The sequence below is a fragment of the Paenibacillus sp. 2003 genome, assembly GCF_031455635.1.
In the GTDB taxonomy this organism is placed as follows: Bacteria; Bacillota; Bacilli; order Paenibacillales; family Paenibacillaceae; genus Paenibacillus; species Paenibacillus amylolyticus_B.
The window spans coordinates 1-55,778 of sequence record NZ_JAVDTB010000015.1; the positions used below are offsets into that span (position 1 = coordinate 1).

Here is a 55,778-nt window from a genome sequence, read left to right on the forward strand (position 1 = left end):
CACACGTACCCATCCCGAACACGACCGTTAAGCCCTCTAGCGCCGATGGTACTTGGACCGCAGGGTCCTGGGAGAGTAGGACGCCGCCAAGCGAAGAACCACTGCCGATGTTATTCGGTGGTGGTTTTTATTTGTTTATTTAAGGGGATGCGTAAGCATCTCTTATTTGACTTTGTAAGAGTCCTCTGACACACTCTAAGGGGTACATATATCACATATCAGGCCATGATTTGGATTGATATAATAACTCTAGCGAATGGGGTGTAGGACGACATGGAAATTCAGAAATTGACGGTAGATGATTTTGAACCAGCGATGGCACTCTCCGAATATGCTTTTCAGGTGGTAATGAATGATGAACAAAAAGAAAAGCGGCGGAGTCAGTTTTCGTCACAAGATATATGGGGTGTATATGAGAACGGGCAGTTAGGAGCCAAACTTCACATAATCCCTTTTCAAACCTATATTCATGGCAGACCGTTCGAGATGGGCGGTATTGCGGGTGTAGCCACCTGGCCAGAGTATAGACGCAAAGGCTGGGTAGCGGGTCTGCTGAAGCATGCGTTGGAAGAAATGAATCGTAACAAACAAAGTATATCATTCTTGCATCCATTCTCTTTTGGTTTCTATCGGAAGTATGGATGGGAGACGTATGTTGAATTTAAACGTTATAAAGTACCTACAGCTCATTTGCCTCTGAAAAAAGCGACACCTGGAACAATTCGGCGTGGGGATCCGGGCCTCAGCATATTAAAGGAAGTATACAGTGCTTATGCTGAGCGCTATAACGGAACTCTGGTTCGGGATGATGCAAGGTGGGAGAATTCAGTTCTTGTTAATGGAAGCAGCCAGAAGGCTGTATATTACGATGAAGCTGATGCAGCACAAGGTTATCTTTTATATGAGGTTAAGGAAAATAAGTTTACCATTAAAGAGATCATTTATCTGAATGAAGAGGCTAGGCAAGGGCTGTGGACCTTCATTGCTAATCATGATTCCATGATCCAGGAAGTTACGTTGCAGGCGCCTGCCAGTGATACGCTTGCTTTCCAATTGGATAATCCACGAATTCAGCAGGAGATTGTACCTTATTTTATGGCGCGTATCGTTAGTGTGGAGCAGTTTATATCCCAGTATCCCTTTGCAAGCCAGGACTCACCGGTGCAAATTGTTCTTCAGGTAGAAGATGCCCACGCTCCATGGAATGAAGGGGTATGGCAATTAAATGTGGCAATGAACGGAACGGCGTCCATATGGAAAACATCGGAGCCTATTACTGATGATCAGACCATTAAGGTGGATATTCAATCCCTTACCGCAGTGCTGATGGGGTATCGCAGACCAACGGAAATGGCACGGATCGGAAGAATTCACGGACCAGAAGCAGCAATCAAGGCTTTGGAACAAGCGATTCCTGAACGGGAAACCTATTTGCTCGATTTCTTCTGATGACTATTGCCACTGCACCATTTAACTTGATTAGCTTATATAGAAATACGGCGTGATTGAAAGACAAATGGACTTCTCCAGCAATTTTGGGGAGGTTTTTTTGTGTCTGGGGAATATTTCGTGTAAAATCGTAAAAAATGAATAGTGACCCCACTTGGCAAAACCACAAAATATGCTATAATGGTTATAAAGTCAAAGAAAGTCAAAGTCAACTAAAGGTTTAATACTTAAGTAGCTTTCTTTCAACAATCTGATGCATGATCGCCAATATACGGGATTCATTTCATCGGAGGATCAAGGGAATATTAAAGGACCTTCGTGCTTCCTTCGCTCTCCTGTTGATACCTGTGGAAGCAAGATTCGTTGTTTTCCTGATTGGTTAAATGGGTAGAGAAGGTGTACTCTGTGGGGGCGTGTGGGTCCTTATTGACTTAACGTTTCAGACAGTGGAGGATGATTGGATGCGTAATATCTCTGATATTATCGAACGATATCTGAAGAGTATTTTGCATGAAAGTCCCGAAGGAATGGTTGAAATTCAGCGTAATGATCTGGCAGATCAATTCTCATGTGTACCTTCCCAGATCAATTATGTCATCAGCACACGTTTTACACTCGAGAAGGGATACCTGGTAGAGAGTAAACGCGGCGGTGGTGGTTATGTTCGCATACAGCGCATTGAATTACCGGCCCAATCAGCTCTGCATAATCATTTGCACCATAGTATTGGTGAAGAGATCGGGCAGACAGCTGCCGAAGGTCTGATCTATCAATTGGAAGAAGCACGCTTCTTGAGCAAGCGGGAAGCCGGGTTGATGCGAGCTGCTGTATCTAGAGAGGTTATATTAGTCAAACTTCCTTACCGGGATCAAATTCGTGCCAGAATGTTGAAGGCGATGTTAATATCTTTGCTCGGTAAATGAAAACTATCGGGGTCAAAGGAGGTACATCAATATGCTGTGCCAAGAATGCAATAAACGTCCGGCGACACTTCATTTTACGAAGATCGTAAATGGAGAGAAGACGGAATTCCATATTTGTGAATCATGTGCCCGTGAAAAAGGGGAAATGATCCCTGGAACAGCAGGTGGGTTTTCCATTCACAACTTGTTGTCCGGATTGCTTGATTTTGATCCAGCCAGCAAAAGTGGATCAGCAGGAACACCACCTGCAAAAGCACTTCAGTGTGAAGAGTGTGGTATGACGTACGCACAATTTAGTAAGATAGGCCGGTTCGGCTGCAGTTCATGTTATAAATATTTTGACAGCCGTCTGGATCCTTTGTTCAAGCGGGTTCATGGTAATACGTCCCATGTAGGCAAAGTGCCTGCACGAGCTGGTGGTCGCATCAAGGTGAAACGGCAAATCGCTGATCTGAAGCGTGAGCTCCAGGAGAGCATCGCGCAAGAGGAATTTGAAGAGGCGGCTCAGATCCGTGACCAGATCAGAGGACTTGAAAAAGGGATAGCTCAGGAGTAAAGTTTGTCATGAGTAGGAGGGATGCGTAATGCCTAATCTGCGCTTTACAGAGAAGGCGCTCAGCGACTGGATGCGCAGTGATGCGGCTGATTCCGAAATTGTCATTAGTAGCCGTGTCCGGATTGCACGCAACCTTCAGCATGTTCCGTTCCCGATGCTTGCCTCTAATGAGCAATCGGAAGAGGTGCTGAATAAGCTGAGCGAAGTACTTCAATACGATGACGTTCATGCCTTTGGGGATTTTCATACTTTGGATCTGATCGATATTGACGAACTCGACAAACGGGTGCTGGTGGAGAAACATCTCATTAGTCCAAGTCTTGCGAATGAATCCAGGAATGGTGCGGTTATTCTCAGTGAGGATGAGTCGGTCAGTATTATGATTAACGAAGAGGATCATCTTCGTATCCAGTGCCTCTATCCGGGGTTCCAGGTGAAAGAAGCCTGGGAGAAAGCTTCCGCAATAGATGATGCTTTTGAAGCGCATGTGGACTATGCTTTTGATGATCGCAGAGGATACTTAACCAGCTGTCCTACCAATGTAGGTACAGGTGTCAGAGCATCGGTTATGATGCACTTGCCTGCCCTGGTGATGACACAGCAGATAGGCCGTATTCTAACCGCAGTTTCCCAAGTGGGATTGACGGTAAGAGGAATATATGGTGAAGGTAGCGAGGCGATGGGTAACCTGTTCCAGATCTCGAACCAGATTACATTGGGACAGACCGAACAGGAAGTCATCGAGAACTTGCATGGTGTTGTATTACAGATGATAGGTCATGAACGTACTGCCAGAGAACGGCTAATTACCGACTCCAGACTTCGGATTACGGATCGTGTCATGCGTTCTTACGGCATATTGTCTCATGCAGCTATTGTTGATTCCAAGGAAGCTGCACAGCGCTTATCGGATGTACGCCTTGGCGTGGATCTCGGCTTGTTGGATGGACTGTCCATCACGGTAATGAATGAGTTGAATGTGATGACACAGCCGGGATTTTTGCAGAAAACATTCGGGGAAGATATGCGCACAGATGAGCGTGACATATACCGTGCTCAGTTGATTCGTGATACGATCAATGCAGCGAAGCAGCCCTAGTTTAGCCTGATATTGTATTGAATTATGGTTTCATGCCGCATTGCGGCTTTTATATAATAAGGCATGTACAAATGCCGAATGACTTTATTCGCAGCACGGCTGCAAACAAAAATGATATGAAGAATACGAAGGTTATTTCATTAAATGACCCTCGTTTTATCCAAAACCATGGAGGTGCAGGAGATATGATGTTTGGAAGATTTACGGAACGGGCCCAAAAGGTGCTCGCACTCGCGCAGGAAGAAGCTGTCCGTCTCGGTCATAATAACATCGGTACTGAGCATATTTTGCTCGGCCTCATTCGTGAAGGCGAAGGCATCGCAGCCAAAGCACTGATCGGCCTGGGACTCGGATTGGAAAAAATTCAGGATGAAGTAGAAACGCTGATTGGCCGTGGCCAAGAGCAACCTACCAACATTGCATATACGCCACGTGCGAAAAAAGTAATTGAACTGTCTATGGATGAAGCTCGTAAATTGGGCCACACCTATGTAGGCACAGAGCATATCCTGCTCGGATTGATTCGTGAAGGCGAGGGTGTTGCAGCACGTGTGCTCAATAACCTGGGAATTAGCCTGAACAAAGCACGTCAACAAGTGTTGCAATTGCTTGGCAGCAGTGAAGCTGTATCCAGCCATAATGGCACACCTGCCAATGTAAGCACACCAACGCTGGACAGTCTGGCACGTGACCTCACGGCTTATGCGAGAGAGAACAACCTGGACCCAGTCATTGGACGTAGTAAAGAAATTGAACGTGTCATCCAGGTGCTCAGCCGTCGTACCAAGAACAACCCGGTATTGATCGGTGAGCCAGGTGTAGGTAAAACAGCGATTGCTGAAGGCCTTGCACAAAAAATCATTGCAAATGAGATTCCGGAAACATTGCGCGACAAACGTGTAATGACCCTAGATATGGGTTCTGTAGTCGCTGGAACCAAATATCGTGGTGAGTTCGAAGATCGTCTGAAAAAAATCATGGATGAGATTCGCCAAGCAGGTAACATTGTCCTGTTTATCGACGAATTGCATACCTTGATTGGCGCAGGCGGAGCTGAAGGTGCCATCGATGCTTCTAACATTTTGAAACCGGCTCTGGCTCGTGGAGAATTGCAATGTATCGGTGCGACAACACTGGATGAATATCGTAAATACATCGAGAAGGATGCAGCGCTTGAGCGTCGTTTCCAACCGATTACTGTAGATCAGCCTTCTCCGGAAGAAGCGATTCAAATCTTGCATGGCTTGCGTGACCGTTATGAGGCGCATCACCGCGTGAAAATTACGGACGAAGCAATTGTGCAGGCGGTTAAACTGTCTGACCGTTACATTACAGACCGTTTCCTGCCAGATAAAGCGATTGACCTGATTGATGAAGCGGGTTCCAAAGTAAGATTGAACTCTTACACGATCCCACCAAACCTGAAACAACTGGAAAGCCGTCTGGAAGATATCCGTAAGGAAAAAGACGCTGCAGTTCAAAGTCAGGAGTTCGAAAAAGCCGCAGCGCTTCGTGATACGGAACAAAAAATCCGTGAAGAGCTGGATGTAACGAAGAATCAATGGAAAGAAAAACAAGGTCGCACGGATTCTGAAGTAACACCTGAGGATATCGCACAAGTGGTAGCCAACTGGACAGGAATTCCGGTGAACAAGCTGAAAGAAGAAGAGACACAACGTCTGATGAATCTGGAATCGATTTTGCATGAACGTGTCATTGGCCAGGATGAGGCTGTGAAATCGGTCAGCCGTGCGGTTCGTCGTGCTCGTGCTGGATTGAAAGATCCAAAACGTCCGATGGGTTCATTCATCTTCCTCGGTCCTACTGGGGTAGGTAAAACAGAACTTGCTCGTGCTCTGGCTGAAGCAATGTTTGGTGATGAAAATGCAGTAATCCGGATTGATATGTCCGAGTATGGTGAGAAACATTCGACTTCCCGACTCGTCGGAGCGCCTCCAGGATATGTTGGATATGAAGAAGGTGGCCAGCTGACAGAGAAAGTTCGTCGCAAACCATATTCCGTTGTCCTGCTCGATGAAATCGAGAAAGCACATCCGGAAGTATTCAATATCTTGCTGCAAGTGCTTGAAGATGGTCGTCTGACGGATTCCAAAGGTCGCGTTGTTGACTTCCGGAATACGTTGATTATCCTGACATCCAACGTGGGTGCCGAAGCGATCAAACGTAACTCTACACTTGGCTTCACAGCAGTTGTGGATGCAGGTGCGGATTATGATAACATGAAGGGTAAAGTTATGGATGAGCTGAAGAAAAGCTTCCGTCCAGAGTTCCTTAACCGGATTGATGAAATTATCGTATTCCACTCTTTGGAACAGAAACACATTGCAGAGATTGTTACCCTCATGAGCGAGGAACTTCGCAAACGGCTGCGTGAATACGAAGTTGACTTCGAACTCACCGACAATGCCAAGGACTTCCTTGCCAAAGCCGGCTTTGATCCAGCTTACGGTGCGCGTCCGCTTCGTCGGGCGATCCAGAAGCATATCGAGGACAAATTGTCTGAAGAGTTGCTCACAGGTAACGTAACCAAAGGGGATTCATTGCTCATCGACGAAGAGAACGGTGCACTGTCTGTTACGAAAAAAGACGTGGTTGTTCCTTCGAATGAGGAAATCGAAACCAAATAATATACAGCAAGCTTTGGAGTTGAACTTCAGCTTGTATTATTCCTTAATCCTTAATCAAATCCTTCTCGGCTTCGGCCGGGGAGGATTTTTTGCATTTTGGACAGAAGACGGACATGATTATGTCAGGAACATGTGTAAAGTTTGCGATAATCCTTTACGAAAAATCTCAAACAATGGTAAACTTTTAGTAACCCTGCACGTCAGGGAGTTTGGGTGAAATTCGTCGAATAATGCAAAATGCTGTTATAAAACTAAATTATAGGAGTGCTGAAGTGGCCAAAGTTAAAACCAAGTTTCAATGTACGGAATGCGGCTATGAAGCCCCCAAGTGGTACGGTAAGTGTCCGGGTTGTCAGTCATGGAATTCAATGGTGGAAGAAACAGAGACGGTGGTCAAAACACAAGGGAGAAATTCTCCTCTGTTTGACAGTAAAGATAAACCGCTTCCTATCATAGATATAGATAGCGGTCAGGAACCGCGTGTACAGACTGGAATCGGAGAGTTGAACCGGGTATTGGGTGGTGGAATCGTTCCGGGTTCGCTCGTTCTGGTGGGTGGAGATCCGGGTATTGGTAAATCAACGTTGATGTTGCAGACGTCTCATGCTTTAACGCATTCGGGTTTGCGTGTGTTATATGTTTCCGGTGAGGAATCAGTCAAGCAAACCAAATTGCGGGCAGACCGCCTCGGGGCACTCTCTGCCGAGTTGTATGTACTGTGTGAAACCAATATGGAACGTGTAGAGGAAGCGGTGGATCAGATCCAGCCGCATTTTCTTGTCATCGACTCCATTCAGACGGTGTATCTTCCCGAAGTTACCAGTGCGCCGGGTAGTGTAGCACAGGTAAGGGAATGTACGTCAAGGTTCATGCGAATTGCCAAAGGCAGAGGCATTGCAACGGTTCTTGTGGGGCATGTTACCAAAGAAGGTGCCATTGCCGGTCCACGTATGTTAGAACATATGGTGGATTGCGTGCTTTATTTTGAAGGAGAACGGCATCATACGTATCGCCTGCTACGTGCGGTGAAGAACCGTTTTGGTTCCACCAATGAGATTGGCATTTTTGAAATGGGCGAGGATGGACTTCGTGAGGTGGGCAATCCCTCCGAACTCTTTTTGTCAGAACGTCCACTGGGTGTAGCAGGTTCAACAGTAGTTGCCAGTATGGAGGGGACGCGTCCTCTGCTCGTGGAATTACAGGCGTTGATCTCCACTACCCATTTCCCTTCTCCCCGCCGTATGGCAACAGGGGTAGATCTGCATCGATTAAATCTGATCATTGCAGTGCTGGAGAAACGGATGGGCATGTTTTTACAGACCCAGGATGCGTATCTGAACGTGGCTGGTGGAGTACGGTTGGATGAGCCCGCGGTAGATTTGGCGGTAGCGGTCAGCATTGCATCCAGCTTGAGAGATGTACCGACCAAGCCGGATGACGTCATCTTTGGCGAGATCGGTCTTACAGGTGAAGTTCGGGCCGTATCACGAGCCGAACAACGAGTGAAGGAAGCCGCGAAGCTGGGCTTCAAGCGTGTCATTTTACCAGAAAAAAGCTTAAAGGGCTGGAAACATCCTCGCGGGATACAACTGATCGGTGTGAATACCGTGGCAGATGCACTAGCGGTTGCTTTAGATTAGGGGGCATAACAAGATGAAAGATTCGAGCCAACTGGATAATATGAATGAATTATTAAGGCTGATCGCACCAGGTACACCTTTCCGCGAAGGTCTGGAAAATGTGCTGCGCGCCAAGACGGGCGCACTGCTTGTTGTAGGATACAGCCCTGAAGTCATGGAAGTGGTGGATGGGGGATTCTCGATTAACTGTGATTTCTCCCCCAACTATCTGTACGAACTCGCCAAGATGGATGGTGCCATCATTCTTAGCGAAGATCTGAAGCGTATTCTTTACGCCAATACCCAGTTAATTCCCGATTCCTCGATCTCTTCATCAGAGACGGGGATCCGTCACCGGACGGCGGAGCGTGTAGCGAAGCAAACGGGTAAATTGGTCGTATCCATATCACAGCGCCGGAATATCATTACCTTGTATCAGGGAACACTTCGTTATTCCCTCAAGGAAATCGGGGTTATTTTGACCAAAGCAAACCAAGCGATTCAAACCCTGGAGAAATACAAAGCGGTATTAACACAGTCTCTTACGAATCTGAGTGCCTCTGAATTTGAGGAACTGGTGACGATTCCTGAAGTGGTTAATGTGATTCAGCGTACCGAAATGGTGATGCGGATCAAAACGGAAATCAAACGATATATTCATGAACTCGGGAATGAGGGACGACTCATTTCCATGCAAATGGAAGAACTCGTGGGTACAACGGAAGAAGAAGCCTGGTTATTGTATAAGGACTATGCCCGTGACGACAGTGATGACAAAATCCGTGAAATTATCGTGGGACTGAAAAGATTGTCGGACGATGAGTTGCTGGATGCACATCATATTGTCCGTCTTCTCGGCTATCCTTCATCAGCCGCTACTTCTGAGGATTCGGTTGCCCCTCGTGGATTCCGGGTATTAAATAAGATCCCCCGCCTGCCCAATGTTATTATCCATAACCTGGTGGATCAATTCGAACAATTGCCTCATGTTATTATGGCTACAATTGAAGAACTGGACGAAGTGGATGGTATTGGTGAAGTTCGTGCCCGGACCATTAAGGAAGGCCTCAAACGTTTGCAGGAGCAGATGTTTATCGACAGACAGATGTAAGGGTTTGCCTATATAAAGGCTTGAAATGGATGAGGTGAAACAACGATGCTAACCAGATTCATTCCGAATCTCTTTACCCTGGGTAATCTGTTTCTTGGAATGATGGCAATTTTGCTTGCGATTGATGGAAATTACAGCTTGGCTGCCATTATGGTCATTGTAGCGATGCTGCTGGATGGTCTGGATGGCCGAGTGGCACGGGCACTTAATGCCCAAAGTGAATTCGGCAAGGAACTGGATTCCTTGTCTGACATGGTTTCCTTTGGTGCAGCACCAGCCCTGATCATATTTATGGTGTCGTTTCAAGATTCAATGCCGATCCTCGCCTGGATTGCAACATCGGCTTTTCCAATCTGTGGAGCCATTCGTCTTGCACGGTTTAACGTTCGTCCGGGTATTCCCGGATACTTCACAGGTCTGCCGATTCCGGCAGCCGGCGGGGTACTGGCTACACTGTCCTTGTTCAATAAGGATATTGGCCCGGTTAGCATGATGATTGCTACATTGCTGTTATCGTATCTGATGGTGAGTTCGCTTAAATATCCCAATTTCAAAAAGGTCGGTTTGCCACGCAAGGCAATTTGGATTGCACCGTGGGTTGTGTTATTTGCCATAGCTGTAGCCGTTATTTTCCCGGAGCAGTTATCCAAATTGATCTTTATTCCGTTGGTGTTATACGCCTTGTATGGAATGAAGCATAACGTGCGAACAGCGGCCTCGCGTAGTCGGGCGAAAAAGCGCAAGGATGAGAAATCTTCCCGTCCTTCCGATCGTTAAGTAGCCTTGGTGACAGACAATATACAAAGAAAGCACGTACTCTCCTGAACTGGAGAATGCGTGCTTTTTGTTTATTCAGATCTATTTACGGTAAAAGAAACCCTTGCGAACGACATACATATCTTCTTACGACAGATTAAACATCCCTAACGTTGAACACTTCTGTGATTCGTGATTTACGACCTCTTCCATGTTAATGTCCAGCAGATTGCAGAGAGCCGACATGTAGAACAGGTTCCGCCCTAGCTCAGAGCTAATGACCTCTCTGCAGTTCTCACACAACTCACCCTCCACATGCGTTTCCAGCAAACCCTTGGTTTGAGCGATGTCGCTCTCTGGGGCATATTTCTGCTTGGTGGCGTGCAGCTCGATGCAGCCGCATTCGGTAATGGCTTTGGACACGGCACGGTTAACAGACGCTCCGGCTTGTCCCGTTTTGGACAGTACATCAATCAGGCTGCGATGACGCAGCAACAGTTCAGAAACTTGATCCTGGAAAGCCTGTAAACTTAGCGTACTCATTTTGCCACTCACCTCGGGATATGAATTGAATTCATTATATGCCAATAATTTACCTACTTTCAACTGACGATTTCAACATTTCCAAAAAGTTCTTCCGGAAGGGATTAGCAATTCAGGAATTGGATCATACTGGATATAAAGATCAAGATACATTGAAGGAGGTGCAGGGACTAATGTGGAAAAAAGGCATTTTAACTTTTACAGGATTGTGCGGTGCATGGTTCGGCTACACGGCATATCATCTGGCAGGAAAATCGGTCCCATGGATGGCGGAGTGGATTCAGTCCGCAGGATTACTGGGAGCTGGTATATCGACGCTGCTGGGAGCTGTAATGTTTATGGCTGTATGTAATATTGGTGGAACATTGATGGCAGACAGGCTGCATAGTGGGATCAATTCATTGGCAAAAGTACCTATGAACGAATTGGCTGCAGGTGCCGCAGGTACCGTTGCTGGGTTGCTGGTGGCCTTGTTGCTCTACCCTGTTGTGAGATGGATGGGGACGGCAGGAGAAGTGCTGCAAGTGGCGCTGACGGTGATTAGTGCTTATTCCGGTTATGCCCTTGCCATGGCGAAGAAAGACGATCTGGGGGCCTTCTGGATGTCTGGACGATGGGGTCATCCCGAGGTGGACGAGGATAGACGGATGGAAGAACATAAAATTCTGGATACCAGTGTTATTATCGATGGGCGTATTGCTGATATATGCAAAACCGGATTTATTGAAGGCACGATCGTAATTCCGGAATTTGTTCTGGAGGAGTTACAGCATATTGCTGATTCATCGGATCTGCTCAAGCGGAACAGAGGACGGCGTGGACTGGATATTTTGAACAAAATCCAGAAGGAACTTGATGTAAAAGTCCTAATCTACGAGGGGGATTTCGAGGAAATCTCCGAGGTGGACAGCAAACTGGTTAAACTGGCTAAAGTGCTTCAGGGCAAAGTGGTCACCAATGACTTTAACCTGAACAAAGTGTGCGAACTCCAGGGTGTATCTGTGTTGAACATTAATGATCTCGCCAATGCGGTTAAGCCGGTTGTTCTGCCAGGTGAGGAGATCATGGTGCAGATCATCAAAGATGGCAAGGAGCATGGTCAAGGTGTAGCCTATCTGGATGATGGCACAATGATCGTTGTGGAGGGCGGACGCGAGTATATCGGCATGATGATGGAAGTACTGGTGACCAGTGTGTTACAGACTTCAGCGGGACGAATGATTTTTGCCAAGCCGAAACTGTTGGAAAAAGCCCAATAAAGCGGTATGATGGGTAGTGTATCGTTGAATGATATTGTATATCTTTGGACGATAAACTGACAGACAAGGCAGGGATTGCGGCATGGATAAAGGGTGGGGCGTTGTCATTGTGGCAGCAGGTCGCGGAACCCGGATGGGGACGACCGAGAGCAAACAGTTTCTGTTGCTGCAGGACAAGCCCGTTTTCATACATACGCTTGAGGTATTTGCTGCGCTGGACGAGATCCGCGAGATGGTGCTGGTCACAGGAGCCGCAGATGTTGAACGCTGCCAGGATTGGGTAAAAGAATACCAACTGGATTCACGTGTCCGTGTTATCCCCGGAGGGAAAGAGAGACAACATTCTGTCCATAAAGGCCTTGAGGCACTTGGGACGGATTGGGTTCTCGTTCACGACGGGGTACGTCCTTTTGTGAACCATGAGCAGATCAAGGGATGCATGTCGTCCGCCATATCCGGTGGTGGAGCAGCAGTGCTGGCGGTTCCCGTTAAGGATACGATCAAACAAGTGAATGCGGAAGGAGTCGTTACGGCGACGCCAGACCGCAGCAGTCTGTGGAGCATTCAAACCCCGCAGGCTTTTCGTCTTTCTTCCCTGCTCTCCGCCTACGAATCAGCCGAGCAGGACGGATTTCTGGGAACAGATGATGCCATGCTGGCTGAACGTCAGGGAATGTCGGTCAAGGTTGTGGAAGGCAATTATACCAATATCAAATTAACAACGCCGGAAGATTTGCAATATGCTGCGTTTTTGCTGGGGGGAGAGAAGAAGCAATGATACGTGTAGGACAGGGATTTGATGTACATCAGCTGGTAGAGGGACGCCCGTGTATTATTGGCGGAGTAACGATTCCTTATGAAAAAGGACTGCTGGGTCACTCGGACGCAGACGTGCTGTTGCACGCGATTAGTGATGCCATTTTGGGTGCGCTGGCACTTGGGGATATTGGCAAGCACTTCCCGGATACCGATCCGGAATTCAAAGATGCAGACAGCCTGAAATTGCTGGAGCATGTATGGCAGCTTGTGAAGGATCGCGGGTATAAGCTAGGGAATATCGATTCAACGATTATTGCCCAGAAGCCAAAGATGGCTCCTTACATCCCACAGATGGCTGAGGTTATTGCCAAGGCACTGGAAGCGGATGTAACGCAGGTGAACGTGAAAGCAACAACGACAGAGCAACTGGGGTTCCCGGGACGGGGAGAGGGCATTGCCGCTCAATCCGTTGTTTGCCTTGTACGTGTGTGATATCATCAATCAATTAGTGACGGAGGGGATCATATGAGCACGGAAATTCGTGTGCGTTACGCGCCGAGCCCAACGGGACATCTGCATATCGGGAATGCCCGTACGGCGTTGTTTAACTATCTATATGCCAAACATAATAACGGTAAATTCATTATTCGTATTGAAGATACAGACGTAAAACGGAATATTGCCGGTGGTGAAGAAAGCCAACTGAAATACCTGAAATGGCTCGGAATTGAGTGGGACGAAAGTATTGACGTGGGCGGAGAATACGGACCATACCGTCAAACGGAACGTCTGGACCTCTATCGTAAATATACGCAGGAATTGCTGGATAAAGGTCTGGCTTACCGTTGCTTCTGCACGGAAGAAGAATTGGAGCAAGAGCGCGAGGAACAGTCAGCACGTGGAGAAACACCGCGTTATTCTGGCAAACACCGTGACCTGACTCCAGAGCAAATTAGTGCGTTTGAAGCGGAAGGCCGCGTAGCGAGTATTCGTTTCCGTGTGCCGGAAGAGCGCACATATACGTTTGATGATATGGTTAAGGGCACAATCTCGTTCAACAGCAAGGAATCCGGTGACTTCGTCATTGTGAAAAAAGACGGCATTCCCACATACAACTATGCCGTTGCTGTGGATGATCACTTGATGAAGATCTCCCACGTCTTGCGCGGGGAAGATCACATCTCGAACACGCCGCGTCAATTGATGATCTATGAAGCGCTCGGCTGGGAGCCGCCGCAATTCGGCCATATGACGCTGATCGTGAATGAAAATCACAAGAAGCTGAGTAAACGGGATGAATCCGTTATTCAGTTTATTGAGCAGTATGATCAGCTCGGCTATTTGCCTGAAGCGATGTTTAACTTCATTTCCCTGCTTGGCTGGTCGCCGGAAGGGGAAGAAGAGATCTTCTCGCAAGAGCAGCTGATCTCCATTTTTGATACGAAACGTCTGTCCAAGAGCCCGGCGGTATTTGATACCCACAAGCTGGCTCACTTGAACAACCACTATATCAAACATGCTGACCCGGGACGTATTGCCGAAATGGCCATTCCACATCTGCAAAAGGCTGGACGTATTTCTTCCGAGCTGTCTGCTGAACAAAAAGAATGGGCTTATACTCTGGTACACCTGTACCAGGAGCAGATGAATTCTGCCTCCGATATTGTCGAATTGTCGGAAGTATTCTTCCGTTCCAATCTGGAGCTTGAAAGTGAAGGAGAAGCAGTGCTTGCTGAGGAGCAGGTGCCAACCGTACTGAAGGCATTTGCGGATAAAGTACAGGCGAGCGAAGAGTTTACTCCAAGCAAAATGGCTGCATTGATCAAGGAAGTACAGAAAGAAACCGGCTTTAAGGGCAAACAGCTCTTTATGCCAATTCGTGTAGCCTTGACTGGACAGACGCATGGACGGGATCTGAACCAAACGATCGTACTTCTGGGTCGGGATACGGTGATCGAACGTTTGCTTGCACAAGTAAAATAATCTTAGTCGAGGACATTCCGTTTATTTGGAATCTGAACGCAATCCTATGAAGTATGGATTACGTAGGAGGCTGTTGTCAGTCTGAGGCCTTTTCGCTATAATAACAACACAACGAATAATTGATATGATTTATCTAATAGAACAGCAAAGATCGGGAGGAGTAGACTGACCCGGACAGATTCAGAGAGGATGGTCCCGCAGCAAAGAGAGATTTCTTTGGTTGCGGTGGCTGTGAACCATCCACTGTCCATCAGTCGAAATGCGCCCGTGAGCTGCACAGCCGAATCCAGCCCCGCCTTTGTCGATCATGACATGGGAAAACGTTAGGATAGGTTGTGACGATTGGTTTCCGTTACCAAACCGCTTGAGGGCTCATTCTATTTAAGAATGGACCGAGCAGAGTGGGACCGCGATAAACGCCTCTGCAGCTAAATGCTGCAGGGGCGTTTTTTTGTTTAGGCGAGTGTGCAGTACACTACCAAGGAACGCGCCGTCCGGTAAGCCGGAGGACGGGAACCTGAACAAGAGGGGAACGAGCATGTTCAAGAAGATCAGATCAGATATCCAGGCGGTGTTTGAAAACGATCCGGCGGCCCGAGGTTGGTTTGAGGTGGTATTCACCTACTCAGGGCTGCATGCGATATGGGCACACCGGATCGCTCATTTTTTATACAAGCGAAGATGGTTCTCGGTTGCCCGGTTCATTTCGCAGGTTAGCCGTTTTATGACAGGAATCGAGATACATCCTGGAGCTACGATCGGAAATCGGTTGTTTATTGACCACGGAATGGGCGTTGTTATTGGAGAAACATGTGAGATTGGCGATGATGTCGTTATCTATCAGGGGGTTACCCTGGGCGGAACAGGGAAAGAAAAAGGAAAGAGACATCCGACCATTGGTAATAATGTGGTTATCTCATCCGGAGCCAAGGTGCTGGGTTCATTTAGCGTGGGGGATCAATGTAACATTGGTGCGAACTCCGTTGTGCTTAAGGAGGTTCCTTCCAATAGTACCGTGGTAGGTATACCGGGAAGAATTGTTAAACAGGATGGCCGACGGGTAGATCGCCTCAGTCAGCAACTGCCCGATCCGGTCGTCGACTCCTTGCGCAGTATGCAAAAAGAACTCGAACGATTGCAGGAAGAAGTACGTACACTGCAGAATGCCCGTGAAAATGAGACTGTGCGTGATACGTGATACAATAAATAAAGGCAGTATAGGATGAAAGGATAAGTGACCATGACGCTTCAGATTTATAATACGATGAGTCGTACCAAAGAGGAATTTGTTCCCCAAGAGCCAGGGAAAGTAAAAATGTATGTCTGCGGACCAACGGTATATGACTACATTCATATCGGGAATGCACGCCCGGTTATCTTTTTCGACACAGTTCGTGGATACCTGGAACAGACAGGACATGATGTGAACTATGTGGTGAACTTCACGGATGTGGACGATAAGCTGATTCGCAAAGCAGAACAACTTGGAACAGACGTTCCTCACGTGGCTGAGAAATTTATTGCTGCCTATTATGAAGATCTTGAGGGATTAGGTATTCCCAAGGCAAGCAGCAATCCTAGAGTAACGGAAAACATGCCGCTGATCATTGATTTTATCCGTGAGCTCGTTGAAAAAGGATTTGCGTATGAAAATGGCGGTGACGTCTATTATCGTACAGGCAAATTCAGCGAATATGGCAAACTTTCAAAACAAAACTTGCAGGAGTTGCAGTTCGGAATCCGTGTGGGTGTAGACGAGCGCAAAGAGCATCCCGAAGATTTTGTGCTCTGGAAGGCTGCCAAACCAGGTGAGATCTATTGGTCCAGTCCTTGGGGCGATGGTCGACCAGGCTGGCATATTGAATGCTCCGCCATGGCTCGGGAGTACCTTGGGGATACACTGGACATTCACGGGGGTGGACAGGATTTGCAGTTCCCGCACCATGAGTGCGAATGCGCCCAATCCGAGGTATTAACAGGTAAACCACTTGCGAACTACTGGATGCATAATGGATTCATCCGAATTGATAACGAGAAGATGTCAAAATCACTCGGTAATGGTGTTCTTGTTAAAGACTTGCGGAATCAATATAAACGCGAAGCGATTCGTTATTTCATGTTGTCTACCCACTATCGCAACCCATTGAACTTCACGGATGATACGATGGAGCAGGCACAGAACAGTGTGGACCGGATTGCGAATGCGGTAGGTAACCTGAACCATCGTCTAAATGCAGTAACTGTTGATCAGGATATCACAGCAGAGTTTGCGGCAAGACTCGACCAAATTCGTCAGCAGTATCACGAGAAGATGCAGGATGATTTCAATACTCCTGATGCGATTACTGCGATGTTTGAGTGGGCCGGGGAAGCCAACCAACTGTTGCAGCAAGAAGTAGTTAATGCGGCAGACATTCGCGCACTCCTCGAGTTGTTCAGTGAATTGAATGCTGTACTGCGCATTTATACTGACGCAGAGCCAGAACTTCTGGATGAGGAAGTAGAACGTCTGATTGAAGAGCGTGTAGAAGCGCGCAAGTCGAAAAACTGGGCAAGAGCGGATGAAATTCGCGATGAATTGTCTGCACGTGGCATTCTGCTTGAAGATACGGCGCAGGGCATGAGATGGCGGCGCAAATGAGCGAAGGACATCCAAATACACCAAAACAACACGAGCAGGTCACAGAGGGAGGATGGTTCCCGTATCCTCCTTCCAGACCTGCGAGGTTGATTCCACCTATTGCACTGGCCTATATTGGTGATGCGGTATATGAGGTAGCTGTTCGTCAATATCTGTTGTCGAAGGCCAACATGCGTCCCAATCATTTGCACCGTAGTGCAACCGGGTTGGTATCAGCGAAGGCGCAGAGCCGCATACTTACAATGATTGAGGCTGAACTGACAGAGGAAGAACGGGATATCGTCCGGCAAGGGCGGAATGCCAAGTCGGGTAGTGTACCCAAAAATGCAGATGTGTTGGAGTACAGACATGCCACGGCTTTTGAATGTCTCATTGGTTACCTCTATAGCAGTGGTCATCATGATCGCATGATTGAACTGATCGGGCTTGGCATTGAGCACGCGGAACAACAATCGCCATCGCCGACAAAAAAATAGAAATTTCAACAAAACAACGCATTACAGAGAGGATCGAACAACGATGGAAGAAGAATGGATCGCCGGTAAACACTCCGTGACGGAGGCGCTGCGTTCAGGCCGGACCATTAATAAAATATGGATTGCCGATACAGCACAGAAACATCTGACTCAACCTATTATCTCGGAGGCTAAAAAACTAGGTATTGTCATTCAACACGTGGACAAGCGTAAGCTGGATCAAACGGTACCAGGCATTCAGCATCAGGGGGTAGTTGCTCAAGCGGCACCTTACGCTTATGTGGAGGTAGAAGACATTCTTGCCGCAGCAAAAGCGAAGAATGAGCATCCTTTCCTGATTCTGCTGGATGAGATTGAAGATCCTCATAACCTGGGGTCAATTTTGCGGACAGCAGATTGCACGGGTGCGCATGGCGTCATTGTGCCCAAACGTCGCTCGGCAGCGGTAACCGTGACGGTATCCAAAACATCAGCAGGCGCTGTGGAGTACGTGCCAGTGGCTCGTGTAAGTAATCTTGGCCAGACCATCGATCGCCTCAAAGAGGAAGGTGTATGGGTTGTAGGGACAGATGTCACGGCTCATGAAGGTGTCTTTGGTAATGGAGTCTTTACTGGCCCTGTGGCATTGGTAATCGGAAATGAGAACAAGGGAATGGGACGACTTATTCGTGAGAAATGCGATGTGCTGATCAAATTACCAATGCAAGGTCAGATTAATTCCCTGAATGCTTCCGTGGCAGCCGGGGTTGTCATGTATGAAGTGCTCCGCTCGCGTCAAGCGCAGGAATAGAAGGTATGGCTGATTCCCGTGATGTGCTTCTTGTAGACGGGTACAACATGATTGGTGACTGGCCGGAATTAACCAAACTGGCGGAAAGTGGGCTGGAAGAGGCGCGCAACAGGCTTCTTTTTCGTCTTGCAGATTACCAGGCTTTCTCCGGCCGGCGAGTCATTGTTGTGTTTGACGCCTACCTCGTGCCTGGACTCGGTAAATCCTTTACTCAGAGCAAAGTGCAGATCTATTTTACAAAGGAAAAAGAGACGGCAGACGAATGCATTGAGAGACTCGTTCGGGAACTAAGCATGCGAAGACGCCAAATCTATGTGGCTACGAGCGATATGGTAGAGCAACATGTTATATTTGGACAGGGAGCGCTACGTGTATCTGCGAGGGAGTTGCTAATTGAAGTTGAGCAGAACGAAAAAGAATTAAAAAAACGACTGGAAGAAGATCAGGCGAAGACCACGCGTAACACACTCGGGGGTAAGTTAAGTCCCGATGTATTGAAAGAGTTTGAGCGATGGCGCCGGGAATAACAGCACGTTTTTACAAAAATTAGAATATTGAAACTCTTGACATTTATGTTATTGATGTTCTTTTTTAGGCAGAGCGTGGTTGACGGTGTGAGGTACCATCATATATACTGATCCTATATTTCATAGAGTAGAGTAACGGGGTACCTTGCGTTGCAGCCGGAGGGATTGTCTGTGAGTGTCGACCTCAAAGATATCATGTTATCCAAGTATGATTACCAAAGTGACGAAGACATTGTCGAAGCTTTCCGTGAAGGCGAAAGCGAAGCGTTAGAGTTTCTAATTAACAAATATCGTAACTTTGTACGCGCCAAGGCAAGATCTTATTTTCTGATTGGGGCAGACCGGGAAGATATTATTCAAGAAGGAATGATTGGCCTCTACAAATCCATTCGAGATTTCAAAGGGGACAAGCTGGCTTCGTTCAAGGCTTTTGCCGAACTGTGTATTACAAGACAGATCATCACGGCCATTAAGACAGCAACACGTCAGAAGCATATTCCGCTTAATTCTTATGTATCTCTGGACAAGCCTATTTATGACGAAGAGTCTGATCGTACGTTACTCGATGTGATTTGTGGAACCCAGGTCAGTGATCCGGAAGAACTTATCATCAATCAGGAAGAGTTTGTGGGCCTGGAAGATAAAATGTCCGAGATTCTGAGTGATCTGGAACGTAAAGTATTGATGTTGTATCTGGACGGGAGATCTTATCAAGAGATTGCAGTAGATTTGGACAGACATGTGAAGTCCATTGATAATGCACTTCAGCGCGTCAAGCGCAAACTTGAAAAGTACCTGGAAGTTCGAGATAATTAAACACATGTTGTCGTTGACGGAAAAGGCTCGGTGTTTGAGTCTTTTTTTAGTGTCTCAAGTTTATAAAATCTAAGAATGTTCATACTAGTAATCGCTCGGTCCATGCAGGAGAAGAGAAAAACAGAGATGAGAAACGAATGTACGTTGTACGGAAGTAATACCCAATGAATGAAAGGCTATTCTTTCATTGACATGGTTATACCCTTGTGATAAAGTGTTTTAGGTAGGCCTAAATTTATGGCTTTTTTTCAGGATCAATTTAGAGACTCTGCTTGAATGTGGAAGTCTTCGGGAGGTGTACATCATGCGGGTAATTATTACTTTGGCTTGTACTAACTGCAAACAAAGAAATTACACTACGACAAAAAACAAGCGTAATCACCCCGACCGCATGGAGATGAAGAAATTTTGCAAGTTTTGTAACGAGCAGACTTCTCATCGCGAAACCAGATAGTTTTTGGAGGTGTCGGCGTGAAACGAAGTTTCAAATCTCTGATTTCCTTTTTCTCAGAAAGCTGGGCTGAACTTAAAAAAGTTCGCTGGCCTAATCGTAAAGAGCTGACCAACTACACATTGATCGTACTTGGTACTGTTGTGGTTATGACGCTGTTTTTTTGGGTCATTGACATTGGCATCTCCTTTGTGATCGAAGCGATTATTTAAGAAGGGTTCCGGTGGCTTGATATGGAAAAAAGATGGTACGTCGTTCATACCTATTCAGGGTATGAGAACAAGGTCAAAGCCAATTTGGAAAAACGCGTAGAGTCTATGGGCATGGAAGACAAGATATTCCGCGTTCTTGTTCCTATGGAAGAAGAAGTGGTAAACAAGGACGGTAAGAAAAAAACCGTTATGCGTAAAGTTTACCCTGGTTATGTCTTGGTGGAAATGGTACAGACGGATGATTCTTGGTATGTTGTTCGCAACACACCAGGTGTTACAGGATTTGTCGGTTCGACAGGTTCTGGGTCCAAACCAACTGCATTGTTGCCTGAAGAAGTGGAACAAATTCTGAAGCACATGGGTATGGTTGAACCTAAGCCGAAAATTGAGTTCGATATTAAGGAATCCGTACGTATTAAAGTCGGCCCTTTTGCGAATTTCGTAGGCTCCGTGGAAGAAATTTTGGTAGACAAAAGCAAGTTGAAAGTGCACGTGAACATGTTTGGACGGGAAACACCGCTTGAGTTGGAATACACGCAAGTGGAGAAGATATAGTCTCTTCAAGTTTCTTGTGGGAGGGTTGAAAAACCCGTTAACCACTATTTTGCAAGGAGGTGTCAATCATGGCGAAAAAAGTTATTAAAATGGTAAAACTGCAGATTCCAGCAGGTAAAGCTAACCCAGCACCACCAGTAGGTCCAGCTTTGGGTCAAGCAGGTGTCAACATCATGGCATTCTGTAAAGAATTCAACGCTCGTACAGCTGATCAAGCGGGATTGATTATTCCAGTTGAAATTTCTGTATTCGAGGACCGTTCCTTTACTTTCATCACTAAAACTCCACCAGCAGCAGTTCTGTTGAAAGTGGCAGCTAAAGTTGAAAAAGGATCCGGCGAACCGAACAAGAAAAAAGTTGCTACTGTTAAACGTGATGCGGTACGTCAAATCGCAGAAACAAAAATGCCTGACCTGAATGCAGCAGACGTTGAGTCCGCTATGCGTATGGTCGAAGGTACTGCCCGCAGCATGGGTATCACCATCGAAGACTAATTTTCATAAGAAACATGGCTTCGTAAAACCGGTCGATTCGCGACCGGTTGATGTGGGAGGTATATCCGCTAACACCACAAAGGAGGAATAAAACATGGCTAAACACGGTAAAAAATACCTGGAAGCTGCTAAGCTGATTGACAGCGAAGCAACTTACGAGCCTTCAGAAGCTGTAGAGCTTGTGAAAAAGGCAGCTACTGCAAAATTCGATGAAACAATCGAAGCAGCAGTTCGTTTGGGTGTAGACCCTCGTAAGCAAGACCAGGCTGTACGTGGTGTTGTTGTCTTGCCACACGGCACAGGTAAAACACAACGCGTATTGGTATTTGCAAAAGGTGACAAAGCGAAAGAAGCGGAAGCGGCTGGCGCGGACTATGTTGGTGATGCAGACATGATCAACAAAATCCAACAAGGCTGGTTCGAATTCGACGTCTGCGTAGCGACACCAGATATGATGAGTGAAGTAGGTAAATTGGGCCGACTGCTCGGCGGTAAAGGTCTGATGCCTAACCCTAAAGCCGGAACGGTAACTTTCGATGTAACTAAGGCTGTTCAAGAAATTAAAGCCGGTAAAATCGAATATCGTCTGGATCGTGCAGGTCAAATTCATGCACCGATTGGTAAAGCTTCTTTCTCTTCTGAGCAACTTAATGAGAACTTCAAAGCTCTCATGGAAGCTCTGAATCGTGCTAAACCAGCGGCAGCAAAAGGTGTTTATCTGAAGAATGTTAGTCTTTCTTCCACGATGGGCCCTGGCGCACGCGTGAACGCAGCAGCTTTTAGATAATATCTCTTGACAGGCTTCTCCTGTTTTTGATAAGATATAAAAGTTGTGAGTCCGAGTGACTGACCGTTGACATTTGAATATGCTTGCCGTAGACAGTAGGTGCCATTTGGCTTAATTTCCTGCCGAGGTGTGATTATAGAACTTTGAACGATGCAAATCGATGATGAGTATATATCAAGCCTTCGTGATTCTACGGAGGCTTTTCTTAATGGGATAAATTTGATCAGGAGGTGTACAGATTGGCAAACGCAAAAGTGATTCAAGCAAAACAAGAGTCCGTTGATGCAGTAACAGCAAAATTGCGCGAGAGCGTTACAACTGTTGTTGTTGACTATCGCGGATTGAACGTTGCCCAAGTAACTGAGTTGCGTAAGCAACTTCGTGAAGCAGGGATCGAATTCCAAGTGCTGAAAAACTCGTTGCTTCGCCGTGCAGCTGCAGCAGCAGAACTGACAGAACTCGATAGTGTTCTTACAGGTCCTACTGCAATTGCATTCAGCGTAGATGACGTTGTGGCTCCAGCTAAAATTCTGAACGACTTCGCGAAAAAGAACGATGCACTGGAATTGAAAGGTGCAGTCGTAGAAGGTCGCGTAATCGGAGTAGAAGAAGTTAAGGCATTGGCAGAACTGCCATCCCGCGATGGACTTCTCTCCATGCTCCTCAGCGTGCTTCAAGCGCCAGTGCGCAACTTCGCGCTTGCGGTTAAAGCAGTTGCAGAAAAAGAAGAACAAGGCGCGTAAGCAACTTGATCTGAATGCTGCTTAGGCGGCAAATGAATTAAAAAAAATAATATTATATATGGAGGTTCACTCATGAGTAAAGAGCAAATCTTGGAAGCAATCAAAGGCATGACTGTACTGGAATTGAACGATCTTGTTAAAGCAATCGAAGAAGAATTCGGCGTAACTGCTGCAGCTCCAGTAGCTGCTGCAGGTGCAGTAGCTTCTGCTGAAGCTGAGCAATCCGAGTTCGACGTAATCTTGACTAACGCTGGTGCTTCCAAAATCAACGTTATCAAAGCAGTTCGCGAAATCACAGGTCTTGGCCTGAAAGAAGCAAAAGAACTGGTTGACAACGCTCCAAAAGCATTGAAAGAAAAAGTTGCTAAAGAAGAAGCAGAAGCGGTTAAAGCTAAGCTTGAAGAAGCTGGCGCTACAATCGAAGTTAAATAATTTAGCTTTTATAAGCTAGATGAACAAAACAACAAACCCCTTGAATTATATCAAGGGGTTTGTTGCTGTAATTGTAAATGGAAAGTGAGTGAGGGCATGTCCAATCATTATTATTCGGACAAACCGCAAGTGGCGCATGATCGCAGAGCAACTGAAGCGGTTCTTCGCGGATTCAGTCTGCAATTCGTGACGGATGCCGGTGTGTTTTCCAAAAACGGAATCGATTATGGCAGCAGAGTATTGATTGATGCGATGGAGTTGCCATCAGGGGCTCATGTTCTCGATGTGGGTTGTGGATACGGGCCGATGGGTCTTACAGCAGCCAAACTTGTACCGGATGGGCATGTCACCATGATCGATATCAACGAGAGAGCCGTTGAACTTTCCAGGGAAAATGCAAAAGCGAACGGAATTAACAATGTTACGGTTTTGCAAAGTAATCTACTGGCTGAAGTAAAAAAGCAAGATTTTGACGTTATCCTTACCAATCCGCCTATACGGGCTGGGAAAGAGACGGTTCATACTATTTTCGAACAGGCACATCGCCATCTGAAGGTAGGCGGTTCGTTGTGGATTGTCATTCAGAAGAAACAAGGGGCCCCGTCAGCGAAAGCGAAATTGGAATCTTTGTTTGGAAGAGTGGAAGAAGTGACGAAGGATAAAGGCTATCGGATTTTCAAAGCGATGAAATCGGAAGAGGGTTCTACTAAAAACTGAATCCGAGTTTGTAAAGTAAGCAGGGGATCATTTTTTTTGCAATAGGACTATTGACTTGAAATTCAGGCCGTGGTATTATTGTAAAATGTCAGTATTAAGATGCCCTACTTGGCTTTAGCTAACTAAAAATGTCAACCTTTTTTTTACGCCGAACGGGCTTATTATGCCTACGTTTGGCGTATAATATGTACATTTTGGGCAAACTGGGGATAAGAATGATTTGGAAAGACATCCGCCGATCAAAGTTGCTCTTTTTTCGAACGACATTTCGAGTAAGGGCTTTTCTTTATTTGTGGATGCATTGCTTTGCTCTGTATGTGTACCATTATAAGGTTACAAACAGAGGTTCGCAACGAAATTTTTAAAGTGAGTAGACATTGAGGGGTGAGTTTAAGTTGGCAGGACATCTTGTTCAATATGGTCGACGCACTCGGCGCAGTTATGCACGAATTAACGAGATACTCGAAGTTCCAAACCTGATTGAAATCCAACAAAAATCCTATGATTGGTTTTTGGAGGAAGGGTTGCGCGAAATGTTCCAGGATATCTCGCCGATCCAGGATTTTACAGGTAACTTGATTTTGGAATTTATCGATTACAGTCTCGGTGAACCGAAGTATACAGTAGACGACGCGAAAGAGCGTGACGTTACTTATGCAGCACCGCTTCGGGTCAAAGTCCGGCTCATTAATAAGGAAACCGGCGAAGTCAAAGAGCAGGAAGTATTCATGGGAGATTTCCCGCTGATGACCAACACGGGCACATTTATTATTAATGGTGCGGAACGGGTTATTGTCAGCCAGTTGGTTCGCTCTCCTAGCGTTTACTTCAGTACCAAAGTAGATAAAAACGCCAAAAAAACGTATACCGCTACAGTTATTCCTAACCGCGGCGCTTGGTTGGAACTGGAGATGGACGCGAAGGATGTTGTTTACGTCCGGATCGACCGTACACGTAAAATACCGGTTACGGTTCTCCTGCGTTCACTTGGTTTTGGCACAGATGCTGAGATTCTGGATCTGCTCGGTAATGACGAATATATCCGCAACACACTGGACAAAGACAACACGGATTCCACGGAGAAAGCACTCATTGAGATCTATGAGCGTCTTCGTCCGGGCGAGCCTCCAACGCTGGATAATGCGAAAAGCTTGCTCGTAGCACGTTTCTTTGATCCAAAACGTTATGACCTGGCTAATGTAGGTCGTTACAAAATGAATAAAAAACTTCACATCAAAAACCGTTTGTTTAACCAGCGCTTGGCTGAGTCACTTGTTGACGCTGAGACAGGTGAAATCATTGCTGAAGCAGGTCAAATGGTTGATCGTCGTTTGTTGGATGAAATCATGCCGTATCTGGAGAAGAGCGTTGGATTCCGCACGTATCACGTGGGTAACGGCGTTTTGGATGCCAATGATATCCCTATGCAAACGATTGATGTGTTCTCACCAACTGAAGATGGTAAAGTGGTCAAACTGATTGCCAATGCAAACATTGACAAGTCCGTTAAAAACGTGACACCGGCGGATATCATTTCGTCCATCAGTTATTTCCTTAACCTTCTGCAGGGAATTGGTAGCACGGATGATATCGATCATCTGGGTAACCGTCGTTTGCGTTCGGTGGGTGAACTTCTGCAGAACCAGTTCCGTATCGGTTTGTCCCGTATGGAGCGTGTAGTTCGTGAGAGAATGTCCATTCAGGATGCTAACGTAATTACACCACAGGCTTTGATTAACATACGTCCTGTTATTGCATCGATTAAAGAGTTCTTTGGTAGCTCTCAGTTGTCACAGTTTATGGATCAAACGAACCCGCTGGGTGAGTTGACACATAAACGTCGTTTGTCCGCACTCGGACCCGGTGGTTTGACGCGTGAGCGCGCAGGTATGGAAGTGCGTGACGTCCATCCATCCCACTATGGCCGTATGTGTCCAATCGAGACGCCAGAGGGACCAAACATCGGTTTGATCAACTCCTTGTCTACGTTCGCCCGTGTGAATGAATATGGCTTCATTGAAGCTCCATATCGTTGGGTTGATCCGAAGACAGGTATTGTAACAGAACAAATTGATTACCTGACAGCGGACGAAGAGGACAACTATGTTATCGCGCAAGCGAATGCGAAGTTGAACGAAGACGGTACATTTGAAGAAGAAGCGATCATTGTACGTTACAACAAACAGTCGGATAACATCCTTACGATGCCGAGTGAGCGAGTTGACTACATGGACGTATCTCCTAAACAGGTTGTATCCGTCGCTACAGCGCTGATCCCGTTCCTTGAGAACGATGACTCCAACCGTGCACTCATGGGATCAAACATGCAGCGGCAGGCGGTTCCACTCTTGATTCCTAAAGCACCACTTGTAGGAACAGGTATGGAGCACAAAGCTGCAAAAGACTCTGGTGTATGTATTGTCTCCGATTATGACGGAATTATTGAACGTTCTTCTGCGAACGAAATTTGGCTCCGTCGTGTTGAAGAAGTGGACGGTCAGGAAGTTAAAGGCGATATCGTTAAATATAAATTACACAAATTTATGCGTTCGAACCAAGGAACATGCATTAACCAGCGTCCGATTGTCAAAAGAGGTGCTGCTGTCAAAGCTGGCGATATCCTCGCTGATGGTCCTTCAACGGAAATGGGTGAATTGGCTCTGGGACGTAACGTTGTTGTTGCCTTCATGACTTGGGAAGGTTACAACTACGAGGATGCGATCTTGCTCAGTGAAAAACTCGTTAAGGAAGATGTATACACATCCATCCATATCGAGGAGTATGAGTCAGAAGCGCGTGATACCAAGCTCGGACCTGAAGAGATCACACGTGACATCCCTAACGTTGGGGAAGAAGCGTTGCGTAACTTGGATGAGCGCGGTATTATCCGCATCGGTGCTGAGATCAGTGCTGGCGACATTCTGGTTGGTAAAGTAACACCTAAGGGTGTAACAGAGCTGACAGCAGAAGAACGTCTCTTGCATGCGATCTTTGGTGAGAAAGCACGTGAAGTACGTGATACTTCCTTGCGTGTACCACATGGTACTGACGGTATCGTAGTAGACGTGAAAGTATTTACCCGTGAAAACGGTGATGAGCTGCCTCCAGGTGTTAACCAGCTCGTTCGTGTATATATCGCTCAAAAACGGAAAATTTCCGAGGGTGATAAAATGGCCGGACGTCACGGTAACAAAGGGGTCGTGGCCCGCATCTTGCCGGAAGAAGATATGCCTTTCCTGCCAGACGGTACACCGGTTCAGATCGTTCTTAACCCACTGGGCGTACCTTCCCGGATGAACATCGGTCAAGTGCTCGAGGTTCACTTGGGTATGGCCGCGATGCAACTGGGTATTCACGTAGCAACTCCTGTATTCGACGGAGCGAAGGAGTATGACGTCTTCGATACGATGGAAGAAGCAGGTATGCAACGTAATGGTAAAACTGTCCTGTATGATGGTCGTACAGGTGAAGAGTTTGAACGTGAAGTTACCGTAGGTGTCATGCACATGATCAAATTGGCACATATGGTTGATGATAAAATCCATGCCCGTTCCACGGGTCCTTACTCACTTGTTACGCAACAGCCATTGGGTGGTAAAGCCCAATTTGGTGGACAGCGTTTCGGGGAGATGGAAGTATGGGCGCTTGAGGCTTACGGTGCAGCTTATACACTGCAAGAAATCTTGACTGTTAAATCCGATGATGTTGTTGGTCGGGTTAAAACGTATGAATCCATTGTCAAAGGTGAGAATGTTCCGGAACCAGGCGTTCCTGAATCATTTAAAGTATTGATCAAAGAGCTGCAAAGCTTGGGTATGGACGTTAAGATTTTGAGCGAAGATGAGCAAGAGATTGAAATGAGAGAAATGGACGATGAAGATGACGCTGCGAGCGATAAGCTCAGCCTCAACCTTGAGGGTACAGAGGTCGGAGCGGAATAAACCGCTTCGAGCGCATGATGACCGGCGTTTTTCATCAGGCTCGCGTCTTGCTCCGGCTTCGGCCGGAGTGGGCGTAACCTAGAATACAGGAATTGGTTAAGGAGGGTTGCTCCTTGTTGGACGTCAACAATTTCGAATACATGAAGATCGGGCTTGCTTCCCCAGAGAAAATTCGTTCTTGGTCCCGCGGAGAAGTGAAAAAACCGGAAACGATCAACTATCGTACGTTGAAGCCGGAAAAAGAAGGGCTGTTCTGCGAAAAGATTTTTGGCCCTACAAAAGACTGGGAATGTCATTGCGGTAAATACAAACGCGTCCGTTATAAAGGCGTTGTCTGTGATCGTTGTGGCGTTGAAGTAACACGTGCGAAAGTACGCCGCGAACGGATGGGCCATATTGAGCTCGCTGCTCCGGTATCGCATATCTGGTACTTCAAAGGTATTCCGAGCCGTATGGGTCTTGCTCTGGATATGTCTCCAAGATCTCTTGAAGAGATTATTTATTTTGCATCATATGTTGTAACTGATCCAGGAGAAACTCCACTGGAGAAAAAACAGCTGTTGTCCGAGAAGGAATACCGCAGCTACCGTGAAAAATACGGCTATGGTTTCCAGGCTGGCATGGGCGCAGAAGCGGTTAAAAAATTGCTTCAAGACCTTGACATAGACAAAGAGCTCGAGTTCTTGAAAGAAGAGCTCCGGACTGCGCAAGGACAACGTCGTAATCGTGCAATCAAACGTCTGGAAGTTATCGAAGCATTCCGTAACTCCGGCAACAAACCAGAGTGGATGATCATGGATGTACTTCCTGTTATCCCACCGGAACTTCGTCCAATGGTACAGTTGGATGGTGGACGTTTTGCAACGTCTGACCTGAATGACTTGTATCGCCGTGTAATCAACCGGAACAACCGTCTGAAACGTCTGCTTGATCTGGGCGCACCAGATATTATCGTGCAAAATGAAAAACGGATGTTGCAGGAAGCTGTTGACGCATTGATCGATAATGGTCGTCGTGGACGCCCGGTAACGGGTCCTGGTAACCGTCCATTGAAATCTCTCAGCCACATGCTGAAAGGTAAACAAGGACGTTTCCGTCAGAACTTGCTCGGTAAACGGGTTGACTATTCTGGTCGTTCCGTTATCGTTGTTGGACCTTACCTGAAAATGTATCAGTGTGGTCTGCCAAAAGATATGGCACTTGAATTGTTCAAGCCTTTTGTTATGAAAGAGCTTGTAAATAAAGGGCTTGCCCACAACATCAAGAGCGCGAAGCGTAAAGTTGAGCGTGTAAGTCCTGAAGTATGGGATGTTCTTGAAGAAGTAATCAAGGAGCATCCGGTTCTGTTGAACCGTGCCCCTACGCTTCACAGACTCGGTATTCAAGCATTTGAGCCGATTCTCGTTGAAGGTAAAGCAATTCGTCTTCACCCGCTCGTATGTACGGCATACAATGCCGACTTTGACGGTGACCAAATGGCCGTGCACGTTCCGTTGTCTGCTGAAGCTCAAGCGGAAGCACGCATCCTGATGCTTGCATCTGGTAACATTTTGAACCCGAAAGACGGTAAACCGGTTGTTACTCCTTCCCAGGATATGGTGCTTGGTTCTTATTACCTCACTATGGACAACAAGGAAGAAAAGGGAACAGGTATGATCTTGCGTACAGTTAACGAAGCTGTATCAGCATACCAACGTGGTACTGCTGGTCTGCATGCGCGTGTAGCTATTCCGGTTAAGGCGCTTGGTAAAACAAGCTTCACGGAAGAACAGCAAGAAGGAATGTTGCTGACAACTATCGGTAAAATTATCTTCAATGAAATTTTCCCGGCAAGCTTCCCTTATATCAATGATGCGACTCGTGCTAACCTATACCAAGGTACTGCAGATCACTCATTTGTATATGAAAAAGGTGCTGATCTCAGAGAAGCTATTATGAATGCTCCTCTGGCTGGCGGTGTCGGTAAAGAATACCTCGGCTCCATCATTGCACGTTGTTTTGAAATTTATCACACAACGGAAACAGCCGTTATTTTGGATAAAATCAAACAACTTGGATTCACATACTCTACACGTGCCGGTATTACGGTTGCGGTATCTGATGTTATCGTTCCGCCTGAGAAGTTTGAAATTCTTAGACAGTCTGAGGAAAAAGCACAAATCGTTACGAATCAATACCGTCGTGGTCTGATTACGAATGAAGAGCGCTATGACCGTATCATTGATATCTGGTCAAAATCCAAAGATGACATCACTGAGATTCTGATGAAGTCCATGGATCGTTACAACTCGATCATGATGATGGTAGACTCCAAAGCACGGGGTAACAAATCGCAAATCACCCAATTGGGCGGTATGCGTGGTCTGATGGCCAACCCATCCGGTCGAATTATCGAACTCCCAATCAAATCGAACTTCCGTGAAGGTCTGACGGTACTCGAATACTTTATCTCCACTCACGGAGCGCGTAAAGGTTTGGCGGATACAGCCCTGCGTACAGCCGATTCAGGTTACCTGACTCGTCGTCTCGTAGACGTAGCCCAAGACGTAATCGTGCGTGATGATGATTGTGGTACAGATAAAGGCTTTACGGTAAGTCGTATCCAGGATGGTAAAGAGGTTATCGAAGATCTCTACGACCGTATTGAAGGCAGATACTGCTTCGAGACAGTTCGTCATCCGGAAACAAAAGAAATCATTGCAGGTCGCAATGAATTGATTGACTCCGATAAAGCAGAAGCGATCATCAAAGCGGGAATCACCAAATTGCAAATCCGCTCCGTACTCAGCTGCCGTGCAAGTCACGGTGTCTGCAAGAAGTGTTATGGTCGTAACCTTGCGACAGGTAAACACGTGGAGATTGGTGAAGCAGTTGGTATTATTGCAGCACAATCCATTGGTGAGCCAGGAACACAGCTTACAATGCGTACGTTCCACACCGGCGGTGTAGCCGGAGACGATATTACGCAAGGTTTGCCGCGTATCCAAGAGTTGTTTGAAGCTCGTAATCCTAAGGGTCAAGCAACGATCAGTGAGATTGATGGTGTGGTTAAAGAGATTCGCGAAGCGAAAGATCGTCGTGAAATCGAAATTCAAGGTGAAGCGGAGTCCAAAGTATACTCTGTTACCTACGGTTCCCGTGTGCGCGTAAGCGAAGGCATGGAAATTGAAGCGGGTGACGAGTTAACAGACGGTTCCATCGATCCGAAAGAAATGCTGCGCATTAAAGGCGTACGTGGCGTACAAAACTACATTTTGCAGGAAGTACAGCGCGTATACCGTAACCAAGGCGTAGAAATCAATGACAAGCACGTTGAAGTTATGATCCGTCAAATGCTGCGTAAAATCCGCATCGTAGATGCAGGTGATACAACGCTGTTGCCAGGATCGTTCGTAGATACGCATGAGTACGAAAGAGCTAACAAAATTGCGATTCTTAGTGATAAAGAGCCAGCGGTTGCTAAACCAATCCTGCTCGGTATTACGAAAGCGTCCCTGGAAACAGACTCCTTCCTCTCGGCGGCTTCGTTCCAAGAAACTACACGTGTACTGACAGATGCAGCGATCAAAGGTAAAGTCGATCAGTTGCTCGGTCTGAAGGAAAATGTAATCATCGGTAAATTGATTCCTGCAGGTACAGGTATGCACCGTTACCGCAGCATCAAATTTGCTGAGCCAGAAGATGGCCAATCTTCAGTAGAAGAACTTGAGCCAGTTTCGGTTGATTAAATAGATTCCTCCTCATTTAGAGGGGAATGAAAGTTTTGTACGTCAGGAGGCGGACGCTTGTATGATGCAGGCGGACGAATCCTGATGTGCGTAAACTTTTAAAAAATGTTTAGGATTAGCATTGACAATGCTTGCGCTAGATGCTAATATATCAAAGGTGCGTGGGCAGCTGATTGTACATGGTTCTATTCGGAGGAATGCACAATGTCTAATGAAAAAGCCTTGCAAGATGCTCATGTCAAAATAGGTACCAAACAGACCATGCGGATGGTGCAGACAGGTATGGCTTCTGAAGTCTATGTCGCAGAAGATAGTGATCCGCAGCTCACTTCCAAAATCATTGCTTTGTGTGAACAACACAATGTGAAGTACACGAAAGTGGATACAATGAAAAATCTCGGCAAAGCTTGCGGGATTGGAGTGGGAGCAGCTATGGCTGCTGTCGTAAAATGATAGTGTAAGGAACGTTTTTGTCCGAGAACTTTTAGGGATTCTCTAAGGCAAAAACTTTTCATTTGTCTTTTTATGAACCGCCTGGGTCTGTGGACTTAGCGAAAAGAGGTTTATAAAGAAACATGAATATTTGAGGAAGGGGGTGGCAATCACATGCCAACTATTAATCAACTGGTTCGTAAAGGACGTCAAGCAAAAGTTGAGAAGTCAAAATCTCCAGCTTTGCAAAAAGGATTCAACGCTTTGAAACGTGAATCTACTAACATCAGTGCCCCACAAAAACGTGGTGTCTGCACTCGTGTAGGTACAATGACTCCACGTAAACCAAACTCTGCACTTCGTAAGTATGCTCGTGTTCGTTTGACGAACCGTCTCGAGGTAACTGCTTATATCCCGGGAATCGGACATAACCTTCAAGAGCACAGTGTGGTATTGATCCGCGGAGGTAAAGTTAAAGACCTTGCAGGAGTTCGTTATCACATCGTTCGTGGAGCTCTCGATACTGCAGGCGTAAACAACCGTATGCAAGCTCGTTCGAAATACGGTGCAAAACGTCCAAAAGCTAAAAAAGCCTAAACCATTATAAGCAGAGAACCTGAAAGCCTTCTGGCTTAGGTCTGGAAGGTACAGGGTCTGCTGAACAAGAAAGAAAGGGGGATATCCATGCCACGCAAAGGTCCAGTTACGAAAAGAGACGTGTTGCCAGATCCGGTATACAACAGCAAGTTGGTTACTCGTTTGATCAATCGCATCATGCTCGACGGAAAACGCGGTGTTGCTCAAAGCATTCTGTATAATGCGTTCAAGTTGATTCAAGAACGTACGGGTAATGACCCGATGGAAGTATTTGAAGCAGCAATCAAGAATATCATGCCAGTCCTGGAAGTTAAAGCTCGCCGTGTCGGCGGTGCCAACTACCAAGTACCAATCGAGGTAAAACCAGAGAGACGTACTGCTCTGGGACTACGTTGGCTCGTGAACTACTCCCGCAACCGCGGTGAGAAAACAATGGAAGAGCGTTTGGCGGCTGAGATCATCGACGCTTCCAACAACACAGGCGCTTCCGTTAAAAAACGTGAAGATACGCACAAAATGGCTGAAGCGAACAAAGCGTTTGCTCACTACCGTTGGTAGGATTCAGTTCACAATAAAAAACTTCTATTTTGAAGGGAGACCCATTTCATGGCTAGAGAGTTCTCCTTGAAAAATACACGTAATATCGGGATCATGGCTCATATTGATGCGGGTAAAACCACGACAACTGAGCGGATCTTGTTCTACACAGGACGTACGCACAAAATCGGTGAAGTACACGAAGGCGCTGCGACAATGGACTGGATGGAACAGGAACAGGAGCGCGGAATTACGATTACTTCCGCTGCAACTACCGCTGCTTGGAAAGGCCACCGCGTTAATATTATTGATACCCCGGGACACGTTGACTTCACTGTTGAAGTTGAACGTTCCCTTCGTGTATTGGACGGAGCAGTTGGTGTATTCAGTGCGAAAGAAGGCGTTGAGCCTCAGTCCGAAACCGTATGGAGACAGGCTGACAAGTACGGCGTACCTCGTATCGCATATGTAAACAAAATGGATATCATCGGTGCTGACTTCCTGAACGTTGTATCTGACATGCGTGATCGCCTTCAAGCGAACGCTGTTGCGATTCAACTTCCAATCGGCGCTGAAAATGATTTCAAAGGTATCATCGATATCGTTGCACAAAGAGCTCATATGTACAAAGATGATCTTGGTCAAGATATCGAAGAAACCGACATTCCTGCAGAATTTGCAGATCAAGTTGAAGAACTTCGCAACGAGTTGATTGAGCGCGTTGCTGAACTGGACGAAGATTTGACAATGAAATACCTGGAAGGCGAAGAGATCACAATTGATGAGATCAAATCCGTACTCCGTAAAGGTGTTGTAGATGTTAAGATCTTCCCAGTTATCTGTGGATCCTCATACCGTAACAAAGGTGTTCAACTGATGTTGGATGCTGTTATCGACTACTTGCCAGCTCCAACAGATGTACCATCAATTACTGGTCATCTTGAAGATGGAACTGAAGCAGTTCGTAAGTCCTCTGATGAAGAACCATTCTCCGCATTGGCATTCAAAATCATGACTGACCCTTACGTAGGTAAATTGACATTCTTCCGCGTATACTCCGGTGTTCTTCAATCCGGTTCATATGTATTGAATGCCACTAAAAACAAACGTGAGCGTATCGGTCGTATCCTTCAAATGCATGCGAACAGCCGTCAAGAGATCACTGAAGTTTACTCCGGTGATATTGCAGCTGCCGTAGGTTTGAAAGATACGGGTACAGGTGATACACTATGTGATGAGAAAAATCCGGTTATCCTGGAGTCAATGAACTTCCCTGATCCGGTTATCGAAATCGCCGTTGAACCTAAAACCAAAGCTGACCAAGATAAAATGGGTGTTGCTCTCGGTAAGTTGACTGAAGAGGATCCAACTCTTCGTGCTCATACTGACGAAGAAACAGGTCAAACAATCTTGGCAGGTATGGGTGAGCTTCACCTTGATATCATCATCGACCGTATGCGTCGTGAGTTCAAGGTTGAAACTACTGTGGGTAAACCACAAGTAGCTTACCGTGAAACATTCCGTGCTCCAGCGCGCGTTGAAGGTAAATTCGTACGTCAATCCGGTGGTCGTGGTCAATACGGTCACGTATGGGTTGAATTCGAACCTCTCGAGCCGGGTACAGGCAGCCAGTTCGAAAGTAAGGTTGTCGGTGGTTCCGTACCAAGAGAATACATTCAACCTGCACTGTCAGGGATTGAAGAGCAAATGAAAAACGGTGTTATTGCAGGCTTCCCGCTTGTTGACGTTAAGGCTACAATCGTAGACGGATCTTACCATGATGTCGATTCCAATGAGATGGCATTTAAAATTGCCGGATCTATGGCGCTTAAAGCGGCTAAAGACAAGTGTAAACCAGTTCTGCTTGAGCCTATCATGAAAGTAGAAGTAACTGTTCCAGAAGAGTACATGGGTGACGTAATGGGTATGTTGAACTCCCGTCGTGGCCGCATCGAAGGTATGGATTCCCGTAGTGGAGCTCAAATCATCCGTGCTAAGGTACCTCTGTCTGAAATGTTTGGTTACTCTACAACTCTTCGTTCCGGTACTCAAGGACGCGGCGTATTCTCCATGGAACTCTCTCACTATGAAGAAGTTCCTAAGAGCATCGCTGAAGAAATCGTTGCCAAAACAAAAGGCACCGAGTAGTTTTCTCACACTGGATGCAAGTGCATAAGAATTCAATTCGGAGCACTTCATTCAGTGAAAACATAAAATTATAATTTTAAGGAGGCCACGTTCAAATGGCAAAGGCTAAATACGAACGTAATAAACCCCACGTTAACATCGGTACTATCGGTCACGTCGATCACGGTAAAACAACTCTGACTGCTGCAATCACAACTGTATTGTCCAAAACTTACGGTGGTGCTGCTGTAGCATTCGACCAAATCGACAAAGCGCCAGAAGAGCGCGAGCGCGGTATCACTATCTCCACAGCGCACGTTGAGTACGAAACTGACACTCGTCACTACGCTCACGTAGACTGCCCAGGTCACGCCGACTATGTTAAAAACATGATCACTGGCGCGGCACAAATGGACGGAGCTATCTTGGTAGTATCCGCAGCTGACGGCCCAATGCCACAAACTCGTGAGCACATCTTGCTCTCCCGTCAAGTAGGCGTACCTTACATTGTTGTATTCTTGAACAAATGTGACATGGTTGAAGACGAAGAGTTGTTGGAATTGGTTGAGATGGAAGTTCGCGACCTTCTTAACGAATATGAGTTCCCAGGTGACGATACTCCAATCACTCGTGGATCCGCTCGTGAAGCACTGGCAAACCCAGATGGCGAATGGGCTCAAAAAATCGTTGAGATGTTCAAAGAGATCGACACTTACATCCCACTGCCTGAGCGTCAAACTGACAAGCCTTTCTTGATGCCTGTCGAGGACGTATTCTCCATCACTGGTCGTGGTACTGTTGCTACTGGCCGTGTAGAGCGTGGTACTGTTAAAGTCGGCGAAGAGATCGAAATCGTTGGTATCACTGAAGAAACTAAAAAATCTGTTGTAACAGGCGTTGAGATGTTCCGCAAATTGCTGGATTCCGCTCAAGCTGGTGACAACATCGGAGCACTTCTTCGTGGTGTTGACCGTAACAACATCGAGCGTGGCCAAGTTTTGGCTAAACCGGGTTCTGTTAAGCCTCACACAGAATTCACAGCTCAAATCTACGTTCTGACTAAAGAAGAGGGCGGACGTCACAAACCATTCTTCACTGGTTACCGTCCACAGTTCTACTTCCGTACAACTGACGTAACAGGCATCATCAACTTGCCTGAAGGTACTGAAATGGTAATGCCTGGTGATAACATCACTGTTACTGTTTCCCTGATCTCCCCAATCGCGATTGAAGAAGGAACTAAATTCTCCATTCGTGAAGGCGGACGTACAGTAGGTGCCGGTTCCGTAGCATCTATCCAAAAATAATTCGGCTTAACGCTGAATAAAGCATATGCAACAGTGTACTGGAACGAGTAACATTGTATTGTAACGAAGCTTCGGAAGAGTTCTTTATCCGACATCGGATAGAGAACTCTTTTATTATGTTTAAAGTTTCGGAACCTGCGTCATACGAAATGAACATCATTTACGAGTTTAGAAGGATTGGCAAGGCAGCCTGGATATTGAAGAATAACACTGCAATAAACGAAGTCATTTCATCAGAAAAGATAAGTTTAAATGTTTTTCTTAAATATGCTTGCAATACGCCTATCTTTTCTATATAATAATGAATGTTGTTCTGTGACGTTGCGATGATGTGAGAGGTTACTGGCACACCCGGCCCCTTTGCCATGGGAGAGTGGCTAGAAAATTTTCACGGAGTATGTCCGATAAAAAATTGGGCGATAGAAGGAGGGACTAAAATGGCAAAGCAAAAAATTCGTATTCGTTTGAAAGCTTACGACCACAGAATTCTTGATCAATCCGCGGAGAAAATTGTTGAAACAGCAAAACGTTCGGGTGCTGGTGTATCCGGTCCGATTCCGCTTCCTACTGAAAAACAAATCATTACTATTCTTCGTGCGGTGCACAAGTACAAGGATTCTCGGGAACAATTCGAACAACGTACACATAAACGTTTGATCGACATCGTTAACCCGACTCCACAAACTGTGGATGCCTTGATGCGCTTGGATCTGCCGTCCGGTGTAGATATCGAAATTAAATTGTAATATAGCTACAACAAAGACCATGTATAGAGGAAAAGAGGTGTCAACATGAAAGCAATCTTAGGAAAAAAACTCGGAATGACTCAAGTATTTACTCCTGAAGGTAACGTAGTTCCAGTAACGGTTATCGAAGCAGGCCCTTGTGTTGTTTTGCAAAAGAAAGACATTGAGAACGATGGCTACGAAGCAATTCAAATCGGTTACTCCGATAAGAAAGAGAAAAATGCTAACAAGCCAGAAGCAGGTCACGCTAAAAAAGCGAACACTGCCCCTAAGCGCTACGTTCGTGAAGTTCGCGGTATCAACATCGCAGAATATGAAGTTGGCCAAGAACTGAAAGCTGACATTTTCGCTGAAGGCGAATTCGTTGACGTAACGGGTGTATCTAAAGGTAAAGGTTTTGCCGGCGTTATCAAACGTTGGGGACAAAGCACTGGACCTATGTCACACGGTTCGCGTTACCACCGTGGCCCTGGTTCAATGGGTTCGATCCAAGCTAACCGCGTTCCTAAAGGCAAACGCCTGCCAGGACACATGGGACATGATACTGTTACAATCCAACGTCTTGAAGTAGTTAAAGTAGACGCTGAGCGTAACGTGTTGCTCGTGAAAGGTTCCATTCCTGGACCGAAAAACAGTCTCATTAAAGTTAAAGAAACGGTGAAAAAATAACCACTGAAGAAAGGAGGAACACAAAATGCCAAAAGTATCAGTTTACAATGTAGATGGTAGCCAAGTAGGCGAAGTTGAATTGAACGATGCGGTTTTCGGAATTGAGCCGAACCAACACGTTCTGTACGATGCAGTTCTTATGCAACGCGCTTCCCTTCGTCAAGGTACCCACAAAGTAAAAGGACGTTCTGAAGTACGTGGCGGTGGACGTAAGCCTTGGAAACAAAAAGGTACAGGTCGCGCTCGTCAAGGTTCAATTCGTTCACCACAATGGAAAGGCGGCGGTATCGTATTTGGTCCAACACCACGGAGCTATGCGTACAAACTGCCTAAGAAAGTTCGCCGCTTGGCGATCAAATCAGCCCTTTCATCCAAAGTGCTTGACAATGACATTATCGTTTTGGACGCTCTCACATTGAGCACCCCTAAAACTAAAGAATTCGCAGCCATCTTGAGTAACCTCAAAGTGGGACGTAAAGCTTTGATCGTAGCTCCTAGCTATGATGATAATGTAGCTCTTTCCGCACGGAATATTCCAGGCGTGAAATTCGTAGCTGCTGACGGCATTAATGTTCTTGACGTGCTTTCGCACGACAAATTGATCATTACGAAAGAAGCAGTTCAGAAGGTAGAGGAGGTGCTCGCGTAATGAAGGATCCTCGTGATATTGTAAAACGTCCGATTATTACGGAACGTACTGCTGACATGATGAACGACTTGAAATATGTATTTGAAGTCGATATCCGTGCAAACAAAACCGAGATCAAAAAGGCAGTAGAAGCTATTTTCAATGTAAAAGTGAAAAACGTGAACACGCTTCGTGTTCCAGCTAAGCCGAAACGGTACGGACGTTATTCCGGATATACTAGCGAATGGAAAAAAGCGTTTGTAACGCTGACAAAAGACAGCAAAACGCTTGAGTTCTTTGAAACTGTATAATTGAATTTTTGAAGTAAGGAGGGAAACCCAGTGCCAATCAAAAAGTATAAACCAACATCCCCGGCAAGACGGAACATGTCCGTTTCTACATTTGAGGAAATCACCACAAATCAGCCGGAGAAATCGTTGTTGGCCCCGTTGAGCAAACAAGCAGGCCGCAACAACCAAGGTAAAATTACAGTTCGTCACCATGGTGGTGGACACAAACGTAAATACCGTATCATTGACTTCAAACGTACTAAAGATGGAATACCGGGCCGCGTTGCTACGATTGAGTATGACCCGAACCGTACATCCAACATCGCTCTGATTCACTATGCTGATGGTGAAAAACGTTATATCATCGCTCCTAAAGGTTTGAAAGTTGGAGATCAAGTATTCTCCGGACCTGAATCAGATATCAAAATCGGTAACGCACTGCCACTCGAAAACATTCCAGTAGGTACCGTTATCCACAACATCGAGTTGAAACCAGGTAAAGGCGGACAATTGGTTCGTGCTGCTGGTACAGAAGCTCAATTGCTTGGTAAAGAAGAAAAATACGTTTCCGTTCGTCTCTCTTCCGGAGAAGTTCGTCGTATTTTGAAAGTTTGCCGCGCGACAATCGGATCTGTTGGTAACCAAGACCACGAGCTCATCAAAATCGGTAAAGCCGGTCGTAGCCGTTGGTTGGGTAAACGTCCTGAGGTTCGTGGTGTAGTAATGAACCCTAACGATCACCCACACGGTGGTGGTGAAGGTCGTGCTCCAATCGGACGTAAATCGCCAATGTCACCATGGGGTAAACCTACTCTTGGTTACAAAACGCGTAAGAAAAATAAAGCTTCTGATAAATACATCATTCGCCGCCGCACGAAGTAATACACACTGTGCATAACTTCGTGAGGCATCTGCGGATGCATAATAGCTACGTTTGAAGGGAGGATCTCCACATGGGTCGCAGTTTGAAAAAAGGGCCATTCATTGATGGCTACATGCTCAAAAAGGTAGAAGAGATGGAAGCTTCAGGTAAGAAGAACGTAATCAAAACCTGGTCCCGTCGTTCTACAATTTTCCCACAATTCATCGGACACACATTTGGCGTTTACGATGGTCGTAAACACGTGCCAGTGTATGTAACTGAGGACATGGTCGGACACAAACTGGGTGAGTTCGCTCCAACCCGTACGTACAAAGGCCATACTGATGATGATAAGAAAACAAGAAGATAAATGAACATCTTTAATGTTTGAGAGGAGGTTACACAATGGAAGCAAAAGCACATGCTAAGTTTATCCGGATTGCTCCTCGTAAAGTTCAACTCGTTGTTGACTTGATTCGCGGCAAGCAAGTAGGTGAGGCGGTTGCCATTCTCCGTCACACTCCGAAATCCGCTTCTCCAATCGTTGAGAAGTTGCTTAACTCCGCTATTGCGAATGCGGAACATAACTATTCTTTGGATGTTAACAACTTGGTTATCTCGCAAGCTTACGTGAACCAAGGACCGACAATGAAACGTTTCCGCCCTCGTGCAATGGGACGTGCAAGTCGTATTAACAAACGTACTAGCCACATTACTTTGGTGGTATCTGAGAAGTAGAAGGAGGGGAAATGTGTGGGCCAAAAGGTAAATCCAGTCGGACTCCGTGTCGGAATTATCCGTGACTGGGAATCTAAGTGGTATGCAGGCAAAGACTTCGGTGATCTTTTGATGGAAGACGTGAGAATTCGTGAATTCCTGAAAAATAAATTGAAAGACTCCGCTTTATCTCGTGTAGAAATTGAGAGAGCGGCTAACCGCGTAAACGTAACGATTCACACTGCTAAACCAGGTATGGTTATTGGTAAGGGTGGTTCGGAAGTTGAAAATCTTCGTAACCAAATTACGAAAATTGCTGGCGGTAAAAAAGTACACATCAACATTTCTGAAATTAAGAACCAAGACTTGGATGCTGTTCTTGTAGCTGAAAGCATTGCACAACAATTGGAACGTCGTGTTTCTTTCCGTCGTGCTCTGAAACAAGCAATTCAAAGAACTATGCGCTCCGGTGCTAAAGGTATCAAAACTCAAGTAGGCGGACGTCTTGGCGGCGCTGAGATCGCACGTTCTGAAGGCTACAGCGAAGGAACTGTTCCACTGCACACACTGCGTGCTGACATTGACTATGGTACAGCAGAGGCTCATACTACTTACGGACGTATCGGCGTAAAAGTATGGATCTATCGTGGAGAGGTTCTTCCTACGGCTAAGAAACAAGCTGCTAAGGAAGGAGGCAACTAATCATGTTGGTACCAAAACGTGTAAAACACCGTAAGCAACAACGTGGACATATGAAAGGCCAAGCTAAAGGCGGAACGACTCTGAACTTTGGCGAATACGGTCTGCAAGCTACGGAACCGGCTTGGATTACGAACCGTCAGATCGAAGCGGCTCGTATTGCGATGACTCGTTACATCAAACGTGGTGGTAAAGTTTGGATCAAAATTTTCCCAGACAAACCAATCACTCAAAAGCCTCTCGAGGTTCGGATGGGTAGCGGTAAAGGTAACGTAGAAAAATGGGTTGCAGTAGTGAAACCAGGTAAGATCATGTTTGAACTTGCTGGTGTACCGGAGGAAATTGCACGCGAAGCAATGCGTCTTGCCGCTCACAAACTGCCAATCAAAACGAAGTTCGTGAAACGTGAAGAATTGGGTGGTGAAGCAAATGAAAGCTAGTGAATTTCGCAACCTAACCTCTGCTGAAATCGAGCAAAAGATTGCCGGATTTAAAGAAGAACTCTTTAACCTCCGCTTTCAATTAGCTACCGGTCAGCTGGATAACCCGACTCGCATCCGTGATGTGCGGAAAGAAATAGCTCGTGCTAAAACCATTATCCGTGAGAGAGAATTGGGAATCGGTTAATTAGGGATAGGATGGACAATCCGTCCGTAATCAGGAAGGAGGCCAACAATGAGCGAAGAACGTAACGCACGTAAAGTGCAAACTGGTAAAGTGGTCAGCGATAAAATGGACAAAACAATTGTTGTTGCTGTAGAAACTTACAAAAAACACAACTTGTACCATAAACGCATTAAGGTTACTAAAAAATTCAAAGCACATGACGAAGAAAACACTGCGAAAATCGGTGACACGGTGAAAATCATGGAGACTCGTCCGCTTTCGAAAGATAAACGCTGGAGACTTACTGAAATCGTAGAAAAAGCGGTTATCATCTAATGCTCAGCAGCACTGCTGAAAGGAGGAATACTAAATGATTCAACCATTTACACGTTTGACTGTGGCTGACAACTCCGGTGCGAAGGAACTGATGTGTATCCGCGTACTCGGCGGTACGGGACGTCGTACAGCTCAAATCGGTGATCTGATCGTTTGTTCTGTTAAACAAGCAACACCAGGCGGCGTTGTCAAAAAAGGTGATGTAGTTAGAGCGGTTGTCGTTCGTACGAAACGTTCTGTACGTCGTAAAGACGGTTCCTACATCGGTTTTGATGAAAATGCAGCGGTTGTTGTAAAAGACGACAGAAGCCCACGTGGAACACGTATTTTCGGACCAGTTGCTCGCGAACTTCGCGATAAAGACTTCATGAAAATCGTTTCCTTGGCTCCAGAAGTTATCTAAAGCTTAATCTCGTGATGTTAGAAACAGGAGGTGTACGAAATGCCAAGAGTGAAAAAAGTTCTGGAATCCCATAACAACAAACTTCACGTTAAGAAGGAAGATACGGTTATGGTGATCAGCGGTAAAGACAAAGGTAAAAAAGGCCGTGTCATCGCTGCTTATCCTCGTGAGAACCGCGTCCTTGTGGAAGGTGTTAACATGGTGAAAAAACACCAGAAGCCTAACCAGCAAAATCCGCAAGGCGGCATTATCGAGAAGGAAGCTCCGATTCACGTTTCCAACGTAATGCACATCGATCCGAAGAGCGGAAAAGTAACCCGTGTAGGTTACAAAGTTTTGGATAACGGAAAGAAAGTGCGCGTTGCTAAACGTTCCGGAGAAATTATCGACTAATTGAACCGAATGAGAAAGGAGGGCTATGATTCATGGCATCAAGAATGAAAGAACGTTACCTGCAAGAAATCGCTCCTGCTTTGATGCAGAAGTTTAACTATACAACGGTAATGCAAGTGCCGAAAATCGAGAAAATCGTTATCAACATGGGTGTGGGCGACGCTGTCCAAAACTCCAAAGTGTTGGATTCCGCAGTAAGCGATTTGCAACTGATCGCAGGTCAAAAACCTGTAATCACTCGTGCTAAAAAATCTATCGCAGGATTCAAACTGCGTGAGAATATGCCTATCGGTGTTAAAGTAACATTGCGCGGCGAGCGTATGTACTTCTTCCTCGATAAACTGTTCAACGTTACGCTTCCTCGTGTCCGCGACTTCCGCGGTGTATCGAGCAAAGCTTTCGACGGACGTGGTAACTACACACTGGGTCTGAAAGAACAACTGATCTTCCCAGAGATCGAGTATGATAAAGTTGATAAAGTCCGCGGTATGGATATTGTCATCGTAACAACGGCGAAAACAGACGAAGAGTCCCGCGAATTGCTCACGCAAATGGGAATGCCTTTCGTTAAGTAATGTTGGCATAACGTTTCCGGGTGTCTGGAAAGACTCCCTTTTCTCCGAAATTATTTAGGAGGTGTCAGGCTAAGTGGCAAAAACTTCGATGAAAGTTAAACAACAACGTACACCTAAGTTTAAAGTACGTGCATATACACGCTGTGAGCGTTGCGGACGTCCACATTCGGTCCTGCAAAAGTTCAAAATTTGCAGAATTTGTTTCCGTGAATTAGCTTATAAAGGCCAGATCCCTGGCGTGAAAAAAGCAAGCTGGTAAAAAGTCCTGAACGGGAAGGAGGTTAACTCACAATGACTATGTCTGATCCAATTGCAGATATGCTTACTCGTATTCGTAACGCGAACACTGTTCGTCACGAAACGGTAGAAATGCCTGCTTCGACAATGAAAAAACAAATCGCCGATATCCTGAAGCGTGAAGGTTTCATCCGTGACGCTGAAGTTATCGATGATAACAAACAAGGGATTATCCGTGTTTTCCTGAAATACGGTCAAAATAACGAGCGCGTTATCACTGGTCTGAAAAGAATCAGTAAACCTGGTCTTCGTGTTTACACGAAAAGCAACGAAGTACCTCGTGTACTTGGTGGCCTGGGAATCGCGATCATCTCGACATCTAAAGGTATCATGACGGACAAAGAAGCTCGTCAATCGAAATCCGGCGGAGAAGTCGTTTGCTACGTTTGGTAATATAACGTCACAAGATAGGAGGTGCAACATATGTCTCGTATTGGTCGCAAACCAATCACAGTACCAAGTGGTGTAGACATCACCCTGGACAACACCGTTATTACGGTAAAAGGACCAAAAGGAACTTTGACTCGTGAGCTTCATAAAGACATGAAGGTTACAGTTGAAAATAACGAAATCACAGTTGTGCGTCCTTCCGATAACAAAACTCACCGTTCTTTGCACGGCACAACGCGTAGCGTTGTAAACAATATGGTGAGCGGCGTTACTGAAGGATTCGCGAAATCTCTGGAATTGGTTGGGGTCGGATATCGTGCAAGCAAATCCGGAGATAAAATCGTTCTAAACGTTGGTTACTCTCACCCGGTTGAAATTACACCGGAAGCGGGAATTGAATTCGAAGTACCTTCGAATACAAAAATCATCGTTCGCGGAATTGACAAAGAGCGTGTAGGTGCTTACGCTGCTAAAATCCGTTCCGTACGTGAACCTGAGCCGTACAAAGGTAAAGGTATTAAATATGAAGGCGAGCGTATCATCCGTAAGGAAGGTAAAGCCGGTAAGAAGAAATAAGATTTCTCTTACCGCCTTTGCGCGGCTTTCGGCTTGCTTGCTTCGTGTGTTTCTAATATACTCCGTGGCTTCTGCTTTGAAGCCAGCGAGGTAACCTGAAAGGAGTGAATCTTTGAGATGATTACGAAACCAGATAAAAATAAGGCTCGTCTGAAAAGACACCTTCGTGTTCGTAAGAAAATCCAAGGAACGGCAGCACGTCCTCGTTTGAACGTATTCCGTTCTGGTAAACATATGTATGCTCAAATCATCGATGATGTTGCTGGTGTAACAATCGCTTCTGCGTCTACTGTAGACAAAGAATTGAGCACTGACATCAAAAATGGTGCATCCGTTGAATCAGCTCGTAAAGTTGGCGAACTCGTTGCTAAACGTGCTAAAGATAAAGGTGTTTCCAACATCGTATTTGACCGTAGCGGTTATCTGTACCATGGTCGTATCGCAGCATTGGCTGAAGCGGCTCGTGAAGCAGGACTTGAGTTTTAAGATATTTTTCAAAAGGAGGTTAACGACTTGCGTGTAGATCCGAATACTTTGGAACTGACTGAAAGAGTTGTAAATATTAATCGCGTAGCTAAAGTAGTAAAAGGCGGACGCCGTTTCAGCTTTAGCGCACTGGTTGTAGTCGGCGACGGCAACGGCTGGGTTGGAGCTGGTATCGGTAAAGCGGGCGAAGTACCTGATGCAATTCGCAAAGGTATTGAAGACGCTAAGAAAAACCTTGTACACGTTCCACTCGTAGGAACATCGATTCCTCACTTGGTAACAGGTAAGTTCGGTGCAGGACGCGTGCTGTTGAAACCAGCATCTGAAGGTACTGGTGTTATCGCTGGTGGTCCTGTACGTGCGGTTCTCGAACTTGCTGGTGTAGGTGACATTTTGACAAAATCTCTGGGTTCTTCGAATTCCATGAACATGGTCAATGCGACTTTGGAAGGTTTGTCCCGTTTGAAGCGTGCTGAAGACGTGGCTAAACTGCGCGGAAAATCCGTCGAAGAGCTTCTGGGTTAAGGAGGGAATTCTCATGGCTAAATTAGAAATTACCCTCGTCCGCAGCTTGATCGGACGTCCGGAGACGCAAAGAACAACTGTGAAAACATTGGGTTTGCGCAAAATCAATAGCAAAGTGGTACAAAACGATAATCCTGCCATCCGTGGTATGATTAACAAAGTAAGCCACTTGGTTGCTGTTAAAGAAGTAGAAGCTTAATAACGGGTTAATCCCACAAATCTTTAAGGAGGTGCAACGAACGATGAAGTTACATGAGCTTTCACCATCTCCTGGATCCCGCAAAGAACGTAAACGTCTTGGTCGCGGTCCAAGTAGTGGTACAGGTAAAACATCAGGTCGCGGTCACAAAGGACAAAATTCTCGTTCTGGCGGTGGAGTTCGTCCAGGCTTCGAAGGTGGACAAAATCCATTGTATCGTCGCTTGCCAAAACGTGGTTTTGTAAACCCAACTCGCAAAGAATATGCAGTTGTGAATACTGAAGACCTGAACAGTTTTGCTGCGGGTACTGAAGTAACTCCAGAATTCTTGATGACGAATGGCGTAGTTAAAAACGCTAAATCCGGAATCAAAATCCTGGGTAACGGTGATGTCACTGTGAAGCTGACTGTTAAAGCTAACAAGTTTTCTCAATCTGCTATTGAGAAAATTGAAGCTGCCGGCGGTACAACTGAGGTGATTTAATGTTCAAGACCCTAAAGAATATCTGGCGGGTTGAAGATCTGCGCAAAAGGGTATTATTTACCCTTTTTGTACTGATCATTTACCGCATCGGCTCCTTTGTCCCCGTGCCGGGAGTTAACAAAGATGTGTTCGAAGCGACAAATTCTGCGGGTAAAGAAGTTTTTGGACTTCTCAATACGTTCTCGGGTGGAGCGCTCTTCCAGTTCTCGATATTTGCGCTCGGGATCGTGCCTTACATCACTGCGTCTATCATAGTACAGTTGCTTTCCATGGACGTTATTCCTAAATTAGCGGAGTGGGCAAAGCAAGGTGAACAAGGTAAGAAGAAATCTGCACAGTTGACCCGTTATTTAACCATCGGGCTGGCATTGATTCAAGCGTTTGGTACGTCGATCGGATTCAACCGCTTGTACAATACAGAGATGGTGCCTAACGCTACATTTGCAGATTATATCTTGATCGCGATTGTACTTACGGCTGGTACTTCATTCCTGATGTGGCTTGGTGAGCAGATCACCGAGAAGGGCATAGGAAACGGGATTTCGATCTTGATCTTTGCGGGTATCCTATCTACGGTGCCTAACATTATCAAACAAACGATCGAATCTGACTTCATTCAACCTGACCAACTGTTTATGAATATTCTTAAAGGTGTTATCATCGCAATTGTTATTGTGTTGATCATCATAGGGGTCATTTACATTCAGCAGGCGATTCGGAAAATTCCGGTACAGTACGCTAAACGTGTCGTAGGTAACAAAATGTACGGTGGACAGAATACACATATCCCGCTGAAAATTAATGCAGCAGGTGTTATCCCTGTCATCTTTGCATCATCGCTGTTGATGTTCCCAACGATCATCGCCAACTTCTGGGCAGATCGCCTCTGGGCACAGTGGATCGGACAGAACCTGACTACACACAAACCTCTGGGTATGCTGCTGTATGTCGTGATGATCTTCGGTTTCACATTCTTCTATACTTTTGTACAGATGAATCCACAGCAGATGGCTGATAATATGAAAAAGAACGGCGGTTACATCCCTGGCATTCGCCCGGGTAAAGCAACCGAGAAATATCTGACCCGTGTCATGACTCGTTTGACAATGGCCGGAGCCATCTTCTTGGCAGTCATTTCCGTTCTGCCTGTATTCTTAGGGGCACTTTCTGGTTTGCCTCAATCTGCGCAAATTGGAGGAACATCCCTCCTGATCGTTATCGGTGTTGCGCTGGATACGATGAAGCAAATCGAAAGCCAATTGATCAAACGCCACTACAAAGGTTTTATCAATAAATAGGCAATAGGTACCGGTCGAGTGAAGATTTACTTGCCGGCACCTATTGTGCTGTTTGTTGATGTAGGGTAGTCTTGGAGGGAGTGACATAACGTGAACATCCTATTCATGGGCCCTCCGGGGGCAGGAAAAGGAACGCAAGCAGACGTCATCGTGAAAGAGTTCGGTATTCCCCATATTTCAACAGGCGATGCATTTCGTCTCGCGATCAAACAGGGAACTCCCATTGGCATGAAAGCCAAGGAATATATGGATCAAGGATTGCTTGTACCAGATGATGTAACCATTGGCATCGTTGAAGAACGTTTGCAGCAGCCTGACTGCAGAGAAGGTTTCCTCTTGGACGGATTTCCAAGAACCCTTTCGCAAGCAGAAGCGCTCGATGGCATTCTGGATCGATTGAACTCAGGTCTCGATCATGTAATCAACCTGAAAGTGGATCGCAACAAATTGCTGGCTCGTTTGACGGGTCGTCGAATTTGTAAAAACTGTGGTTCCACTTATCATGTGGTATTCAATCCGCCTAAGCAGGAAGGTATTTGTGATAAATGCGCTGGTGAGTTGTATCAACGCTCTGATGATAATGAAGAGAGTGTAGGTACACGACTGGACGAGTATATCAACAAAACAGCACCACTCCTCACGTTCTATGAGACTAAAGGTCTTCTTCGTCAAATGAACGGAGAACAGGATATCGATCAAGTTTCTCAAGAAATCGTGTCCTTACTGAGAGGTTAATTGATGATCATTGGTAAGTCCGAAACGGAACTGGGCTTGATGAGGGAAGCAGGGAGAATTGTTGCGGAAACGCATCGTCTCTTGGCAGAGCATATCGCTCCCGGTATTACGACTGGAGAACTTGACCATATGGCCGATCAATATATCCGCAGTCAAGGAGCTGTGCCGTCTTTCAAAGGTTATAACGGTTTCCCTGCCAGTGTGTGCGCTTCAGTCAATGAAGAGTTGGTACATGGATTTCCCGGCAAACGCAAGTTGAACGAGGGCGATATCGTTACGTTTGACATTGGCGCGCAGTACCAGGGGTATCATGGAGATTCCGCCTGGACTTATCCGGTCGGCCGTATTTCCGAAGAAGCCCGTCGTCTTCTGGACGTTACCGAGGCTTCGTTATACGCAGGTCTGGCGCTGGTAAAACCGGACGTTCGCTTGTTTACAATATCTCATGCGATTCAGAAATATATTGAAGATGAAGGGTTCTCCGTAGTTCGTGAATATGTCGGTCACGGCATAGGAGCAGATCTACACGAAGAACCACAGATTCCGAACTATGGTCTTCCCAATCGGGGACCACGGCTTAAAGCGGGCATGGTGCTGGCCATAGAGCCGATGGTTAACGTAGGTAGACGGTATGTGAAAACGTTGGAAGATAACTGGACTGTCGTCACGGTTGATGGAAAGTTATGTGCCCACTTTGAACACACCGTAGCAGTTACACCAGATGGTATGGAAATTTTCACGAAACTGAATGCGTAGGTGATGAGGCATGAACAGTCAGTCTAATCCGCAGCTCGGTCAACTTGTGAAGATCCGTAAAGGCCGCAATGCGGACCAAGCCGCAGTAATTGTTGCTATAGCGGACAGTAAGTTCGTATATATTGCGGATGGAGACAAACGTAAGTTTGATCAACCAAAGAAGAAGAATCTTCTTCATCTTGAACTCCAGCCCATGATTAGCAGCGAGGTTGTGAACAGTTTAAACGAGAGTGGTCGGGTGACAAATGGAAAGCTCCGTTACGCGGTTCATTCATTTCTGGAATCCACCAACATTCAAGCTGAAGAGAAAGGAGACTGACTAATGGCTAAGGAAGATGTCATTGAAGTGGAAGGTACGGTTCTCGAACCGCTACCGAATGCAACATTCAAGGTTGAGCTTGAGAACGGTCATCAAATTCTCGCTCACGTTTCCGGAAAACTGCGGATGCACTTTATCCGTATCCTGACTGGAGACAAAGTAGTTGTTCAGTTGTCGCCTTATGATTTAACAAAAGGTCGCATAACTTACCGTAAATAGTAGTAGACAGTTGCAATGAACTGTGAAGCTTATGTAGCGGGTTTTGCCCGGCAAAACTTGCGAAAGCTTCGAAGCCGGTTTTACAATAGTAGAACAAGGTCAATGCTTACGAAGAGGGTTTTGCTTAGCAAAACTTTGAGGAGGTAATTCACATGAAGGTAAGACCTTCGGTCAAGCCGATTTGCGAAAAATGCAAAGTCATTCGCCGCAAAGGGAATGTTATGGTTATCTGTGAAAATCCGAAACACAAACAAAAACAAGGTTAAAGAAGGGGGTGTAGCGTAAAATGGCACGTATAGCTGGTGTGGATTTGCCACGTGATAAGCGCGTTGAGATCGCCTTGACTTATATTTTCGGAATCGGTAAAACGACTTCCCAGAAAATTCTGAGCACAACAGGCATCAATCCGGACACTCGTGTTCGTGATTTGACGGAAGATGAAGTCAGCAAATTGCGTGAAAGTATCGATAAAGAGGTCAAAGTAGAAGGTGACCTGCGTCGAGAAATCTCTTTGAATATTAAACGTTTGACGGAGATCGGTTGTTACCGTGGAGTTCGTCATCGTCGTGGTCTGCCTGTTCGTGGACAACGTACGAAAACGAATGCTCGTACTCGTAAAGGTCCTCGTCGTACAGTAGCGAACAAGAAGAAATAATAAGGGGGGATAAGAGAAAATGGCTAAACCGAAAAAAGTCGTACGTACTAAACGTCGTGACCGTAAGAATATTGAATCTGGCGTGGCGCATATCCGTTCCACTTTCAATAACACTATCGTTACTATTACGGATCCTCACGGAAATGCAATTTCGTGGGCAAGCTCCGGCGGCCTCGGATTCAGAGGTTCCCGTAAATCGACTCCGTTTGCTGCACAAATGGCTGCTGAGACTGCTGCCAAAGCTGCAATGGAACATGGGATGAAAGCCGTTGAGGTTATGGTTAAAGGACCAGGCGCAGGCCGTGAAGCAGCGATCCGCTCTTTGCAAGCTGCTGGTCTTGAAGTTAACCTGATCAAAGACGTAACTCCAGTCCCGCATAACGGATGCCGTCCTCCAAAACGTCGTCGTGTCTAATGAGATTTGCCCCTGCGTGTGGTATATTTCCGGCACAATCTGCTAATAATGGTTGTTTAGGCATACTACTACATGTTTTCGCAAGAGAAGGTAAATGTTTCATAGAGGACCGACGTTTTGAAGGAGGGGTATTGCAGTGATTGAAATCGAAAAGCCGAAAATTGAGACGGTAGACGTCAACGATGATGGCACCTATGGGAAATTCGTAGTAGAACCGCTTGAGCGCGGATACGGTACGACGCTTGGAAACTCGCTTCGCCGAATCTTGCTCTCGTCACTGCCGGGTGCGGCAGTGTCTTCGGTTCAAATCGATGGCGTTCTGCATGAATTTGCTACAGTTCCTGGCGTAATGGAAGATGTAACGGAGGTTATTCTTAACCTGAAAGCTTTGTCGCTTAAGATTCATTCAGACGAGGAGAAAGTGCTCGAGATTGATGCTGAAGGCGAAGGAGCAATTACGGCTGGAGATATCCGTGCTGACTCCGATGTGGAAATCCTTAATCCGGATTTGCACATTGCTACGCTCGGACCAGGTTCGAGACTTCACATGCGTATTTTTGCCAATCGCGGTCGCGGCTACGTCCAGGCAGATCGGAATAAACGCGATGACCAGCCGATCGGCGTCATCCCAGTCGATTCCATCTTCACCCCGATCAGTCGCGTTAACTACGCTGTGGAAAATACGCGTGTCGGTCAAGTGACCAACTATGACAAGCTCACGTTGGAAGTTTGGACTGATGGAAGTATTCGTCCTGAAGAGGCTGTAAGCCTCGGCGCTAAAATTTTGACTGAGCATTTGATGCTCTTCGTGGGTCTTACAGACGAAGCGAAAGATGCAGAGATCATGGTCGAAAAAGAAGAAGACAAAAAAGAAAAAGTACTCGAAATGACGATCGAAGAGCTGGATCTCTCTGTTCGTTCCTACAACTGCCTCAAACGTGCCGGTATTAATACCGTGCAAGAGCTGACTACGAAAACGGAAGAAGACATGATGAAAGTCCGTAACCTCGGACGCAAGTCTTTGGAAGAAGTTCAAGAGAAGCTTGAGGAACTTGGTTTGGGACTCCGTACAGAAGAATAGACAGCCGAGTGCTTGAAGTGAAGGAGGGAAAACAATGGCATACCAAAAGTTGGGCCGTAATTCCAGCGCACGTAAAGCTTTGTTCCGTGACCTGGTAACCGACCTGTTCTTATACGAACGCATTCAGACAACTGAAGCGAAAGCAAAAGAGGTTCGCTCTATTGCTGAAAAACTGATCACTAAAGCGAAAAAGGGAGATCTTCATGCCCGTCGCCAAGTGGCAGCTTATGTTCGCCGCGAAACTATCGATGGTGAGCAAGATGCAATCCAAAAACTGTTTAGCGAATTGTCCGGTCGTTACGCTGAGCGTCCAGGTGGATACACTCGTATCTTGAAACTGGGACCTCGTCGTGGTGACGCAGCGCCAATGGTTTACTTGGAACTGGTAGACCGCGCGTAAAACAGATGAGATGAGGAAAGGGGACAGAATCAACGATTCTGGATTAACCCTTTTTTTCTCTTCATTTCGGAATTCGTGCTGTAATAGAAGCTCCGTAAGGGGCTTCTTTTGCTGTTCGGGATAGGGATATGTATAGTATGGAACAAAGGTGTGGTATTAATGCGGAACTTATGTATGACGTTAACTTATGATGGCACTGCCTATTACGGCTTCCAAGTACAGCCGGGTGGGAATACCATTCAGGATTATCTTGAAGATGCGATTCGTGCTTTAACCGGTGAGAAGGTTAAAATTACAGGTTCAGGCCGAACAGATGCAGGTGTTCACGCTCGCAGACAGATCTTCAATTTTCCTACGGAGTCCCAGATCCCGATTGAACGTTGGTGTATTGCGCTCAACTCCAGACTACCATCCGATATTGTCGTTATTGATGCGATTGAAGTTTCAGCTGATTTTCATTCTCGCTATGCAGCGAAAAAGAAAACGTATCGTTATACAGTCAATGCGAATCAATTTCCGGATGTATTCAACAGAAGACTGCAATATCATCATCATGCGAAGCTTGATATTATGGCAATGCAGGAGGGCTTACGACATTTCATAGGGACGTATGATTTTACCTCTTTTGCTTCACGCAAGTCTCAGAAAGAGAATCATGTCCGTTCGGTATACGAAGCATGGATGGAAGTGGACCGATCAATGTGCAGAGACCATCCGCGCGATCAGGGTGTCATTCACATTTATGTGAGTGGTAACGGCTTTTTGCAGCATATGGTTCGTATCATTGTAGGGACACTGCTGGAGATCGGAGAGGGCAAACGGAAAGCCTCTGATGTACCAAATATGATTGCTGCATGTAATCGATCTGCTGCAGGACCTACTGCAGTTAGCTGCGGTTTAATGCTCTGGGATCTTGAATACAAAAAAGATTAAATTTGGTGAGTGAAAAGCTTAATTAACACTTGCGATTTAACCGCCTATCATGTAATATAAAAGTTGTGTTTTCTTAATGGCTTTCCCACAGCCCCAATTAAGAGGTTCACATCAAATTTACAATCCATCAACACCTAAAGTTATAACTTAACGAACGAAGATAAATGAAAATGATGATTTTGAACATTTTAAGGAGGAACTTTTCATGCGTACTACGTACATGGCGAAGCCTAACGAAGTTGAGCGCCAATGGCACATCATTGATGCTGAAGGCAAAACCCTCGGACGTTTGGCGAGCGAAGCAGCAGCTTTGATTCGCGGCAAACACAAGCCACAATTCACTCCACATGTGGACACTGGCGATTTCGTTGTTATCATCAATGCTGAGAAAATCGTATTGACTGGTAAGAAAATGCAAGGTAAAAAATACTACCGTCACTCCATGCACCCAGGTGGTTTGAAAGTAACTACAGCTGAAGAGATGGTTAAAAACAAACCTGAGCGTATGTTGGAATTGGCTGTTCGCGGTATGCTTCCTAAAACTCGCATGGGCGAGAAAATGAAGTTGAGACTTAAAGCGTACAGAGGCACTGAGCATCCACATGCAGCACAAAAACCAGAAGTTTACGAACTTCGCGGTTAATTAAAAGGAGGACAGTTTCATGGCACAAGTACAATACTATGGGACAGGTCGTCGTAAACATTCGGTAGCACGTGTTCGCCTTGTACCGGGTGAAGGACGCATTGTCATCAATAAACGTGATATTAATGAATACTTCGGTTTGGAAACACTCAAACTGATCGTAAAACAACCACTGAACTTGACAGAAACGCTCAACAATTATGACGTTCTTGTTATTGCTCATGGTGGCGGAATCTCCGGTCAAGCCGGCGCAATCCGTCATGGTATCTCCCGCGCTCTGCTCAAAGCAGATCCGGAATACCGTGCATCCCTTAAAAAAGCAGGATTCCTGACTCGTGACCCACGTATGAAAGAGCGTAAAAAATACGGTCTTAAAGCGGCTCGTCGCGCACCTCAGTTCTCCAAACGTTAATATTAAAAGCCTTTGGCCTCGGTCAAAGGCTTTTTTATATATTCATGACTATTACGCAATATAGTATTTTAGTTTGTGCGATAACTCTCTTATCTCAGATGTCTCTCCTCATGTTTGTTCTTTTTTCCTTCATTGCCTTTTTTAAGCCCTCATAATGTCCCTCAGTACAGTCCTATAATATGTACGTTAATACATCTCATCTTACTGAACCTCTCCAATCGTTTTAGCTCATTGGATTTGTTCTTATGCTCTTACCCATCGCTCACCACACATTTTATAACAAATCCTTATAAAATCATCTGTTAGAACTCACTCCTGATTTCTTGAATGCACTTTGCTTACTGTTTTTGCACTTAATTCTTTATTGCAAACCTTATCAGTATTTCTTATGGAAACGATAAAAGTCCCTTACATATCAACAGCTAAAATTCGTAATGCTGCTCCCATTAAATCTTCTGCTTTTCGTCCTTCACTTTCAATCGACCAGTGATTTTTGGATACTCTTCTTGGCGACAAGAACTGTCCAAACCCAGCGGCAGCAACGGATTCCTTGGCTAAGATATGTATTTTTACCTTCCTAATGACCTGGGCCAACATCATTGTTTTTATCTCATTAACAGAGGAATGGATAAATTGAACCAAAATATTGTGTGAGAGCGACGATGAAAAATGATCAAAAACTGATTTATTTTACCATATGGCAGGCATTGACATCCCCAATGAAAGATTTATACTAAACATAATTCATATTAGATTAGTCGGCTTTAGGATGTATTGAATTGCAGAATGGGGGAAATTCACAGATGAACTTGTTGGAGAAAGAAGAATTGGCACGGACGAAGGCAGAGGAACTGGAACATGCTAGTCCGGAGGATATTATTCGGTATGCTATTGAAACATTCCCAAATATCACTTTTGCATGTAGCTTTGGTGCAGAAGATGTTGTACTTGTAGATATGTTGCAGAAGATTAGCCCATCCACAGATATTTTTTATCTGGATACAGATTTTCACTTT

70 protein-coding genes, 1 rRNA gene and 1 other annotated feature (1 of these 72 running past the window's edge) are annotated in these 55,778 nt (G+C 45.9%); of the genes, 69 read left to right on the forward strand and 2 right to left on the reverse strand.

The features are described 5' to 3' along the window. From rrf to pssA, 9 genes are all read left to right on the forward strand, one after another. Nucleotides 1-92: ribosomal RNA gene (rrf, locus tag J2X75_RS29275) — 5S ribosomal RNA — on the forward strand; the annotation flags it as partial. 181 nt (nt 93-273) lie between these two features. Further along, nucleotides 274-1,449, forward strand: coding sequence for a GNAT family N-acetyltransferase (locus J2X75_RS29280; RefSeq protein WP_310343058.1), 1,176 nt, complete (start codon nt 274-276; stop codon nt 1,447-1,449). A gap of 461 nt (nt 1,450-1,910) precedes the next feature. Beyond that, on the forward strand, nt 1,911-2,372 hold the full coding sequence (locus tag J2X75_RS29285; protein WP_036607135.1) for a CtsR family transcriptional regulator: 462 nt from the start codon (nt 1,911-1,913) through the stop codon (nt 2,370-2,372). 31 nt (nt 2,373-2,403) lie between these two features. Beyond that, nucleotides 2,404-2,928 carry a protein-arginine kinase activator protein McsA gene (mcsA, locus tag J2X75_RS29290; protein WP_105602475.1) on the forward strand — a complete coding sequence of 175 codons (525 nt, stop codon included), beginning with the start codon at nt 2,404-2,406 and terminating at the stop codon, nt 2,926-2,928. Nucleotides 2,929-2,956: 28 nt separating this feature from the next. Further along, nucleotides 2,957-4,027, forward strand: a complete 1,071-nt coding sequence (mcsB, locus tag J2X75_RS29295) for a protein-arginine kinase McsB (RefSeq protein ID WP_124118842.1) — start codon at nt 2,957-2,959, stop codon at nt 4,025-4,027. Nucleotides 4,028-4,212: 185 nt separating this feature from the next. After that, complete coding sequence (locus tag J2X75_RS29300; RefSeq protein WP_062836200.1) at nt 4,213-6,675, forward strand: ATP-dependent Clp protease ATP-binding subunit; 2,463 nt, start codon at nt 4,213-4,215, stop codon at nt 6,673-6,675. 272 nt (nt 6,676-6,947) lie between these two features. Further along, nucleotides 6,948-8,315: a DNA repair protein RadA gene (gene radA, locus J2X75_RS29305; protein ID WP_036671578.1), complete on the forward strand. Its 1,368-nt coding sequence runs from the start codon at nt 6,948-6,950 to the stop codon at nt 8,313-8,315. A 13-nt stretch (nt 8,316-8,328) separates the two neighbouring features. Further along, entirely contained in the window at nt 8,329-9,405 is a 1,077-nt protein-coding gene (gene disA / locus J2X75_RS29310) for a DNA integrity scanning diadenylate cyclase DisA (RefSeq protein WP_062836168.1), read from the forward strand. Between the two features lie 45 nt (nt 9,406-9,450). Continuing rightward, nucleotides 9,451-10,182: a CDP-diacylglycerol--serine O-phosphatidyltransferase gene (pssA, locus tag J2X75_RS29315; RefSeq protein WP_310343066.1), complete on the forward strand. Its 732-nt coding sequence runs from the start codon at nt 9,451-9,453 to the stop codon at nt 10,180-10,182. A 126-nt stretch (nt 10,183-10,308) separates the two neighbouring features. On the opposite strand, the gene J2X75_RS29320 is transcribed toward pssA, so the two are convergent. Next, nucleotides 10,309-10,704, reverse strand: a complete 396-nt coding sequence (locus J2X75_RS29320; RefSeq protein WP_017692049.1) for a nucleoside triphosphate pyrophosphohydrolase family protein — start codon at nt 10,702-10,704, stop codon at nt 10,309-10,311. A gap of 173 nt (nt 10,705-10,877) precedes the next feature. On the opposite strand from J2X75_RS29320, the gene J2X75_RS29325 reads away from it, so the two are divergent. The 59 genes from J2X75_RS29325 (at nt 10,878) to rpsI (ending at nt 54,762) form a co-directional block, all read left to right on the forward strand. After that, nucleotides 10,878-11,963, forward strand: coding sequence for a PIN/TRAM domain-containing protein (locus J2X75_RS29325; RefSeq protein ID WP_091039184.1), 1,086 nt, complete (start codon nt 10,878-10,880; stop codon nt 11,961-11,963). Between the two features lie 82 nt (nt 11,964-12,045). Then, the gene (ispD, locus tag J2X75_RS29330; RefSeq protein ID WP_310343070.1) at nt 12,046-12,741 is read left to right on the forward strand and encodes a 2-C-methyl-D-erythritol 4-phosphate cytidylyltransferase; all 696 of its coding nucleotides are present in this window, start codon (nt 12,046-12,048) and stop codon (nt 12,739-12,741) included. Continuing rightward, complete coding sequence (gene ispF / locus J2X75_RS29335; protein WP_017692052.1) at nt 12,738-13,214, forward strand: 2-C-methyl-D-erythritol 2,4-cyclodiphosphate synthase; 477 nt, start codon at nt 12,738-12,740, stop codon at nt 13,212-13,214. Before ispD ends, ispF begins: the two co-directional genes overlap by 4 nt. Before the next feature lie 33 nt (nt 13,215-13,247). Next, on the forward strand, nt 13,248-14,705 hold the full coding sequence (gene gltX, locus J2X75_RS29340) for a glutamate--tRNA ligase (protein WP_310343072.1): 1,458 nt from the start codon (nt 13,248-13,250) through the stop codon (nt 14,703-14,705). A gap of 538 nt (nt 14,706-15,243) precedes the next feature. Further along, a complete protein-coding gene (gene cysE / locus J2X75_RS29345) occupies nt 15,244-15,903 on the forward strand; it encodes a serine O-acetyltransferase (RefSeq protein WP_307415963.1) in 660 nt (219 codons plus the stop codon). Nucleotides 15,904-15,945: 42 nt separating this feature from the next. Next, nucleotides 15,946-17,346 carry a cysteine--tRNA ligase gene (gene cysS / locus J2X75_RS29350; protein WP_091020524.1) on the forward strand — a complete coding sequence of 467 codons (1,401 nt, stop codon included), beginning with the start codon at nt 15,946-15,948 and terminating at the stop codon, nt 17,344-17,346. Continuing rightward, nucleotides 17,343-17,822, forward strand: a complete 480-nt coding sequence (locus tag J2X75_RS29355) for a Mini-ribonuclease 3 (protein ID WP_310343078.1) — start codon at nt 17,343-17,345, stop codon at nt 17,820-17,822. The genes cysS and J2X75_RS29355 overlap by 4 nt, the downstream gene beginning before the upstream one ends. Before the next feature lie 43 nt (nt 17,823-17,865). Further along, nucleotides 17,866-18,612, forward strand: coding sequence for a 23S rRNA (guanosine(2251)-2'-O)-methyltransferase RlmB (rlmB, locus tag J2X75_RS29360; RefSeq protein WP_017692057.1), 747 nt, complete (start codon nt 17,866-17,868; stop codon nt 18,610-18,612). A gap of 5 nt (nt 18,613-18,617) precedes the next feature. After that, a complete protein-coding gene (locus J2X75_RS29365; protein WP_036607162.1) occupies nt 18,618-19,139 on the forward strand; it encodes an NYN domain-containing protein in 522 nt (173 codons plus the stop codon). A 171-nt stretch (nt 19,140-19,310) separates the two neighbouring features. Then, complete coding sequence (sigH, locus tag J2X75_RS29370; RefSeq protein WP_017692059.1) at nt 19,311-19,955, forward strand: RNA polymerase sporulation sigma factor SigH; 645 nt, start codon at nt 19,311-19,313, stop codon at nt 19,953-19,955. A 304-nt stretch (nt 19,956-20,259) separates the two neighbouring features. Next, nucleotides 20,260-20,409, forward strand: coding sequence for a 50S ribosomal protein L33 (rpmG, locus tag J2X75_RS29375; protein ID WP_072735843.1), 150 nt, complete (start codon nt 20,260-20,262; stop codon nt 20,407-20,409). A 17-nt stretch (nt 20,410-20,426) separates the two neighbouring features. Beyond that, nucleotides 20,427-20,618 (forward strand): preprotein translocase subunit SecE, encoded by a 192-nt coding sequence (gene secE, locus J2X75_RS29380; protein WP_017692060.1) that lies wholly within the window; start codon nt 20,427-20,429, stop codon nt 20,616-20,618. A 21-nt stretch (nt 20,619-20,639) separates the two neighbouring features. After that, nucleotides 20,640-21,173 carry a transcription termination/antitermination protein NusG gene (nusG, locus tag J2X75_RS29385; RefSeq protein WP_024633599.1) on the forward strand — a complete coding sequence of 178 codons (534 nt, stop codon included), beginning with the start codon at nt 20,640-20,642 and terminating at the stop codon, nt 21,171-21,173. A 68-nt stretch (nt 21,174-21,241) separates the two neighbouring features. Next, nucleotides 21,242-21,667, forward strand: a complete 426-nt coding sequence (gene rplK / locus J2X75_RS29390) for a 50S ribosomal protein L11 (RefSeq protein WP_017692062.1) — start codon at nt 21,242-21,244, stop codon at nt 21,665-21,667. Between the two features lie 94 nt (nt 21,668-21,761). Beyond that, nucleotides 21,762-22,454 carry a 50S ribosomal protein L1 gene (rplA, locus tag J2X75_RS29395; RefSeq protein WP_017692063.1) on the forward strand — a complete coding sequence of 231 codons (693 nt, stop codon included), beginning with the start codon at nt 21,762-21,764 and terminating at the stop codon, nt 22,452-22,454. A 68-nt stretch (nt 22,455-22,522) separates the two neighbouring features. Further along, nucleotides 22,523-22,669 (forward strand) — a sequence feature (ribosomal protein L10 leader region). A 24-nt stretch (nt 22,670-22,693) separates the two neighbouring features. Continuing rightward, nucleotides 22,694-23,197: a 50S ribosomal protein L10 gene (gene rplJ, locus J2X75_RS29400; protein ID WP_017692064.1), complete on the forward strand. Its 504-nt coding sequence runs from the start codon at nt 22,694-22,696 to the stop codon at nt 23,195-23,197. A gap of 72 nt (nt 23,198-23,269) precedes the next feature. Further along, a complete protein-coding gene (rplL, locus tag J2X75_RS29405) occupies nt 23,270-23,629 on the forward strand; it encodes a 50S ribosomal protein L7/L12 (RefSeq protein ID WP_062836176.1) in 360 nt (119 codons plus the stop codon). A gap of 96 nt (nt 23,630-23,725) precedes the next feature. After that, nucleotides 23,726-24,346, forward strand: a complete 621-nt coding sequence (locus J2X75_RS29410; RefSeq protein WP_310343088.1) for a class I SAM-dependent methyltransferase — start codon at nt 23,726-23,728, stop codon at nt 24,344-24,346. A gap of 395 nt (nt 24,347-24,741) precedes the next feature. Beyond that, nucleotides 24,742-28,287, forward strand: coding sequence for a DNA-directed RNA polymerase subunit beta (gene rpoB / locus J2X75_RS29415; RefSeq protein ID WP_091039164.1), 3,546 nt, complete (start codon nt 24,742-24,744; stop codon nt 28,285-28,287). Between the two features lie 113 nt (nt 28,288-28,400). Further along, nucleotides 28,401-32,015 (forward strand): DNA-directed RNA polymerase subunit beta', encoded by a 3,615-nt coding sequence (gene rpoC / locus J2X75_RS29420; protein ID WP_091039166.1) that lies wholly within the window; start codon nt 28,401-28,403, stop codon nt 32,013-32,015. Between the two features lie 204 nt (nt 32,016-32,219). Then, nucleotides 32,220-32,468 (forward strand): ribosomal L7Ae/L30e/S12e/Gadd45 family protein, encoded by a 249-nt coding sequence (locus J2X75_RS29425; protein WP_047841123.1) that lies wholly within the window; start codon nt 32,220-32,222, stop codon nt 32,466-32,468. A 153-nt stretch (nt 32,469-32,621) separates the two neighbouring features. Continuing rightward, the gene (gene rpsL / locus J2X75_RS29430; RefSeq protein ID WP_017692070.1) at nt 32,622-33,044 is read left to right on the forward strand and encodes a 30S ribosomal protein S12; all 423 of its coding nucleotides are present in this window, start codon (nt 32,622-32,624) and stop codon (nt 33,042-33,044) included. Between the two features lie 87 nt (nt 33,045-33,131). Then, complete coding sequence (gene rpsG, locus J2X75_RS29435; RefSeq protein WP_018753997.1) at nt 33,132-33,602, forward strand: 30S ribosomal protein S7; 471 nt, start codon at nt 33,132-33,134, stop codon at nt 33,600-33,602. Nucleotides 33,603-33,650: 48 nt separating this feature from the next. Continuing rightward, nucleotides 33,651-35,729: an elongation factor G gene (gene fusA, locus J2X75_RS29440; protein WP_124118838.1), complete on the forward strand. Its 2,079-nt coding sequence runs from the start codon at nt 33,651-33,653 to the stop codon at nt 35,727-35,729. A gap of 95 nt (nt 35,730-35,824) precedes the next feature. Then, nucleotides 35,825-37,015 carry an elongation factor Tu gene (gene tuf / locus J2X75_RS29445; protein WP_062836181.1) on the forward strand — a complete coding sequence of 397 codons (1,191 nt, stop codon included), beginning with the start codon at nt 35,825-35,827 and terminating at the stop codon, nt 37,013-37,015. A gap of 437 nt (nt 37,016-37,452) precedes the next feature. Next, the gene (gene rpsJ, locus J2X75_RS29450; protein WP_017692074.1) at nt 37,453-37,761 is read left to right on the forward strand and encodes a 30S ribosomal protein S10; all 309 of its coding nucleotides are present in this window, start codon (nt 37,453-37,455) and stop codon (nt 37,759-37,761) included. Nucleotides 37,762-37,806: 45 nt separating this feature from the next. Further along, the gene (rplC, locus tag J2X75_RS29455) at nt 37,807-38,430 is read left to right on the forward strand and encodes a 50S ribosomal protein L3 (RefSeq protein WP_053779208.1); all 624 of its coding nucleotides are present in this window, start codon (nt 37,807-37,809) and stop codon (nt 38,428-38,430) included. Nucleotides 38,431-38,455: 25 nt separating this feature from the next. Beyond that, nucleotides 38,456-39,079, forward strand: a complete 624-nt coding sequence (gene rplD / locus J2X75_RS29460) for a 50S ribosomal protein L4 (RefSeq protein ID WP_017692076.1) — start codon at nt 38,456-38,458, stop codon at nt 39,077-39,079. Continuing rightward, nucleotides 39,079-39,369 carry a 50S ribosomal protein L23 gene (gene rplW / locus J2X75_RS29465; RefSeq protein WP_017692077.1) on the forward strand — a complete coding sequence of 97 codons (291 nt, stop codon included), beginning with the start codon at nt 39,079-39,081 and terminating at the stop codon, nt 39,367-39,369. Before rplD ends, rplW begins: the two co-directional genes overlap by 1 nt. Before the next feature lie 30 nt (nt 39,370-39,399). Then, nucleotides 39,400-40,230 carry a 50S ribosomal protein L2 gene (gene rplB / locus J2X75_RS29470; RefSeq protein WP_017692078.1) on the forward strand — a complete coding sequence of 277 codons (831 nt, stop codon included), beginning with the start codon at nt 39,400-39,402 and terminating at the stop codon, nt 40,228-40,230. A 71-nt stretch (nt 40,231-40,301) separates the two neighbouring features. Beyond that, on the forward strand, nt 40,302-40,580 hold the full coding sequence (gene rpsS, locus J2X75_RS29475) for a 30S ribosomal protein S19 (protein WP_062836183.1): 279 nt from the start codon (nt 40,302-40,304) through the stop codon (nt 40,578-40,580). A 35-nt stretch (nt 40,581-40,615) separates the two neighbouring features. After that, the gene (rplV, locus tag J2X75_RS29480) at nt 40,616-40,948 is read left to right on the forward strand and encodes a 50S ribosomal protein L22 (RefSeq protein ID WP_024633583.1); all 333 of its coding nucleotides are present in this window, start codon (nt 40,616-40,618) and stop codon (nt 40,946-40,948) included. Between the two features lie 15 nt (nt 40,949-40,963). Beyond that, on the forward strand, nt 40,964-41,629 hold the full coding sequence (rpsC, locus tag J2X75_RS29485; RefSeq protein WP_076216858.1) for a 30S ribosomal protein S3: 666 nt from the start codon (nt 40,964-40,966) through the stop codon (nt 41,627-41,629). Between the two features lie 2 nt (nt 41,630-41,631). Continuing rightward, on the forward strand, nt 41,632-42,066 hold the full coding sequence (gene rplP, locus J2X75_RS29490; RefSeq protein ID WP_017692082.1) for a 50S ribosomal protein L16: 435 nt from the start codon (nt 41,632-41,634) through the stop codon (nt 42,064-42,066). Continuing rightward, entirely contained in the window at nt 42,056-42,253 is a 198-nt protein-coding gene (rpmC, locus tag J2X75_RS29495) for a 50S ribosomal protein L29 (RefSeq protein ID WP_017692083.1), read from the forward strand. The genes rplP and rpmC overlap by 11 nt, the downstream gene beginning before the upstream one ends. A 48-nt stretch (nt 42,254-42,301) precedes the next feature. Further along, nucleotides 42,302-42,568 carry a 30S ribosomal protein S17 gene (gene rpsQ, locus J2X75_RS29500; protein WP_017692084.1) on the forward strand — a complete coding sequence of 89 codons (267 nt, stop codon included), beginning with the start codon at nt 42,302-42,304 and terminating at the stop codon, nt 42,566-42,568. Between the two features lie 34 nt (nt 42,569-42,602). Then, entirely contained in the window at nt 42,603-42,971 is a 369-nt protein-coding gene (rplN, locus tag J2X75_RS29505; protein WP_017692085.1) for a 50S ribosomal protein L14, read from the forward strand. A 39-nt stretch (nt 42,972-43,010) separates the two neighbouring features. Then, the gene (gene rplX, locus J2X75_RS29510; RefSeq protein WP_017692086.1) at nt 43,011-43,364 is read left to right on the forward strand and encodes a 50S ribosomal protein L24; all 354 of its coding nucleotides are present in this window, start codon (nt 43,011-43,013) and stop codon (nt 43,362-43,364) included. Nucleotides 43,365-43,396: 32 nt separating this feature from the next. Further along, nucleotides 43,397-43,939 (forward strand): 50S ribosomal protein L5, encoded by a 543-nt coding sequence (rplE, locus tag J2X75_RS29515; protein WP_062836185.1) that lies wholly within the window; start codon nt 43,397-43,399, stop codon nt 43,937-43,939. A gap of 73 nt (nt 43,940-44,012) precedes the next feature. Further along, nucleotides 44,013-44,198: a type Z 30S ribosomal protein S14 gene (locus J2X75_RS29520; protein ID WP_013312154.1), complete on the forward strand. Its 186-nt coding sequence runs from the start codon at nt 44,013-44,015 to the stop codon at nt 44,196-44,198. 32 nt (nt 44,199-44,230) lie between these two features. Next, the gene (rpsH, locus tag J2X75_RS29525) at nt 44,231-44,629 is read left to right on the forward strand and encodes a 30S ribosomal protein S8 (RefSeq protein ID WP_017692088.1); all 399 of its coding nucleotides are present in this window, start codon (nt 44,231-44,233) and stop codon (nt 44,627-44,629) included. A gap of 30 nt (nt 44,630-44,659) precedes the next feature. Then, nucleotides 44,660-45,202 carry a 50S ribosomal protein L6 gene (gene rplF / locus J2X75_RS29530; protein ID WP_017692089.1) on the forward strand — a complete coding sequence of 181 codons (543 nt, stop codon included), beginning with the start codon at nt 44,660-44,662 and terminating at the stop codon, nt 45,200-45,202. 117 nt (nt 45,203-45,319) lie between these two features. Next, complete coding sequence (rplR, locus tag J2X75_RS29535) at nt 45,320-45,688, forward strand: 50S ribosomal protein L18 (RefSeq protein WP_017692090.1); 369 nt, start codon at nt 45,320-45,322, stop codon at nt 45,686-45,688. A gap of 27 nt (nt 45,689-45,715) precedes the next feature. Then, nucleotides 45,716-46,213, forward strand: a complete 498-nt coding sequence (gene rpsE / locus J2X75_RS29540; protein ID WP_017692091.1) for a 30S ribosomal protein S5 — start codon at nt 45,716-45,718, stop codon at nt 46,211-46,213. A 13-nt stretch (nt 46,214-46,226) separates the two neighbouring features. Then, nucleotides 46,227-46,412, forward strand: coding sequence for a 50S ribosomal protein L30 (gene rpmD / locus J2X75_RS29545; protein ID WP_017692092.1), 186 nt, complete (start codon nt 46,227-46,229; stop codon nt 46,410-46,412). A gap of 43 nt (nt 46,413-46,455) precedes the next feature. After that, the gene (rplO, locus tag J2X75_RS29550) at nt 46,456-46,896 is read left to right on the forward strand and encodes a 50S ribosomal protein L15 (protein WP_017692093.1); all 441 of its coding nucleotides are present in this window, start codon (nt 46,456-46,458) and stop codon (nt 46,894-46,896) included. Beyond that, the gene (gene secY, locus J2X75_RS29555) at nt 46,896-48,194 is read left to right on the forward strand and encodes a preprotein translocase subunit SecY (protein WP_047841120.1); all 1,299 of its coding nucleotides are present in this window, start codon (nt 46,896-46,898) and stop codon (nt 48,192-48,194) included. Before rplO ends, secY begins: the two co-directional genes overlap by 1 nt. A gap of 90 nt (nt 48,195-48,284) precedes the next feature. Beyond that, entirely contained in the window at nt 48,285-48,929 is a 645-nt protein-coding gene (locus J2X75_RS29560) for an adenylate kinase (protein ID WP_036607188.1), read from the forward strand. A 3-nt stretch (nt 48,930-48,932) separates the two neighbouring features. Continuing rightward, nucleotides 48,933-49,685, forward strand: a complete 753-nt coding sequence (gene map / locus J2X75_RS29565; protein WP_124118837.1) for a type I methionyl aminopeptidase — start codon at nt 48,933-48,935, stop codon at nt 49,683-49,685. 10 nt (nt 49,686-49,695) lie between these two features. Then, entirely contained in the window at nt 49,696-50,004 is a 309-nt protein-coding gene (locus tag J2X75_RS29570) for a KOW domain-containing RNA-binding protein (RefSeq protein ID WP_091039171.1), read from the forward strand. A 3-nt stretch (nt 50,005-50,007) separates the two neighbouring features. Next, nucleotides 50,008-50,223 carry a translation initiation factor IF-1 gene (gene infA, locus J2X75_RS29575; protein ID WP_017692098.1) on the forward strand — a complete coding sequence of 72 codons (216 nt, stop codon included), beginning with the start codon at nt 50,008-50,010 and terminating at the stop codon, nt 50,221-50,223. A gap of 152 nt (nt 50,224-50,375) precedes the next feature. Further along, nucleotides 50,376-50,489 (forward strand): 50S ribosomal protein L36, encoded by a 114-nt coding sequence (rpmJ, locus tag J2X75_RS29580; RefSeq protein WP_003333770.1) that lies wholly within the window; start codon nt 50,376-50,378, stop codon nt 50,487-50,489. A gap of 20 nt (nt 50,490-50,509) precedes the next feature. Then, complete coding sequence (rpsM, locus tag J2X75_RS29585) at nt 50,510-50,878, forward strand: 30S ribosomal protein S13 (protein WP_062329455.1); 369 nt, start codon at nt 50,510-50,512, stop codon at nt 50,876-50,878. 19 nt (nt 50,879-50,897) lie between these two features. Further along, nucleotides 50,898-51,293, forward strand: a complete 396-nt coding sequence (gene rpsK / locus J2X75_RS29590; protein WP_017692100.1) for a 30S ribosomal protein S11 — start codon at nt 50,898-50,900, stop codon at nt 51,291-51,293. A gap of 136 nt (nt 51,294-51,429) precedes the next feature. Further along, entirely contained in the window at nt 51,430-52,374 is a 945-nt protein-coding gene (locus tag J2X75_RS29595; protein ID WP_017692101.1) for a DNA-directed RNA polymerase subunit alpha, read from the forward strand. Between the two features lie 34 nt (nt 52,375-52,408). Continuing rightward, nucleotides 52,409-52,774 carry a 50S ribosomal protein L17 gene (rplQ, locus tag J2X75_RS29600; protein WP_017692102.1) on the forward strand — a complete coding sequence of 122 codons (366 nt, stop codon included), beginning with the start codon at nt 52,409-52,411 and terminating at the stop codon, nt 52,772-52,774. Between the two features lie 159 nt (nt 52,775-52,933). Further along, the gene (gene truA, locus J2X75_RS29605) at nt 52,934-53,707 is read left to right on the forward strand and encodes a tRNA pseudouridine(38-40) synthase TruA (protein WP_307541926.1); all 774 of its coding nucleotides are present in this window, start codon (nt 52,934-52,936) and stop codon (nt 53,705-53,707) included. 205 nt (nt 53,708-53,912) lie between these two features. Beyond that, nucleotides 53,913-54,350: a 50S ribosomal protein L13 gene (gene rplM, locus J2X75_RS29610; RefSeq protein ID WP_024633564.1), complete on the forward strand. Its 438-nt coding sequence runs from the start codon at nt 53,913-53,915 to the stop codon at nt 54,348-54,350. Between the two features lie 19 nt (nt 54,351-54,369). Continuing rightward, the gene (gene rpsI / locus J2X75_RS29615) at nt 54,370-54,762 is read left to right on the forward strand and encodes a 30S ribosomal protein S9 (RefSeq protein ID WP_017692105.1); all 393 of its coding nucleotides are present in this window, start codon (nt 54,370-54,372) and stop codon (nt 54,760-54,762) included. Between the two features lie 408 nt (nt 54,763-55,170). Here the strand turns inward: rpsI and J2X75_RS29620 are convergent, their stop codons facing one another. Beyond that, nucleotides 55,171-55,362 (reverse strand): hypothetical protein, encoded by a 192-nt coding sequence (locus J2X75_RS29620; protein ID WP_310343125.1) that lies wholly within the window; start codon nt 55,360-55,362, stop codon nt 55,171-55,173. A 203-nt stretch (nt 55,363-55,565) separates the two neighbouring features. On the opposite strand from J2X75_RS29620, the gene J2X75_RS29625 reads away from it, so the two are divergent. Next, a protein-coding gene (locus tag J2X75_RS29625) for a phosphoadenylyl-sulfate reductase (protein ID WP_124118836.1) crosses the window boundary here: on the forward strand, nt 55,566-55,778 show its 5' end (the start). The gene runs 480 nt beyond the window's last position; the window shows 213 of its 693 coding nt (coding positions 1-213); its start codon is at nt 55,566-55,568; its stop codon lies off the right edge, out of view.

Coding starts and splice junctions, on each gene's coding strand:
- rplX (WP_017692086.1), top strand. CDS start 43,011: ATGCCAAGAGTGAAAAAAGTTCTGGAATCCCATAACAACAAACTTCAC.
- rpsQ (WP_017692084.1), top strand. CDS start 42,302: ATGAGCGAAGAACGTAACGCACGTAAAGTGCAAACTGGTAAAGTGGTC.
- rplO (WP_017692093.1), top strand. CDS start 46,456: ATGAAGTTACATGAGCTTTCACCATCTCCTGGATCCCGCAAAGAACGT.
- ispD (WP_310343070.1), top strand. CDS start 12,046: ATGGATAAAGGGTGGGGCGTTGTCATTGTGGCAGCAGGTCGCGGAACC.
- ispF (WP_017692052.1), top strand. CDS start 12,738: ATGATACGTGTAGGACAGGGATTTGATGTACATCAGCTGGTAGAGGGA.
- rplL (WP_062836176.1), top strand. CDS start 23,270: ATGAGTAAAGAGCAAATCTTGGAAGCAATCAAAGGCATGACTGTACTG.
- cysE (WP_307415963.1), top strand. CDS start 15,244: ATGTTCAAGAAGATCAGATCAGATATCCAGGCGGTGTTTGAAAACGAT.
- mcsB (WP_124118842.1), top strand. CDS start 2,957: ATGCCTAATCTGCGCTTTACAGAGAAGGCGCTCAGCGACTGGATGCGC.
- rplQ (WP_017692102.1), top strand. CDS start 52,409: ATGGCATACCAAAAGTTGGGCCGTAATTCCAGCGCACGTAAAGCTTTG.
- secY (WP_047841120.1), top strand. CDS start 46,896: ATGTTCAAGACCCTAAAGAATATCTGGCGGGTTGAAGATCTGCGCAAA.
- J2X75_RS29320 (WP_017692049.1), bottom strand. CDS start 10,704: ATGAGTACGCTAAGTTTACAGGCTTTCCAGGATCAAGTTTCTGAACTG.
- map (WP_124118837.1), top strand. CDS start 48,933: ATGATCATTGGTAAGTCCGAAACGGAACTGGGCTTGATGAGGGAAGCA.
- J2X75_RS29410 (WP_310343088.1), top strand. CDS start 23,726: ATGTCCAATCATTATTATTCGGACAAACCGCAAGTGGCGCATGATCGC.
- rpsH (WP_017692088.1), top strand. CDS start 44,231: ATGACTATGTCTGATCCAATTGCAGATATGCTTACTCGTATTCGTAAC.
- rplN (WP_017692085.1), top strand. CDS start 42,603: ATGATTCAACCATTTACACGTTTGACTGTGGCTGACAACTCCGGTGCG.
- truA (WP_307541926.1), top strand. CDS start 52,934: ATGCGGAACTTATGTATGACGTTAACTTATGATGGCACTGCCTATTAC.
- rpsI (WP_017692105.1), top strand. CDS start 54,370: ATGGCACAAGTACAATACTATGGGACAGGTCGTCGTAAACATTCGGTA.
- fusA (WP_124118838.1), top strand. CDS start 33,651: ATGGCTAGAGAGTTCTCCTTGAAAAATACACGTAATATCGGGATCATG.
- J2X75_RS29285 (WP_036607135.1), top strand. CDS start 1,911: ATGCGTAATATCTCTGATATTATCGAACGATATCTGAAGAGTATTTTG.
- mcsA (WP_105602475.1), top strand. CDS start 2,404: ATGCTGTGCCAAGAATGCAATAAACGTCCGGCGACACTTCATTTTACG.
- gltX (WP_310343072.1), top strand. CDS start 13,248: ATGAGCACGGAAATTCGTGTGCGTTACGCGCCGAGCCCAACGGGACAT.
- rplK (WP_017692062.1), top strand. CDS start 21,242: ATGGCGAAAAAAGTTATTAAAATGGTAAAACTGCAGATTCCAGCAGGT.
- rpsG (WP_018753997.1), top strand. CDS start 33,132: ATGCCACGCAAAGGTCCAGTTACGAAAAGAGACGTGTTGCCAGATCCG.
- J2X75_RS29365 (WP_036607162.1), top strand. CDS start 18,618: ATGGCTGATTCCCGTGATGTGCTTCTTGTAGACGGGTACAACATGATT.
- rplP (WP_017692082.1), top strand. CDS start 41,632: ATGTTGGTACCAAAACGTGTAAAACACCGTAAGCAACAACGTGGACAT.
- rlmB (WP_017692057.1), top strand. CDS start 17,866: ATGGAAGAAGAATGGATCGCCGGTAAACACTCCGTGACGGAGGCGCTG.
- rplF (WP_017692089.1), top strand. CDS start 44,660: ATGTCTCGTATTGGTCGCAAACCAATCACAGTACCAAGTGGTGTAGAC.
- rplA (WP_017692063.1), top strand. CDS start 21,762: ATGGCTAAACACGGTAAAAAATACCTGGAAGCTGCTAAGCTGATTGAC.
- rplR (WP_017692090.1), top strand. CDS start 45,320: ATGATTACGAAACCAGATAAAAATAAGGCTCGTCTGAAAAGACACCTT.
- tuf (WP_062836181.1), top strand. CDS start 35,825: ATGGCAAAGGCTAAATACGAACGTAATAAACCCCACGTTAACATCGGT.
- J2X75_RS29325 (WP_091039184.1), top strand. CDS start 10,878: ATGTGGAAAAAAGGCATTTTAACTTTTACAGGATTGTGCGGTGCATGG.
- cysS (WP_091020524.1), top strand. CDS start 15,946: ATGACGCTTCAGATTTATAATACGATGAGTCGTACCAAAGAGGAATTT.
- rplM (WP_024633564.1), top strand. CDS start 53,913: ATGCGTACTACGTACATGGCGAAGCCTAACGAAGTTGAGCGCCAATGG.
- J2X75_RS29355 (WP_310343078.1), top strand. CDS start 17,343: ATGAGCGAAGGACATCCAAATACACCAAAACAACACGAGCAGGTCACA.
- rpsL (WP_017692070.1), top strand. CDS start 32,622: ATGCCAACTATTAATCAACTGGTTCGTAAAGGACGTCAAGCAAAAGTT.
- J2X75_RS29280 (WP_310343058.1), top strand. CDS start 274: ATGGAAATTCAGAAATTGACGGTAGATGATTTTGAACCAGCGATGGCA.
- rplD (WP_017692076.1), top strand. CDS start 38,456: ATGCCAAAAGTATCAGTTTACAATGTAGATGGTAGCCAAGTAGGCGAA.
- rplW (WP_017692077.1), top strand. CDS start 39,079: ATGAAGGATCCTCGTGATATTGTAAAACGTCCGATTATTACGGAACGT.
- J2X75_RS29425 (WP_047841123.1), top strand. CDS start 32,220: ATGTCTAATGAAAAAGCCTTGCAAGATGCTCATGTCAAAATAGGTACC.
- J2X75_RS29570 (WP_091039171.1), top strand. CDS start 49,696: ATGAACAGTCAGTCTAATCCGCAGCTCGGTCAACTTGTGAAGATCCGT.
- disA (WP_062836168.1), top strand. CDS start 8,329: ATGAAAGATTCGAGCCAACTGGATAATATGAATGAATTATTAAGGCTG.
- infA (WP_017692098.1), top strand. CDS start 50,008: ATGGCTAAGGAAGATGTCATTGAAGTGGAAGGTACGGTTCTCGAACCG.
- rpsS (WP_062836183.1), top strand. CDS start 40,302: ATGGGTCGCAGTTTGAAAAAAGGGCCATTCATTGATGGCTACATGCTC.
- rpmG (WP_072735843.1), top strand. CDS start 20,260: ATGCGGGTAATTATTACTTTGGCTTGTACTAACTGCAAACAAAGAAAT.
- rpmC (WP_017692083.1), top strand. CDS start 42,056: ATGAAAGCTAGTGAATTTCGCAACCTAACCTCTGCTGAAATCGAGCAA.
- rpsJ (WP_017692074.1), top strand. CDS start 37,453: ATGGCAAAGCAAAAAATTCGTATTCGTTTGAAAGCTTACGACCACAGA.
- J2X75_RS29300 (WP_062836200.1), top strand. CDS start 4,213: ATGATGTTTGGAAGATTTACGGAACGGGCCCAAAAGGTGCTCGCACTC.
- rpmJ (WP_003333770.1), top strand. CDS start 50,376: ATGAAGGTAAGACCTTCGGTCAAGCCGATTTGCGAAAAATGCAAAGTC.
- rplV (WP_024633583.1), top strand. CDS start 40,616: ATGGAAGCAAAAGCACATGCTAAGTTTATCCGGATTGCTCCTCGTAAA.
- rpsK (WP_017692100.1), top strand. CDS start 50,898: ATGGCTAAACCGAAAAAAGTCGTACGTACTAAACGTCGTGACCGTAAG.
- pssA (WP_310343066.1), top strand. CDS start 9,451: ATGCTAACCAGATTCATTCCGAATCTCTTTACCCTGGGTAATCTGTTT.
- rpsM (WP_062329455.1), top strand. CDS start 50,510: ATGGCACGTATAGCTGGTGTGGATTTGCCACGTGATAAGCGCGTTGAG.
- rpmD (WP_017692092.1), top strand. CDS start 46,227: ATGGCTAAATTAGAAATTACCCTCGTCCGCAGCTTGATCGGACGTCCG.
- J2X75_RS29620 (WP_310343125.1), bottom strand. CDS start 55,362: ATGATGTTGGCCCAGGTCATTAGGAAGGTAAAAATACATATCTTAGCC.
- rplC (WP_053779208.1), top strand. CDS start 37,807: ATGAAAGCAATCTTAGGAAAAAAACTCGGAATGACTCAAGTATTTACT.
- nusG (WP_024633599.1), top strand. CDS start 20,640: ATGGAAAAAAGATGGTACGTCGTTCATACCTATTCAGGGTATGAGAAC.
- rplE (WP_062836185.1), top strand. CDS start 43,397: ATGGCATCAAGAATGAAAGAACGTTACCTGCAAGAAATCGCTCCTGCT.